This window comes from Phaeobacter sp. JH204B (genome assembly GCF_048055755.1).
Classification (GTDB): Bacteria; Pseudomonadota; Alphaproteobacteria; order Rhodobacterales; family Rhodobacteraceae; genus Phaeobacter; species Phaeobacter bryozoorum.
This window is the reverse complement of record NZ_JAYMXF010000020.1, coordinates 170,513-227,536: the sequence shown is the minus strand read 5'-3', so window position 1 is coordinate 227,536 and position 57,024 is coordinate 170,513. Positions and strand designations below refer to the sequence as shown.

The following is a 57,024-nucleotide window of genomic DNA, read 5'->3' as shown; positions in this document are numbered from 1 at the left end:
GGGTGCGCGACGGCTGGGCAGCGATGGATGGCATCGGCCTTGTCGGGCGGATCTCCGGCACCGGGCAGGATACCGCGCGGGTGATCCTCCTCACCGATGCTGCCAGCTCCGTCCCCGCGCTGATCCAGCCCTCCGGGCAAAGCACGCTGGTGGCTGGCGACAACAGCCCGGCGCCGGTGATCGACTTTCTCGAAAACCCCGATCTGGTCCGCCCCGGCGACCGGGTGGTCACCTCGGGCGATGGCAAGGTGTTCCCGGCAGGTCTGCTGATCGGGCAGGTCACGCAGGACCGTTTTGGCCGCCTGCGGGTGCGCCTTTCGGCCGATTACGAGCGGCTGGAATTCCTGCGGGTGCTGCGCCATCACGGATCTGAGGTGATCAAGGATCCCGGCGGGCTGGTGGTTCCGGCACCGGGCATCAATATTCCGCAACCCCGGCCCGAGGGGCTGGGCGATGGGGCGGCGGCGGAGGCCGGAGATGGCCAATAACGCCCCGGCGCGGATCTGGCTCATGCGCGCGGCCTTTCCGGCGCTGGCCCTCGTGATCATGTTCTTTCACCTGCTGCCGCTGGATACGCTGCCCTCTCGCTGGGCGCCGCCGGATCTGATGCTGGCGCTGGTCCTGGCCTGGTCGCTGCGGCGTCCCGACTATGTGCCGACGCTGCTGATTGCCCTCACCTTCCTGCTGGCCGATCTGCTGTTCCAGCGGCCACCGGGCCTGATGGCGCTATTGGTGGTTCTGGCCTCCAGCTTTCTGAAATCACAGGTTCAGCCGCACCGTGAAACCGCCTTTCTCGGCGAATGGTTCACGGTGGCGGTGACCGTCACCGCCGTGACCCTGCTCAACCGGCTGATCCTGGCGATTCTGGGGGTGGTGCAGCCGTCGCTGGGGTTGATTCTGATCCAGATGGTGGCAACATTGCTGATCTATCCGCTGGTCGCGCTGGCCAGCCAAAGCCTGCTGGGGGTGCGCAAACTCTCCCCCGCCGAGGCAGAAGCCCTGGGAAGCCGCTGATGAAACGCAACGTCAAGGATGTCGAGGCCTCACATCGCAAACTCAGCCGTCGCGCCCTGCTCTTGGGCGGGTTGCAGCTGGCCTTTGCCGGGGGTCTGGCGATGCGGATGCGTCACCTTCAGGTCGATCAGGCTGACCAGTTCCGCCTCTTGGCCGAGGAAAACCGCATCAACCTGCGCCTGATCCCCCCGGCACGGGGGCAGATCTACGACCGCAACGGCACAATTCTGGCGCAGAACGCGCAGTCCTACCGGATCACCGTGGTGCCCGAGGATGCCGGCGATGTGGGCGACGTCATCGACAAACTGTCGCGACTGCTGACGCTGGACCCCGAAGACATCGAACGCGCCATGGCTGAAATGCGCCGCTCGCCACCGTTCCTGCCAATCACCCTGGCCGATCAGATCAGCTGGGACGACATCTCCAAGGTTGCGGTCAACGCCCCCGCCCTGCCCGGCATCACGCCCGAGGTCGGCCTCACGCGGGTCTATCCGCAGCATGAGGATTTTGCCCATGTGATCGGCTACGTCGGGCCGGTCTCGGATTATGACCTCAGCAAGATGGAAGACCCAGAACCGGTGCTGATGATCCCGCGCTTTCAGATCGGCAAGGTCGGGTTCGAGGCCAAGCGCGAGGATGTGCTGCGCGGCAAGGCCGGCGCCAAACGTGTCGAGGTCAACGCCACCGGTCGCGTCATGCGCGAGCTGGATCGCCGCGAAGGCGAGGCCGGCGCCGACATGCAGCTGACCGTCGATGCCGATCTGCAAAACTACACCCAGGCGCGGCTTGGCCTCGAGAGCGCCAGCGCCGTGGTCATCGACTGCGAAAACGGTGATGTGCGCGCCATTGCCTCTTCGCCCAGCTTTGATCCCAACCTCTTTGTGCGGGGTATCTCGGTAGCCGACTACCGGATGCTGACCGAAGACCCCTATCGCCCGCTGGCCAATAAATCCGTTCAGGGCACCTATCCGCCCGGATCGACCTTCAAGATGATCACCGCCCTTGCCGCGCTGGAAGAAGGCCTGATCGGCACCGAAGATACCGTCTGGTGCCCCGGCCATCTGGAGGTCTCGGGCCGCCGCTTCCACTGCTGGAAACGCGCAGGCCATGGCCATGTCGATCTCAATACATCGCTCAAAAGCTCCTGCGACGTCTATTACTACGATCTCGCCATCAAGGTCGGCATCGACAAGATTTCCGCCATGGCAAAACGCTTTGGCCTTGGCGTGCGCCATGATCTGCCAATGTCCGCCGTGGCCAAGGGGATCGCCCCCAACAAGGAATGGAAATCAAAGACCTACGGTCAGGACTGGCTGGTTGGTGACACCGTGAACTCCTCTATCGGGCAGGGCTATCTTCTGGCTTCGCCCATGCAGCTGGCGGTGATGACCGCACGTCTGGCCACCGGGCGTTCGGTGACGCCGCGCCTGCTGAAATCCATCGACGGGGTGGAACAGCCCAGCGGCGCCGGAGAGCCGATTGGCGTCAACGAGAACAATCTGCGCACGATCCGCCGGGGCATGTATTCGGTCAGCAACGAACGGCGCGGCACCGGCTACGGCTCCCGGATCATCGCCGAGGGCATGCGCATGGCGGGCAAGAGTGGCACCAGTCAGGTCCGCAATATCACCGCCGCAGAGCGCGCCGCCGGGGTGATCCGCAACGAGGACCTGCCCTGGGAACGGCGCGACCATGCTCTGTTTGTCAGCTACGCGCCCCATGACAACCCGAAATTCGCCGTTGCGGTGGTGGTGGAACATGGCGGTGGCGGCTCCAAGGCGGCGGCGCCGATCGCCCGCGACGTGCTGCTACAGGCGCTCTACAATGGCACGCCACCGCTTGAGGCCTACCCCAAGAAGGACCGCAGCCGTATCGAAGCCCAGCAGGACCGTCTGGAACGTGAACGCATCCAGCGCACCAGCCGCAACAGCGACAGTGGTCAGGCCTGAGATGGGCCTGCGTGAACAGGGGCAGACAGCGACAAGAGGACAGCCATGAGCTATCTTGCCAATAACGCGCAATCGGTGCCGACCGGCCTGCGCAAGATCCTCTATCTCAACTGGCCCTTGACCCTGCTTCTGGCCAGCGTAGCCAGCGTCGGTTTTCTGATGCTCTATTCGGTGGCGGGCGGCAGTTTCTCCCCCTGGGTGGAACCGCAGGTCAAACGCTTCCTGCTTGGGCTTTCGGTGATGCTGGTGGTGGCCATGATCCCGATCTGGTTCTGGCGCAATATCTCGGTACTGGCCTATCTGGTCTCGGTGCTCTTGCTGGTGGCGGTGGAATTCTTCGGCACCGTTGGCATGGGGGCACAGCGCTGGATCGACATTGGCTTTATGCGGCTACAGCCATCGGAGCTGATGAAGATCACGCTGGTGATGCTGCTGGCCGCTTATTACGACTGGCTGCCACCGGAGCGCTGTTCACGGCCGCAATGGGTGATCCTGCCGGTGATCCTGATCCTGCTGCCCACCTTTCTGGTGCTGCGCCAGCCCGATCTTGGCACCTCCATCCTGCTGATGGCCGCGGGAGGGGGCGTGATGTTCCTTGCCGGTGTGCACTGGGCCTATTTTGCCGCCGTCATCGGCGCCGCAGTGGGTCTTGTCGCGGCCGTGTTCAAAAGCCGGGGCACCGACTGGCAGCTGCTGAAAGACTATCAGTTCCGCCGCATCGACACCTTTCTCGATCCCTCGCAGGATCCGCTCGGTGCCGGCTACCACATCACCCAGTCGAAGATTGCGCTGGGGTCCGGCGGCTGGTCCGGCCGCGGTTTCATGCAGGGCACCCAGTCACGGCTGAACTTTCTGCCCGAGAAACACACCGATTTCATCTTCACCACCCTGGCCGAAGAATTCGGGTTTATCGGCGGGTTCACCCTGCTGTTCATCTACATGCTGGTGATCCTGTTCTGCATTGCCACGGCGCTTGCCACCAGGGACCGGTTTTCCTCTTTGGTCACGCTGGGCGTCGCCATCACATTTTTCCTGTTCTTTGCGGTGAATATGTCGATGGTGATGGGGCTGGCACCCGTGGTCGGCGTGCCGCTGCCGATGGTCTCCTACGGGGGGTCGGCGATGCTGGTGCTACTGGCCGCCTTTGGTCTGGTGCAAAGCGCCAATATCCACCGCCCGCGATAGCCGTCGGCTAGAGCGCTGCCAGCAAGACCCGCGTCAGCGCGCTGTCCGCATCGCGCTGATGGAGAAGCACGCCCAGCCGCCGTTCCGCATCATCAAAGGGCGTGAACCGCAGCCCGCCATATCGTCCCACCCCCTCCCAAAGCGGCACAACCGCCTGCGCAGTGCCCTCTGCCACCATCTGGGCAATCAGTTCCAGCGCATCCAGTTCCGCCAGGATCTCCGGCGCCTCGACCCTCTGCGTCAGCGCCTGCCAGCAGCGCGCGCCACCCCAGGCGTCCCGGCTGTAGATCAGATAGGGCAGCGGCTCTTCAGCGGCCTTCTCAGCCTGCAACAGCCCGATGGGTTGCCGGGCAATCTCGGTGAACACATAGGATTTTGGCAGCAGAAAGGGCGGTTCGATCAACAGGGCTGCATCGACCTGCCCCTGTTCCATCGCCGCATAAAGCCCCTCAGAGGTGCCGGGCACCAGCTGCAACGCAACCTCCGGCGCGGCGGCTCTCAGATGCCGCAGGATCGCGCCCGCGTAATCTCCCATCGCCGTCGATACCGCGCCCAGCCGCAACCGCCCGGTCAGCGCGGCGCCGCGCAACTCTCCCCGCAACTCGGCCTCTGCCCGCAGCATGTCACGCATCCGTGGCAGCAGCCGACGACACTCCGCCGTTGGCTGCATGACCCGGCCCGCCCGGCACAGCAGCGCCACGCCCACATCAGCCTCCAATGCGGCAATCCGCTGCGAGATGGCCGAGGCGGTGATCCCCTCACGCCGCGCCGCCGCCGCAAGGGAGCCTTCTTCAATCGTGGCAATCAGGCTGGTGAGAAATCGTGTATCCATAGTTATCCTTATGTCTGAACATAGAAAAACAAGCTACCCTTTGCACGCCTCACCGCCTATCCCCTTAGGCACAGAGTTAAGGGAGCACAGAGATGAGCATTTTTCACCTCGCCTATCACGTGGATGATCTCGACAGGGCACGCGGCTTTTACGGGGATCTGCTGGGCTGTCAGGAAGGGCGCAGCACCGACACCTGGGTCGATTTCAACTTCTTCGGCCATCAGATTTCGCTGCACCTCGGGCCAGTTTTTGCCACTGCCAAGACCGGCAGGGTCGGCGAACACATGGTGCCGATGCCCCACCTCGGGGTGATCCTGCCGCAGGGTGACTGGCGCGCGCTGGCTGACCGGCTGGAGGCGGCGGGTGTTGACTTCACCATCGCCCCCACCACCCGGTTTGCGGGCGAGCCGGGAGAGCAAAGCACGATGTTCTTTCATGATCCCGCAGGCAATCCGATCGAAATCAAGGGATTTGCCGATATGGACGGGGTGTTTGCCACATGATCAACGTCCAGTTCGCCGCCCTGCCCGAACGCTGGGCCAGCTATCAGGCACCTTTGCGCGCCGCCTTTGCCGAGGCCGGGCTGGAGGTTGAGCTGCGCCTCGATCACGCGCCGGGAGAGGTCGATTACGTAGTCTATGCCCCCAATTCCGACCTTCAGGACTTTACCCCCTATACCCGCTGCAAGGCGGTGCTGAGCCTCTGGGCCGGGGTGGAAAAGATCGTCGGCAACCAGACCCTCAAGATGCCGCTCTGCCGGATGGTGGATCCGGGGCTGACCGCAGGCATGGTGGAATGGGTCACCGGCCATGTGCTGCGCTATCACCTTGGCATCGACCGCACGATCCGCACGCAGGACAGATGGGACCCCGTGGTGCCGCCGCTGGCCGAGGAACGGCCGGTCACCGTGCTGGGCCTTGGCGCATTGGGGCAGGCCTGCGCGCAGATGCTGGCAAAGCTGGGCTTCCCGGTCACCGGCTGGTCGCGATCCGAAAAATCCATCGACGGCATCACCTGCCGCCACGGCGAGGCCGGGCTGCACGCAGCGCTCAGCGCCGCCGAAATCGTGATCCTGCTGCTGCCCGATACACCGGCCACCGAGAATACGCTGAACCGTGACACGCTCGCCCTGCTGCCCCGTGGCGCGCGGATCATCAACCCCGGACGCGGCCCGCTCGTTGACGATGATGCCCTGCTGGCCGCGCTCGACAGTGGTCAGGTCGGCCATGCCACGCTGGATGTCTTCCGGGTGGAGCCGCTGCCGCTGGATCATCCCTATTGGACCCATCCCAATGTGACCGTGACGCCCCATATCGCGGCCGAAACCCGCGCCATCACTGCCGCACGGGTGATTGCCGAAAACATCCGCCTGGGCGAGGCCGGACAGCCCTTGCGCCATCAGGTGGACCGCAATCTGGGCTATTGATCACCCAGGTGGGCGGCAGATCTTAACATCCAGCAAACCTGCCGCCCGCCCCGCTCAGGATCGTTTCAGACCCTTGCGCTAGTCTCTCGGGCAATCGCGATTGCAGGATCCGGGTCTGGCACCCCGGCTCCGACCAGGAACCGGGCCTCAGTGTGTGAGGCTGTGCAGAGAATTTGAGCACGCGGGCCATCAACCCGCCCCTCTCCGCCCCCGTGGCGGCGCCGTCCACTTTATGCCGCAACCGCCCGGTTGCAGAACAAGTCCCCAGTTCCAAGACTGGCAGATCAGCACGGCAGCATCCCCCGGACGACCACAGGTCGCGCCGGTGATGACCCGTGTTTGGACAACAGCCACCCCGACGCACCATGCCGGGCCACGTTTTCACAGCACCGATCATCATCGAAATTTCCAAATAGTGCAGCCCCAATCCGCCCCCGGCCATGTCCCCGCAAAACCACGATCAGCGCGACGTCGGGTCTGCTCAGCCCCGTCCAGACCGGCTTAGCGCCATAATGGCTGGCCAAATGCGAGAAACTTGCGCTACGGTTCTTCAAAAAACATAAAAACAGGGACGGAACTAGATGAACAATCGCTTAAGGAAGATCACCATCGTTGGCGGCGGCACGGCGGGGTGGATGACGGCGCTGATCCTGGAGACGGAATTCTCCCGCACCTCGGCACCAAAGGACTGCCCGCGGATCTGCCTGATCGAAAGCCCAAATATCGCCACGGTCGGCGTCGGAGAGGCAACGGTGCCACGGATGCCAAAGACGCTTCGTCAGGCGGGCATATCCGAACGCAATTTCTTCCGCGAAACCAACGCCTCCTTCAAGCTCGGTGTGAAATTCTGCAACTGGAACAAGGACCCGAAGGGCAATCGCATCGACTATGTGAACCCCTTTGCCCATGGTCAGCTGCTGGAGGGGCTGGAGGCCGCGGAATATTTCCTGCGCTTTGGCAACGGCGACCGGGATTTCACCCAGTCCATCGCGCCACATGATGATCTGGGCCGCCTGTGCAAGGGTGCGCGCCCCTTGGGTCAACCGGAGTTCGAACAGCGGTTTGGCTATGCCTATCATCTGGACGCGGTGAAATTTGCAGGCATGCTCACCAGGGTCTGCACCAAACGCGGTGTTGAGCATATTCAGGACGAGGTGACATCGGTCGAACTGGATGAACAGGGCAATGTCAGCCACCTGATGCTGGAACAGCGCGGCCGCCACGATATCGAAATGGTCATCGACTGCACCGGTTTCCGCGGGCTGATCATCAATCAGGCGCTGGGTGAGCCGTTCATGGATTATTCCGACTACCTGCCCAATGACCGCGCTATGGCCTTGCAGATTGAACATCCCGACCCGGAAAAAATCGAAAGCCTGACCCGCTCCACCGCCCTTGGGGCCGGCTGGACGTGGCGCGTGCCGCTCTACAATCGCGTGGGCACCGGCTATGTGTTCTCCTCGGCCCATCGCACCGATGATCAGGCGGCGGATGAATACCTTGAATGGCTGGGGGACAGTGGCAAAGGGGCGACGCCACGGGTGATCCCGATGCGGATCGGACGCGTGCGCAATGCCTGGGTCAAGAACTGTCTGGCCATCGGTCTGGCCGGCGGGTTTATCGAACCGCTGGAAAGCACCGCGATCCACATGATCGACCACGCCGTGCGCTGGTTTGCCGAACATCTGCCAACGCGCGAGATCGCCCCCTCCCTGCGCAGCCGATACAACCGGCAGATGGACAAGCTCTATGACGAGGTGCTGGAATTCATCTGCCTGCACTACCGGCTCGGCAACCGCACCGATGACCAATACTGGATCGACGCCCGCACGGAGATGAAGATCCCGGATCGCCTTGCCGAGAACCTTGAACTCTGGCAGCACCGCCTGCCGATGCCCCATGATATCGAATTTGCCACCCTGTTTGATTACCGGGTCTACCAGACCGTGCTTCTTGGAAAACAGGTCTATGATACCGGCTATGGCCCCGGCATCCGGGATCGTCTGCGCCCATTGAAGAAACCGATCTGGTTCCAGTGGTGGAAGGGCGCGAAGGTGGATCTGGCGAACATCCTGAAGTCAATGCCGGATCACAAAACCCTGCTGCGCGACATCCGCGGCGAACTGGACCAGCCAAGCTTTGGCATGGCGGCGGCGATGAAACCGACAGTGCCGATGCCTGGCGCCGCCCCGGTGCCCTGGGCGATCCAGAACATGCCGAGCTTCAGCGAGATTGAGAGCGGTCAGAAAGACCTGCAACTGTTCTAGGCAGGCCTGCGCCCCCTCACCGCAGATCACGGGGGCACAACCACAAACGAGAGAGGGCAGACGCATCGCACCTGCCCTCTCACATTTCAGAAAAAACCATTGTGCGGATTATTTTGCCGCCAGCCCCCGCCCCTTCAGCAACGCATCCACACCGGGCAGTCGGCCCCGGAACGCCGTGTACAGCTCCGCCGGATCGCGCGAGCCGCCGGTCGACAGGATATGCGCCTCCAGCGCCTTGGCGCGTTCGGGGTCAAAAGCACCGCCCGCCTCCTCAAATGCGGCAAAGGCATCGGCGTCCATCACCTCCGACCACATGTAGCTGTAATAGCCCGAGGAATAGCCGTCGCCCGAGAACACATGGGCGAAATGCGGGGTGGCGTGGCGCATGATGATCGCCGACGGCATCCCGATCTCGGCCAGAACCTCGGCCTGTCTGGCCATCGGATCCTTGGGCGCAGGCCCGTCGTGAAATGCCAGATCCACCAGTGCAGAGGCCACATATTCCACCGTCTGGAACCCCATATCAAAGGTCGAGGCCGCCAGCACCCGGTCGCGCATCTCCACCGGCATCGGTTTGCCGGTTTCCGCATGGGTGGCGAATTTGCCCAGAACCTCCGGCACATCCAGCCAGTGCTCATAGAGCTGCGAGGGCAGTTCGACAAAATCGCGCGCCACCGAGGTGCCGGAGATGCTCTCGTAACTCACATCCGACAACATCTGGTGCAGCGCATGGCCGAACTCGTGGAACAACGTGCGCGCATCATCATAAGATAACAGCGCCGGATCCCCCTTGGCAAAGTTGCAGACGTTGATCACAACCGGTGTCTGCACCTTGGGGAAATTCGCCTGGCTGCGCATTGCCGAACACCAGGCACCGGAGCGTTTGGAGGAGCGGGCGAAATAGTCACCAATGAACACGGCCACATGCGCGCCATTGCGGGTCACCTCCCAGGCGCGGCAATCCTCGTGATAGAGCGGCACATCAAGCGGCGTGAACTCCAACCCGAACAGCCGTGTCGCGCAGTCAAACGACGCCTCGATCATCCGGTCCAGCTGGAAATATGGCTTCAGCTCCGCCTCATCCAGATCATGCTCTGCCTTGCGCCGTTTCTCCGCGTAATAGCGCCAGTCCCAGGGCTCCAGCTCGCCGTTGATGCCATCATCCTGCATCATCTTCGTCAGCACCCAGGCATCCGCTTCCGCCTGCGCCTTGGCCGGTTCCCAGACCTGCATCAGCAGATCGCGCACTGCGGCCGGGGTCTTGGCCATCTCGGTTTCAAGCTTGTAGGCCGCGAAATTCTCATAGCCAAGCAGCTTGGCCCGCTCTTCGCGCAGGGCCAGAATTTCGGCGGCAATCTTGCGGTTGTCGCTGTCGCCGCCATTGGCACCACGCGCGGCCCAGGCCTCGAACGCCGTCTTGCGCAGGTCGCGGCGGGGCGAGAATTGCAAAAACGGAGTGATGAGCGAGCGCGACAGCGTGACCGCCGGCCCCTCCAGCCCCTTGTCCTTGCCCGCCGCGCGGGCAGCATCGACGACAAACTGCGGCAGGCCGGTCAGATCCTCTTCGCCGAGCTCCATATACCAGCTGCGTTCATCCGCCAGCAGGTTCTGGGTAAACTCGGTCCCAAGGGTCGCGAGCCGGGATTTGATCTCCTGCATACGGGTGTCATCCGCGCCTTCCAGCGCCGCACCGCCGCGCACAAATCCGCGATGGGTCAGCATCAGGACGCGCTGCTGTTCCTCGGTCAGATCCAGCGTATCGCGCTGATCCCACACCGATTTGACGCGCGCATAAAGCGCCTTGTTGGCGGTGATGGCGGAAAAATGCGCCGCCAGCTTCGGGGAAAACGCCCGCTGCAACGCTTCGCGCTCGGGGTTACTGTCCGCACCAGCCACGCTGTAGAACACTGACAAAACCTGCTCCAGCTCGCGGCAGGGGGTTTCCAGCGCCTCGATCACATTGGCAAATGTCGGCGCCTCGTCCGAGGCGGCAATGGCGTCAATCTGCGCCTTATGCGCAGCCAGCGCCTCATCCAGCGCAGGTGCAAAATCACTGTCCTTGATCTGGTCGAAGGGGGCAATTTCAAACGGCGTGTCCCAGTTGGACAGCAGCGGATTGGTCATGGCAAATCTCCTTTGTGAGGAAGCTATGCCCGCCCCTGCCCGCCGTCCAGAGGCACAGTCGAGAGAATTTCACCGATTGCCGCCGGAGCCTGCCCGCTACCGGCGCTCCTCGCGGCGACGCAGGTGTTTCTCAAACCGCCTGAGCAGCAGCGACAGGCCAATTGTCAGCGTGAGGTAAATCAGCGCCACCACATTATAGGTCTCGAAATAGCGGAAATTGCCCACCGCCGTGATCTTGCCCAGCTGGGTGACATCGGCGACCCCCAGCACAGAAACCAGCGAACTGTCCTTTACCAGTGCCACAAAATCATTGCCAAGCGGCGGCAGGATGGTGCGGATCGCCTGCGGAAACACGACAAAGCGAAAGCGGTGCCAGCGGCTGAGACCCAGCGCCTTGGCCGCCTCGATCTGGCCCGCATCCACCGATTGCAGACCGGCGCGGAACACCTCTGATATAAAGGCGGAATAGGCGATCATCAGCGCGATAATGGCCCGCCACAGCAGTGGGAAATTGCGGGTACGGATCGGGTCCAACCCGATCTGCGCGCCGATCCAGTTGCGCAGTTCCACCAGCGCTGGCGCCAGCACAAAGGCGACGTAAAGCAGCAGCACGATGATCGGGATGCCCCGCACCACCTCGATATAGAACCGCGCACCCTGCCGGATCACCAGCCAGCGCGATCCCGCAGCCAGCGCCAGCCCAAGCCCCAGAAGAGAGGCCAGGAAAAAGCTCACCAGCGTGACAAAGATCGTCAGCTGGACGCCACGCATCAGGGTGCTGAGGATATTGAGATAGAGATCATCCGAAACCACCCGCCAGATCAGCGTCGCCCCGATCAGGATCACCGCCGCCAGCCACCATGGGAAATCTTCTTTTTTGCTGTCCGCCCAACGGTTTTGCCTGCCCGGTCTTGGCTCTTGCTCGTTCATCTCTGCCCCATGATGTGGAAATCCCCGACGCTAGGGCCGGGGATTGGTCATAGTCTGCCGCCGGGTCAGCCGCCCAGCTTATACTCCAGGAACCACTTGGTGTTCAGCGCATCCAGCGTGCCATCCGCCTCCATCGAGGCAATGGCGGCGTTGATCGGCGCCACCAGATCGCTGCCCTTGGGGAAGATGAAGCCGAAATCCTCGGTCCCGAGCGGCTCGCCCACGATCTTCAGCGCCCCGTCCGAGGCCTGCACATAGCCATTGGCGGCGGTGCTGTCCGACAGCGCCAGATCCACATCGCCCGTGCGCAGCGCCTGAATCGCCGCGCCAAAGGTTTCAAACAGCTTGATCCGCGGGTTGGCCTCATCGCCGTCAAGGATATCATAGACGGTCACATAAAACGGCGTGGTGCCGGGCTGGGCCCCGGCCAGAAGATCCGCATTGGCAGCAAAACTGGCGGCATCGTCAAAGCGGCTCTCATCCCCGGCCACGATCATGCGCATCTGCGAGGTCAGATATTTGTCGGAGAAATCGACCTTTTCCTTGCGGTCGTCGCGGATGGTGATGCCGGTCATGCCCATGTCATACTGGCCATCGCTCACCGCCGGGATCATTGCGTCCCAGCTGGTGGTTTCATAGACGACTGTGATGTTGATCCGCTCGGCGATCTCCGCCATGGCGTCATATTCCCAGCCGATGGCCGTGCCGCTGGCAGGGTCGACAAATTGCAGCGGCGGATAGGCGTTCTCCACCGAGACCACCACTTCGCGCCCCTCAAGGTCCGGCAGATCCGCCGCCGTGGCAGCGGTAGACAGCAGGGCCAGGCCTGCTGCAGCGGCGATGGTTTTCACCGCGCCCTGGGTCATGTTGAATGTCATTTTGTCCTCCCCTTTGGTTTTGATTGATCAATCGCTGCGTCTGGTTCCCTCAGACCCCCTCCGCGCGCCTGCTGATGAGCGCCGCGTCAGGCTCCACGCCGGCATCGGCGCCACCGGCACAGATCGGGCAATCGGCTTGGCCGCGCAGGGTGATCTTGCGGCTTTCGGCATAAAGGCCGTCATAGATCAGCATCTCACCACGCAGCACCGCACCGGCACCGGTCAGCGCCTTCACCGCCTCGAGCGCCATCATCGCGCCGATGACACCGGGCAGCGGCCCGACCACCCCGGCCTCGGAACAGCTGGGCGCCAGCCCGGCCGCAGGTGCTTCGGGAAAGATGCACTGATAGCAGGGGCCGCTGACCGAGGGCTGGAACAGCGAGATCTGCCCCTCCCACTGCGACAGCGCGCCTGAAATCAACGGCTTGCCCAGCGCCACCGCCGTGCGATTGGCCAGATAGCGGGTTTCGAAGTTGTCGGTGCCGTCGAGAATCAGATCGTAATCGGCAAAAAGATCCGCCGCGATCTCGGCATCCAGGCGGCGATGATAGGGGCGCACCTCCACATAGGGGTTCTGCGCCACCATCGCGGCCTGCGCCGAAAACACCTTGGGCCGCCCGATATCATCATCGCGGTGAATGACCTGCCGTTGCAGATTGGCGTTCTCCACCAGATCATCGTCGATAACGCCGATTGTGCCGACGCCAGCGGCGGCCAGATATTGCAGCGCAGGCGCGCCCAGACCACCGGCTCCGATCACCAGCACGCGGGCGTTGCGCAGTTTTTTCTGCCCGGGGCCACCGAGCTCGCGCAGGACAATATGGCGGGCGTAGCGCTCCAGCTCTGTCTCGGAGAATTTCTGCGACCGGGGCGGGGTCGCCTCACTGTCGGCCGCCTCCGGCCGCGCCCGATTGCGCAGGACACGCAGCCCCTGACGGTAGCCCAGCACCAGCGCCACGGCCCCCGCCAGCATCAGCCAGGGGGCGGCGGTTTCCCCGGTGGCCAGCCGCAGCGGCGCGGTCGCAGGCAGGGTCAGATGCAGCGTCAGGATCGCACCATAGAGCAATGCCAACAGGCTGAACCGCAAACGGCGTCCCAGCCCCAGGAATTGGCCGCCCCACCAGATCAATGCTGCAAGGACAAGGATCGACAGCATCAGCCCTGCCCCGTCGAGCCGAAACCGCCAGACCCGCGCGGCGTCTCATCCAGCGTTTCGACCAGCTGGAACTCCGCCCGCAGCACCGGTGCCACCACCATCTGCGCAATGCGGTCCCCATGGGCGATGTCAAACGCGGCCTCGCCGGCATTCATCACAATCACCCCAAGCGGACCACGATAGTCGCTGTCGATGGTTCCGGGGGTATTGGGCAGGGTGATGCCATGTTTCAGCGCCAGACCCGAGCGCGGGCGGATCTGCACCTCATAGCCCTCGGGGATCGCCAGCCGCAGGCCCGTGGGCACCAGCGCGCGGGCACCGGGGGCAAGCGTCAGGCTGGCGCGATCCGGCAGATTGGCGCGCAGATCGGCGCCTGCCGCGCCGCTGGTCTGATAGGCGGGCAGCGGCACCTCCCGGTCTGCGCCTTCGTCATATGTGATACGGATATCGACCATTCTGTGCCTGATCCCTCTTGGTTTCGTCCTGTGCGGCTCTGTTCAGCCCGTCTCCGCCAGCGCCTGTGCAATGCGGTCGGCCAGCTTGCGGGCAACCGCGTCCTTGTCCATGCGCGGCCAGCTTTCGGCGCCTGCATCGGAGATCAGGATCACCGCGTTCTCACGGCCGCCCATGATACCGGTTGCCGGGGAGACGTCATTGGCGACAATCCAGTCGCAGCCCTTGCGCAGGCGTTTGGCGGTGGCATTGTCAACCACATCATTGGTCTCGGCCGCAAAGCCGACGACAAGTCCCGGTCGCCCCTGCTCCAGCCGCGACACGGTCTTGAGAATGTCGGGGTTCTCGGCAAATTCCATCACCGGCAGCCCATCCTTGGATTTCTTCAGCTTGCGATCCGATGCGCTGGTCACACGCCAGTCGGCGACCGCCGCGGCAAAGACACCGGCATCTGCGGGCAGCGCCGCTGACACCGCCTCGGCCATCTCCCGCGCGGTCTCAACGGCCACCACTTCGACGCCATCGGGCGGCGCAACGCTGGCCGGGCCCGTGATGAAGACCACTTCAGCACCCAGATCGCGCAGAGCACGGGCCAGCGCTGTCCCCTGCGCGCCCGACGATCGGTTGGCGATGTAGCGCACCGGGTCGATCGGCTCATGCGTCGGGCCGGAGGTCACGACGATGCGCCGCCCCTTGAGCGGTCCATCGGACAGTTTCGCGGCAATGGCGGCAACAATGGCGTCCGGTTCCGCCAGACGGCCGGGACCAAATTCGCCGCAGGCCATGCCGCCCTCATCCGGCCCGACGCAGGACACACCATCCGCCATCAGGCTTGCCAGATTTCGCTGGGTCGCGGGGTGCTGCCACATGCGCACATTCATCGCAGGAGCCAGCAGCACCGGAGTATCTGTGGCCAGCAGCAGGGTTGAGGCCAGGTCATTGGCGTGACCATGGGCCATCTTCGCCATCAGATCCGCCGTGGCCGGGGCCACCACCAGTAGATCCGCACTGCGCGACAGCTGGATATGACCCATCTCCGCCTCGGCGGTAAGGTCAAAGAGATCGCGGTGCACCGCCTGCCCGGCCAGCGCCGAAACGGACAGCGGAGTTACAAATTCCTCGCCCGCCTTGGTCAGGACCGGCACCACCTCGGCGCCCTGATCCTGCAGGCGGCGGATCAGCTCCAGCGATTTATAGGCGGCAATCCCGCCACCGATGATCAGGAGAATACGTTTGTTCGCCAGCATTTGCCTATCCTTGCCGCAGATCCCGGCAAACTCTACTGCGCCCTGTCGCCAGTGTGAAACGGTTTTCCGCGGGGGGTCTGCCGCAGCGCGCGCGTGCCCCTCACTGGAAGGCCAGACAGGGATCGGCGCGCGGGATTGGATCTGCCTCCATCACCACATCAAACGCCCCCTCGATCTGCCCGCCCTCGGACTGGCCCAGAGCGGTGATCTTCAGCGCCGGGCGCGCCTGCCGCAAGGCCAGCGGCGCGCCACGATCCAGCCGGGCATGCCCATTGCCGGTCACCACCACGACCGGCCCCGGATTCTGGCCGCCAGATTGCCTGACCGGGTCTGCGGCGGCGTGATCCAGCGCCGCAACAACAGCGCGTGCCAGCACCGCATCGCGCAGCCGCTGAAGCTCAACCAGAACCGGCAGCATCTCGCCCGGCATCGCATTGCAATGGCTGGCCAGCTGATCGGCTTTACGCGCCGCCTGCTCTGCCTCATCCAGCGGGGTGGTGAGCCCATAGGCCACCGCATCAGGACCAAAGACCCCCGCCACGCCCTGTTCCATCGCGCGGCGGGTTCCCGTTCGCGGCACCAGCGCGCCGAACTGCGCCGCCCCGTGACTGGCGGCAAAGACCGGTTGATAAAGCGCGAACTCAGGCCAGCCGGACTGCGTCCAGTCGAGCGTCTCTGCCAGTGCCGGACCATCCTGCAACAGATCCGGTGTCAGCGCTGCCGCCTGCGTCGCCGTGATCATCTCCCAGACCACAGCGGCGGGCTGGAGCGCGGTGATGATCTCTGCCTGCACCGCGTGATGGGCGGGGTTGTCGTGGATCTCGCCCAGAAACACCACGTCAGCCCCGGCCAGAACCGGCAGCACCTCCGCCACCGAGCTGGCCAGCACCGCAGGCGGGCGGACCTGTCCACTGTGTTCGTCCGCGCGGGCCGTGCCGGTCATGACGGCAGCCGCGACAAGAACGCCGACGGCGATCGGTCGCCATGCCGCCGCGCAGATGCAAAAGGCGCGCCCGAAGTCGGACACGCCTTTGATCATGATAGGTATGTGAGATGTCATAGGAGGAAGTTCTGAACTTCCCGTGAGCAGGTTTCAAGCGATTTGCGCATCTTCTGAAAGGCGCCCGCCTCGAGCTGGCGGACACGCTCCTTGGACAGGCCCAGCTCCGTGCCGAGGCTCTCCAACGTGCGCGGCTTGTCCCGCAGCTTGCGTTCGGTGATGATGAAGCGTTCGCGGTCGTTCAGGGCCTGCATCGCCTCCACCAGCCAGATCCTGAGCTGCCTGGTGTCATGGCTTTCCTCGACCAGCTCGGCGGCCTGGGCGCTGTCGTCCTCCAGCGCTTCGATCCATTCGCGGCCCTCTTCCTCGGCCGATTGCACCGCATTCAGCGAGAAATCCGCCCCGGCCAGCCGCCCGTCCATCATCTGCACATCGCGCAGCGGCACACCGATTTCGGTGGCGATCTTCTGATGCAGCTGGTGCTGATCCAGCTGGGTGCCCTCGGACTGGGCCTGACGCTCCAGCTGGGCCTGCACCCGACGCATATTGAAAAACAGCGACTTCTGCGCCGAGGTCGACCCGGTCCGCACCATCGACCAGTTGCGCATCACATAGTCCTGAATCGACGCCTTGATCCACCAGACCGCATAGGTCGAAAAGCGCACCCCACGGTCAGGGTCGAATTTATCGGCCGCCTTCATCAGGCCCAGCCCGGCCTCCTGAATGAGATCATTCATCGGCGCGCCGTAGCGGCGGAATTTGGAGGCCATGGAGATCGCCAGTCGCATATAGGCATTGATCAGCCGATGCAGCGCCTGCACGTCCCGCTCATCCCGCCAGGCGTAGGCCAGTCGCAATTCGGTCTCAGCGTCCAGCAATTCCGCCTTCATTGCCCGCTTGGGCAACGGGTTTTCGATCATGGTATCAAGAGCCATTTTTCTTCCCCGTAGATGAATTTTGATCTGAATACGGGCGATGCGCCCTCTTGGATCACTTCAGTCTTGGTAAATTCCCGAAAATCAGGCTCGGGACTGTCGTCTCGGCCGCCAGCGTGGTTGGACAGGCGCGAAATGCGCCGCCACAGCGGGCCGGTCCGGGTGCAATCAACCTCTGAAATCAGCGCCATCTCTGCGGGCCTGACGCGCGCCCGTGGTCAACACATCTTGTGTTGCGCCGCACCCGTGGCTACCCAGTCACGCAACACTCGATAGCTTCAGGGTAATAAAAGTGCCGACTAAAGTCACATTCATTCTGGGCGGTGCGGCATCGGGCAAATCGGCCTATGCCGAGGAAATCTGCCTAAACTCAGGGAAAGACAGGGTTTATCTGGCCACTTCACAAGTGTTTGACGAGGAGATGCGGGCCAAGGTGGACCGCCATCTGCATCAGCGCGGCGCCGGCTGGACCACCCATGAGGCGCCACGGGACCTCGCGCCGGTGCTCGACTCGCTGCGCGCCGACCAGATCTGCCTGCTGGACTGCGCCACCATGTGGCTCAGCAATCAGATGCTGGCGGAGGCGGATCTGATTGTTGAGCAGGCAGCGCTGATGGCCGCCTTGCAGCGCTGCGCCGCCGAGGTGGTGGTGGTGTCAAACGAGGTGGGCCATGGCATCGTCCCCGACAATGCGCTGGCCCGGCAGTTCCGCGAGGCGCAGGGCCGGCTGAATATCGCATTGGCCGGGGTGGCCGACCGGGCTGTGCTGGTCACCGCCGGGCTGCCGCAGGTGCTGAAAGGAACGCTATGAGCAACGATGCGATCACGAGACTGTTTCTGGTCCGTCACGGCCCGACCCATGCCAAATCCATGGTTGGCTGGTCCGATCTGCCCGCCGATCTCTCCGATACCGCCGCGCTAGACCGGCTGCACGGGTACCTGCCCCCCGAGGCGCTGGTGGTGTCCTCCGACCTCAGCCGGGCCCGCGATACGGCGACGGCCATCGGGCGCGACCGGCAGCGGCTGGCGGACCAGCCGGCGCTGCGCGAAATCCATTTCGGCGCCTGGGAGTTGCGCAGCTGGCGCGAGATTGATGCCGAAGACCCCGAGCGTATCCGCGCCTATTGGGAAACCCCCGGCGATGTGGCCCCGCCCGGCGGCGAGAGCTGGAATCAGGTCTGCGCGCGGGTAAACGCAGCCATCGATGGTCTGATCGAGGCGCATCGCGGCCGGGATCTGGTGGTGGTTGGCCATTTCGGCCAGATCCTGACGCAGATCCAGCGCGCCGAGCAGCTGACCGCCGAGGAGGCCTTTTCGCATCGGATCGACAACCTGTCGGTCACCGAGATCACCCATCAGGGCAGCAGCCGGGATCGCGGCTGGGGGCGTGGTAGAATAAATCACATTCCGTGATGGGTTAGCGCACAAATATTCCGTTTGAGAATGACTTGAGGCGCGCTAACCTCGCGACATGACATATCAACTCTATATCGGTGATCGCAAGTATTCCAGCTGGTCGTTGCGCGGCTGGCTGATGCTAGAAAAATTCAACCTGCCTCATGAGGTCTCGCTGGTCGAGATGTTCTCGGGCACCATGGCGGAGAAGATGGCGGCACTGGCCCCGGCACGGCTGCTGCCGACGCTGCAATTGCCGGATGGCACGGTGATTGGTGAAACCGTCGCCATCGCCGAAACGCTTGCGGAACGGCACCCGGAGGCTGGCATGTGGCCGCAGGATCCGCGCCAGCGGGCAACGGCACGCTGGCTGGTGGCCGAGATGGCCTCGGGCTTTGGTGCGCTGCGCAGCGCCTGCCCGATGCAATTGGCACATATCTATCAGGGGTTTGAACCCTCTGACGCGGTGCTGGCAGATCTCAAGCGGATTGAAACACTGTTCGCCCATGCACGCGATGTGTCCGGCAGCAAGGATGGCTGGCTGTTTGGCAGCTATTCCATCGCGGATGCGTTCTATGCGCCGGTGGCGGCTCGCATCGTCGGCTTTGATCTGCCTGTTTCGGACGAGATGCGTGCCTATTGCCGCGTCACCCTGTCCGACCCGGTGCTGCGCCGCTGGCAGGACCGCATTGACGAGGTGAGCTATGCAACCGATCCCTACCCGATTGATCTGCCGCGCAAACCCTGGCAGCTGAGCTGACCTCACTGTCCCCGGCATCGCCCCGGCGTCCCCCGGCATCAGGGTGAATAAAACGTAAAACCGCAGCGGCATCGCCGGTGCGTTAACGACTCCGAAACCACGTTGGCCAAGCATCTCTCCCCACCCAAAGCGGAAAGGGGAGAGATGATTTCGCGCGCCTATACCGTTGCGTTTCAAGGCGTCGAGGCCCGCCCGGTCGAGGTGCAATGTGCGGTCGCCCCAGGTCTGCCGGCTTTCTCCATCGTCGGCCTGCCGGATAAGGCGGTCAGCGAGGCCCGCGAGCGGGTCCGATCGGCGCTGGCGACGATGTCGATTGCCCTGCCCTCGCGCCGGATCACCGTAAACCTGTCGCCTGCCGATCTGCCCAAGGAGGGCAGCCATTTTGATCTGGCGATCGCGCTGGCGCTGCTGGCGGCGATTGGGATCATCCCGCCCGAGGCGGCCTCTGAGACCATTGCCCTGGGCGAGCTGTCGCTGGATGGCAATCTGGTGCCGGTGGTGGGTGCCCTGCCTGCCGCCATGGCCGCCGCGAGCGAAGGACGGCGGCTGCTCTGCCCGAAGGCCTCGGGTGCGGAGGCGGCCTGGGTCAGCGATGCGACGGTGATCGCGGCGGGCGGTCTGGCGGATGTGGTGGCGCATTTCACCGGGCAGATGGTGATCCCCCCCGCCGCCCCCGGCGAGGTGATTGATCCCCCTGCGGGAAAGGATCTGCGCGATGTGAAGGGGCAGGAACGGGCCAAGCGCGCGCTGGAGATTGCCGCGGCTGGTCGACATCATCTCTATATGGTCGGCGCGCCGGGATCGGGGAAATCCATGCTGGCGGCGCGGCTGCCCTCGATCCTGCCGCCGCTAAGCGCGGCCGAAGCACTGGAGACCTCAATGATCCAGTCGCTTTGCGGGTTGATCGACGAAGGCGGCATTCGGCGCAGCCGCCCCTACCGCGAGCCGCATCACACCGCCTCGATGGCGGCCATTGTCGGGGGCGGGCGCAGGGCGCAGCCGGGCGAGATCAGCCTGGCGCATAATGGTGTGCTGTTTCTTGATGAGCTGCCGGAATTCAGCCGGGCAGTGCTGGAGACGCTGCGCCAGCCGTTGGAAACCGGCCATGTGAATGTGGCACGTGCAAATGCCCATGTCAGCTACCCGAGTCGGTTCATGCTGGTGGCGGCGGCCAACCCCTGCAAATGTGGCGCGCTCAGCGATGCCAATCGCGCCTGTGCAAGGGCGCCGCAGTGTTCGGCGGATTATCTCGGCCGTATCTCCGGGCCGCTGATGGACCGGTTCGATCTGCGGGTGGATGTGCCGCCGGTCGGCTTTGCCGATCTGGACCTGCCGGGTGATGGCGAAACCTCGGCGGAGGTGGCCATGCGGGTTGCCATCGCGTGGGAGGTCCAGGCCAGCCGCTACCGCCAACATCCCCAGCTGCGGCAGAATGCCGATGCCGAGGGTCAGCTGCTGGAGGAGGTGGCGACGCCCGACAGCGAAGGTCGGGCCCTGCTGTTGCAGGCGGCGGACCGGTTCGGGCTGACCGCGCGTGGCTATCACCGGGTGCTGCGCATCGCCCGCACCATCGCCGATCTGGATGGGGCGCCGGATGTCCGCCGCCCCCATATCGCCGAAGCGATCAGTTTTCGGATTGCCGCCTGAGGCGTGTTCTCACGCGAGAGCTCAGAGCTTGGCTTCGATCGCCTGCCAGATCTTCTCGGCGATATTGACGCCGTCGAAGCGTTCCAGCTCCTGAATGCCGGTCGGCGAGGTCACGTTGATCTCGGTCAGGTAGTCGCCGATCACGTCGATACCGACAAAGACCTGCCCTTTTTCGCGCAGCAATGGCCCGATGGCGGCGCAGATTTCGCGGTCGCGGTCGGTCAGGCCGATTTTCTCCGGTCGGCCGCCGACATGCATGTTGGAACGGGTTTCCCCCGCCGCAGGCACCCGGTTGATTGCGCCGACGGCTTCGCCATCGACCAGGATCACCCGTTTGTCGCCATTGCTCACATCCGGCAGGAATTTCTGCACGATCAGCGGCTCTCGGCTGAAGCCGGTGAACAGCTCATGCAGCGAGGTCAGGTTGCGGTCGTCGCGGTCCAGCCGGAACACGCCGGCACCGCCGTTGCCGTAGAGCGGCTTCAGAATGATATCGCCATGTTTTTCCTTGAACGCCTTGATCGTCTCAAGATCGCGGGCAATGGCGGTGGGCGGCGTCAGCTCCGGGAAATCCAGAACCAGCAGTTTCTCCGGGTAGTTACGCACCCAGAAGGGATCATTGACCACCAGCGTCTGACCCTTCAGCCGGTCCAACAGATGGGTCGAGGTGATATAGTGCATGTCAAAGGGCGGATCCTGCCGCAGCCAGACCACGTCGAAGTCGCTCAGGTCGACTTCGCGGCGCGGACCCAACTCCGCCGGGTGTCCGGCCACGCGCTGAACGGTCATATCATGGCCGCGCGCGGTGATGCGGCCCTCCTGATAGGCCAGCTGGTCGGGGCCATAGAAAAACAGGCTATGCCCGCGCGCCTGCGCTTCCTCCGCTAGGCGAAAACTGCTGTCGGCATTGATATCAACGTCGGTGATCGGGTCCATTTGAAAGGCGATTTTCATAATGTCAGTCCCTCATGACATGGGCAAAATGACATGGGCAAACCGCCCACGCCGAATACATGACCCAGCTTGGCGACAGGTTCAATGGCAGAGACGCTCAGCCCTGACCATAGGCGTTTTCCATCACCTCAACCCTGCCGGTGCCATCGACCACCGCCACATCCAGCCGCGACTCGGTCAGCTGCCCGGCAGGTTCGCCGGCCAGAAACCCGGCGGCGCTGGTCATCATGCGCTGCATCTGGGTGCTGTTGATGCGGGCGATCGCCTCATCGCGGCTGACGCTGTGCTTGACCTCGACAAAGATCACCATCGCCCCAAGCCGCAGGATCAGGTCGATTTCGGCGCCACCGCCGCGCCAGCGGCGCGCCGCGACTGTGTATCCCCCGCGTTCATAAAACCGGGCGACCAGCTCTTCCGCGGCGTATCCGGCGTGATGGGATCTAGATCCACGCAGCCCGCGCGCAGAGGGCCGTCCGGGCGGGGTATCTGCCCGCCCGGCCATGCTCAGCCTGCATCCTTGGCCATGTCGAGCGCCAGTTGATAGATCTTGCGGCGCGGCAGATTGTGCATTTCGGCAACGATGGAGGCGGCGTCTTTCACGGAGTTGTCCTTTAGGGCGGCGCGCAGATCGCTGTCGAGATCGCCATCGCTGACACTGGCGCCGCGCGCACGGTCCACCAGAACCACAATTTCGCCTTTCACCGGGGATTGTTCCAGCCCTTCGGCGAGGGTCAGCAGGGTATCGCGGCGCACCTCCTCGAATTTCTTGGTGATTTCACGGCAGAGCGCCGCCGGCCGGTCGCCCAATACGCCCGCCATGTCGCGCAGCGAGGCGGCAATCCGCTTGGGCGATTCGTAAAACACCAGCGTGCCGGGGACGGCGGCCAGCTCCTCCAGCCGTTTGCATCTTGCGCCACTGGCGTTGGGCAGAAAGCCTGCAAAGAAAAACGCATCCGTTGGCAGTCCGGCCAATGTCAGCGCCGCCAGCGCCGCAGAGGCGCCGGGCGCAACCGTGACCAGATGCCCGGCCTCGGCGGCGGCGCGGCTGAGATCATAGCCCGGATCGGCAATAAGCGGCATACCCGCCTCGGAGGCATAGGCCACGGACTGCCCCGCCTCCAACGCCGCCAGAAGCCGTCCGCGCGCGCCAGCGCCGCTGTGATCGTGATAGGCCACGATCTGCCGCCCATTGAGCGGAACACCGTGGATTTCCATCAGCTTACGCAGAGAACGGGTGTCCTCGGCGGCGATCATGTCGGCGGAGGCCAGCACGTCAAGCGCCCGCAAAGTGATGTCGCGCGCGGTGCCGATGGGCGTCGCGACGAAGTAGAGCCCGCATGGCAAATGGACGATCTTGTGATTCACGCTGGACCCGCCTTGTTGGTCGTTTATGATCCCTCAGGTACCAACACGGCGTACGCCGCCGGACAAGGGAGTTTCAAGTCCATTATGTTTGCTGTTTTTCAACACGCCCGCAAGGCGGCACTGACCGCTGCAACCGTTGTTTCGACGCTGGCACTGGCCGCCTGTGACACCTTGCCGACTGGCAGCGGGCCGTCGATCAACACGACCAAACCGGTTCCGGTCGCCCTGTTGGTTCCGCGTGGCTCGGCGCAGCCCGGTGACGCGCTGCTGGCCAAGAGCCTTGAAAACGCTGCCCGCATGGCGATCGCCGATCTCAACGGGGCGCAGATCGACCTGCGGATCTATGACACCGCCGGCGTACCGCAGCAGGCCGCAACCGCAGCAACCACCGCGATCAACGATGGCGCGCGGATCATTCTGGGGCCAGTCTATGCCGAGGCCGCAAATGCCGCAGGTCTGGTCGCCGCACAGCGCAACGTCAATGTGCTGGCGTTTTCCAACAACACCGCCATTGCCGGCGGCAATGTCTTCATCCTCGGGCCGACCTTTGACAATACCGCGCGACGCCTGACCAGCTATGCCAGCCGTCAGGGCAAGGGCAATATGGTGATCGTCAGCGGCAGTGACCCCGCAGGTCAGGCCGGCCGCGTGGCAATCGAACGTGCCGCCGCCGGGACCGGGGCAAATATCAACGGCTCCGTCAGCTATGAGCTGTCGCAGCAGGGCGTGATCAACGCGATCCCGACGATCCGGTCAACCGTCGCCAGCAGCGGCGCGCAGTCGGTGTTCCTGACGGCAAATACCGCAGGCGCCCTGCCCCTGCTGACGCAGCTGATGCCCGAAGCCGGTGTCGATCCTGCGGTAACGCAGTATATCGGCCTCACCCGCTGGGATATCCCGGCACAGACGCTGGCCCTGCCGGGTGTGCAGGGTGGCTGGTTCGCAATGCCCGACACCAACCGGTCGCAGCAGTTCCGCAGCCGCTATCAGGCCAGCTATGGCGCCGCGCCGCATCCGATCGGTGGTCTGGCCTATGATGGGATTGCCGCAATCGGTGCGCTGGTGAGTGCCGGCAAATCCGACGCGCTGACCGGCGCGGCACTGACCCGTGGCAATGGGTTCCAGGGCACCGGTGGTATCTTCCGCCTGCGCCCAGATGGCACCAATGAACGCGGCCTTGCGGTTGCGACAATCCAAGAACAGAAGGTTGTGGTTATTGACCCAGCTCCCAGCAGCTTCGCCGGTGCCGGATTCTGATCCAGCGCTGCCGGACACCGTCCATCTGCCACCCTTGCTGGGGCCGCTGATCTGCGACCCCGGCAAAATTTTTGACGCCGTTGCCGTGCGCGCCGCCATCACCGCCCTGTCGCGGGATTGCTCGGCGGCGGAGCTGCGCGCTGGCGTTGTGAAAATCCTGCGCGAGGCCAATCTGGCCGGGCGCGCCGCCATCGCCGAGGCCTTTGCCGAGGAACCCTTTGCGGCGCGGGCGCTGACCCGGTCTTATGTCTATCTGACCGATGGGCTGGTTACTGCCGCCTATTTCACCGCCACCAGCCTGCTGCATCCGCTGGCCAACCCGACCCAGGGCGAGCGGATCGCGGTGATTGCCGTTGGCGGCTATGGTCGCGGTGAAATGGCACCGCAGTCCGATGTGGATCTGCTGTTCCTCACCCCGTACAAGATCACCGCCTGGGCCGAGAGCGCGATTGAATCGATGCTCTATATCCTGTGGGATCTGCGCCTGAAGGTGGGCCATTCGAGCCGCACCATCCGTGACTGCATCCGTCTGGGGGGCGAGGATTTCACCATTCGCACCGCCATGCTGGAACAGCGGTTTCTGGATGGCGATGCCGGGCTGGCGGCTGATCTGGATCGGCGCCTCAATGCGGAGCTGTTTTCCAAGGACGCCCGCGATTTCGTCGAGGCCAAGCTGGCCGAGCGCGATGCGCGCCACCTGAAACAGGGCGAACGCTATGTGGTGGAACCCAACGTCAAGGAAGGCAAAGGCGGGCTGCGCGACCTGCAATCGCTCTATTGGATCGCCAAATACCTGTACCAGGTGCAGGATGTCGCCGAACTGGTGCCGATGGGGCTGTTCAGCCCGGAAGAGCTGGATTCCTTTGCCAAGGCGGAGAATTTCCTCTGGGCAGTGCGGGCGCATCTGCATCTGCTGACCAAACGCGCCACCGAGCAGCTGAGTTTCGACCTACAGGTCGAGGTCGCCGCCCGTATGGGCTATGAGGATCGGGCTGGTCGCCGCGCCGTCGAGGTCTTCATGCAGGAGTATTTCCGCCACGCCACCAAGGTGGGTGACGTGACCCGGATCTTTCTCACCAAACTGGAAGCCACCCATCAGAAGAGCGAGCCGCTGCTGGAGCGGATTTTCCGCCGTCGCCCGAGGGTCAAACCCGGCTATGTGGTGGTGCACAACCGGTTGGATGTCTCTGATCCCGAAGCCTTTTGCGCGGATAAGCTGAACCTGTTGCGGATCTTTGAGGAGGCGCTGCGGACGGGGATGCTGATCCACCCGGATGCCATGCGGCTGGTGACCGCCAGCCTGCATCTGGTCGACGACGAGATGCGCAACGACAAGGAAGCGCGGCGGATTTTTCTGGATCTGCTGCTGAAACACGGCAACCCGGAACGCGCGCTGCGGCGGATGAACGAACTGGGGGTGCTCAGCGCCTTTGTGCCCGAATTCGAGCCGATCGTGGCGATGATGCAGTTCAATATGTATCACTCCTACACGGTGGATGAGCACACCATTCAGGTGATCTCCAACTTTGCCGCCATCGAGCGGGGCGAGCTGGAGGACGAGCTGCCGCTGTCCTCCACCGTGATCCGCAAGGGGGTCAATCGCAAGGTGCTGATGGTCGCCATGCTGCTGCATGATATCGGCAAGGGGCGCGAGCAGGATCATTCGATCCTGGGGGCGCAGATTGCCCGGCGTGTGGCGCCCCGGCTTGGTCTCAACAAAAGCGAAAGCGAAACCGTTGAATGGCTGGTGCGCTATCACCTGCTGATGTCGGATATGGCGCAGAAACGCGATATTGCCGATCCGCGCACGGTGCGCGGCTTTGCCAAGGCGGTAAAGACGATCAAGCGGCTGGACCTGCTGCTGCTGCTGACGGTCTGCGACATTCGCGGCGTCGGGCCGGATACCTGGAACAACTGGAAGGCCGCGCTGCTGCGGGCGCTTTATAACCAGACCCGCGAGGCGCTGGAGAATGGCGTAGAGGCGCTGAACCGCGCCCATCGCGGCACCGAGGCCAAGAAGGCCCTGCGCGCCGCCCTGCCCGACTGGCCCAAGGCCGATCTGAAGATCGAGACCGCCCGCCACTATGACCCCTACTGGCAGGGCTTGCATGTGACGGCCCATATTGATTTTGCCGAGATGCTGCGCGAACTGACCGATCTGGACGACCCGGGTGGGGTGATCATCCGCCTGCACCCCGATGAGGATCGCGACGCCACCCGCGCCTGTTTCTCGATGGCCGATCACCCCGGCATCTTTGCCCGGATTGCCGGCGCGCTGGCACTGGTGGGCGCGAATGTGGTGGATGCGCGGTCCTATACCACCAAGGACGGCTATGTGACGGATGCCTTCTGGATCCAGGATTCCGAAGGTCACCCCTATGAGGCCGCCCGGCTGCCGCGTCTGCGCGAGATGATCCACAAGACCCTGAAGGGCGAGGTGATCACCGGCGAGGCGCTGAAATCGCGCGACAAGATCAAGAAGCGCGAGCGGGCGTTTAACGTGCCGACGCATATCACCTTTGATAATGATGGCTCGGAGATCTACACGATCATCGAGGTCGACACCCGCGACCGCCCCGGTCTGCTCTATGATCTGGCGCGCACACTGGCGGGGGCCAATATCTATATCGCCAATGCGATCATCGCGACCTATGGCGAGCAGGTGGTCGATGCGTTTTATGTGAAGGATATGTTCGGGTTGAAATACTACTCCGAATCCAAACAGAAATCGCTGGAGGCCAAGCTGCGCAACGCCATCGCCGAAGGGGCAAAGCGGGCCGGATCATGAAGCCGATCAAACTGCTGTCGGGCTTTCTCACCGTCGGATTCTGGACGCTGGCAAGCCGCATCCTGGGGTTTCTGCGTGAAATCCTGATCACCGCCTATATCGGGCCGGGTCCGTTGATGGATGCCTTTGTGGCCGCTTTCCGGCTGCCGAACATGTTCCGCCGCTTCTTTGCCGAGGGCGCGTTCAACGCGGCTTTTGTGCCGATGTTTGCCAAGCGACTGGAGAGCGGCGAGGATCCGCAGGGGTTTGCGCAGGAGGCGTTTAACCTGCTGGCGGTGACCGTGCTGCTGCTGGTGGGGATTGGCATGGTGTTCATGCCGGCCCTGGTCTGGGCCACCGCGGGCGGTTTTGTTGGCGATGCGCGGTTTGATCTGGCGGTGGGCTACGGGCAGATCGTCTTTCCCTATATTCTGTTCATGTCGCTGGCGGCGCTGTTTTCCGGCGTACTGAATGCCACCGGTCGGTTTGCGGCGGCGGCGGCGGCGCCTGTCTTGCTCAATATCTTTGCCTGCGCGGCCATGGTGGCGGGCGCGGTGCTGGGGGGCGAGGTGATCACCTGGCTGGTCTGGACCATTCCGGTTGCAGGGGTTGCACAGCTGGCGCTGGTGTGGATCGCCGCCAGCCGGACCGGTATCCGCCTGCGCCCCGGCCTGCCGCGCTGGACCCCGCGCATGAAGAAGCTCGTCCGTGTGGCGCTGCCGGCAGCACTGGCGATGGGGGTCACGCAGATCAATCTGGTGGTCGGCCAGCAGGTGGCCTCTGACATTGAAAACGCGGTGAGCTGGCTGTTTGTGGCAGATCGCCTCTATCAGCTGCCGCTGGGGGTGGTGGGGATTGCGATTGGCATCGTGCTGCTGCCGGATCTGTCGCGCCGTCTGCGGGCGGGGGACGATGCGGGCGGGCGCGATGCGTTTTCCCGTGCCGGGGAATTTTCGCTATTGCTGACCCTGCCCTCGACTGCGGCGTTTCTGGCGGTGCCTGTTGTGCTGGTGTCGGTCCTTTATGAGCGTGGCGCCACCGGGGCCGAGGATGTGGCCGCCATTGCGCTGGCGGTGGCGATCTATGGCGCGGGCCTGCCGGCATTTGTGCTGCAAAAGGTGCTGCAACCGCTGTTCTTTGCCCGCGAGGACACCCGTTCGCCATTTCGCTATGCGCTGGTGGCGATGGTCATCAATGCCGCTCTTGCCTTTGGTCTGAAACCCTATCTGGGCTGGATCGCCCCCGCCATCGCGGCGACGGTGGCGGGCTGGGCGATGGTCGCCTGCCTGTGGCTGGGGGCCCGCCGTATGGGAGAGGTCGCGCGCTTCGATCAGCGCTTCTATGACCGGAGCCTGCGCATCCTGGCGGCCTCCGCCATCATGGGGCTGGCGCTATTCGGCGTGGTACAGAGCTTTGGCTGGCTGTTCTACCTGCCCAGCTGGCGCTACCTCGCACTGCTGGGCCTGATCGTGCTGGGCGCGGTGGTCTATTTCGGCGTCGGCCAGATCATCGGGGCGGTGCGCCTCGGCGACCTGAAACGCTCCGTCCGCCGGGGCGGCGACACGGGGTGACAGGGGTGACGGGGGTGCGGCCGGTGCGTCGGTAGCCCCCGCCAAGTTGGGTTCTGGCAGAGGTTCGTGTTGCTGCGCATCGCGCTGATTGGTGAGGTGCGCGGCAAGAGAGCTGGGCAGAGGGGCCATCCCAACCGGCGCTGCACTCATCCGGATCAGATCTGCTCCGGGATAACGCCGCCGCTCCTGAGGGTAATTTCGGCGGCGGCCTTGGACACCGCTGCGCCGAACTGTGCAACATGCGCGTCATCAAACCTGATGCTTGGGCCTGAAATTGACACACCAGCACAGGGTTTGCCGAATTCATCAAATATCGCGCTGCCGATGCACGACATGCCTTCGTATCGCTCTTCGCTGTCAAAGGACCAGCCACGCGCGCGGATCTGCGCAAGATCCTCGAACAGGGATTTCGGGCTGGTATGGGTATTGGCCGTGAATTGCTGCAGGCCCGCTTTTGTCAGCAACTGGGTGACTTTCTCTTCTGACAGCTGTGACAGAATGGCCTTGCCGGTGCCGGAGGCATGCATGGCCGTGCGCGTGCTCGGCGGGAAGAACGCGCGGATCGGATTATGCGTTTCGACCTGCCCGATAAAGACAACCTCCGCGGCGGCGGGCACCGCCAGATTCGCAGTCTCCCCGGTCTGCTCCATAAGCAACTGCATGACGGGGCGCCCGATCTCGGCAAGGTTTCGGCGTTTCAGAAAGGACGAGCCGGTGCGAAAGGCCTCGATCCCTATGAGCCAGTCCTGGCGGTCTTCATCGAAGGTGACGAAGTTGTGCTTTTGCAGGGTCATCAGAATGCGATGGGTCGTGGCTGTGGGAACACCAACGGTCAACGACAAATCCGTCAGCGTCAGACGATCCGCGCGTGCAATAGCTGTCAGCACACCAAGGGCACGATCCAAAGACTGAAGCGTACCTGCACTGCTTTCGGTGAATTGTGACTTCGGTCTGCCACGGGACCGTTTCTGTTTTTGCACCGTCATTCCTGCCTCATATCTCGCGATGCCTCAAAGGTATCGAAGTGAAAAATATTTTCAAGACGAACAGCGGACGGGATATGAAAAATGTAAAACTCATCAATATCAGTGACTAAGTAAATATTCTTCGCCACTGAAAATCTTTTTCAAGAAAATTGCAGCGCGTCTTCCAACTGGTAATATTAACTTACCAAAGCGGAGAATCGAGTGATGTCAGATCAAAATCCAGTCTTTATTCCAGGCCCCACCAACATTCCCGAGAGGCTCTTGTCGGCGATGCATGTTCAGACGCGGGACCACCGCGCTCCGGATTTTGTCAGCACATTTGCACCGGTTCTGGAGGGCACAAAGAAAGTGTTTGGTTCGACCAATGGCAAGATCATCACCTTTCCCGCAAGCGGGACCGGTGGCTGGGAGGCCTCTGTCACAAATACCCTCAGCCCCGGCGATACGGTTCTCGTGGCGCGCTACGGCATGTTCAGCCACCGCTGGATCGACCTGTGCCAGCGTCATGGTCTGGATGTTCAGATCATCGAATGCGCCTGGGGTAGCGGTGCGCCCGCCGAGAAATTCGAAGCCGTGCTGAGCGCGGACAAGGACCATAAGATCAAGGCCGTTCTGGTCACCCACAACGAGACAGCGACCGGAGTGCGGTCGGACATCGCGGGCGTTCGCAAGGCAATGGACGCCGCCAGCCACCCGGCGATGCTGTTTGTGGATTGCGTCAGCTCGCTGGCGTCGATGGAGTTCCGCTTTGACGGTTGGGGCGTGGATATCGCGGTATCCGGGTCGCAGAAGGGCTTCATGCTGGCCACCGGCATGGCCATCCTGTGTGTCAGCCCCAAAGCGCTGGACGCAATGGCAACCGCCACATTGCCCCGTACCTTCTTTGATTTCCGCGACATGATGGCGGCCAACGCCTCAGGCGGATTTCCCTATACGCCGCCGTTGCAGCTGATTTACGGCATGGGCGAAAGCCTGAAGATGCTTTTTGAAGAGGGGCTGGAGAACGTTTACGCCCGCCACTTCCGGCTGGCGGAAGGCGTGCGCCGCGCGGTTCAGGCATGGGGGCTGAAGCTGGTCGCCCAATCGCCCGAGCTCTACTCGGACACGGTGAGCGCGATCTATGTGCCAGAGGGGTTCGACAGCAATGCGCTGACCGAGCACGCCTTTGACGCCTACGGCGTGTCCTTCGGGATTGGGCTGGGCGAGATGAACGGCAAGGCCTTTCGCATCGGCCATCTGGGCAGCCTGACCGACGTCATGGTTCTGTCCGGTCTTGCCACCATTGAGATGGCGATGGCCGATCTCGATTATCCGGTCCAACTCGGCAGCGGGGTGACTGCCGCACAGGAGTATTTCCGCAGCACCCATGCAACCGCAGCCAAAGCGGCCGCGTGATGAAGGATATCCAACCCATGTATATCCCCACCTACGAGGACATGCTGGCCGCGCATGAGCGGATCAAGCCACATATCCGCCGTACACCGGTTCGGACGTCGGATTACCTGAACGAGATCGCCGGGTGCGACCTGTTTTTCAAGTGCGAGAACTTTCAGGAGCCGGGTGCTTTCAAAGTGCGCGGTGCCTCGAACGCCGTATTCGGCCTTGATGATGACCAGGCGGCAAAGGGTGTTGCGACGCATTCCTCGGGCAACCATGCTTCCTGCCTGAGCTATGCGGCGATGTTGCGGGGCATCCCGTGCAATGTGGTCATGCCGCACACCGCGCCACAGGCCAAGAAAGACACGGTGCGCCGCTACGGCGGCAAGATCACCGAATGTGAGCCCTCCACCACCTCGCGCGAGGAGACCTTTGCCAAAGTGCAAAGCGAAACCGGCGGTGACTTCGTGCACCCCTATAACGACCCGCGCGTCATCGCTGGCCAGGGAACCTGCTCGAAGGAATTCATGGAACAGACCGGCGGCCTCGATATGGTTGTGGCCCCGATCGGTGGCGGCGGCATGATTTCGGGAACCTGCCTGACCCTGTCGACACTTGCGCCGGAAACCAAGGTGATCGCGGCCGAACCCGAACAGGCCGACGATGCGTTTCGCAGCTTCAAGGCCGGATATATCATTGCCGATGACGCACCCAAGACCATTGCGGACGGGCTGCTGGTGCCGCTCAAGGACCTGACCTGGCACTTCGTTTCGACCCATGTGTCCGAGATTTACACAGCCTCCGAGCACGACATCATTGATGCGATGAAGCTGGCCTGGAAGCACCTGCGGGTGGTCATGGAGCCATCATCGGCGGTTTCGCTCGCAACGGTTCTCAAGAACCCGGAGGCCTTCAGGGGCAAGCGCGTCGGCCTGATCATAACCGGTGGCAATGTCGACCTCGACAAGCTGCCCTGGCTGACCGCCGCCTGATCTCAATCATCTTACTGAAATCCCGACAGAGGAGCACGGACATGAAGGACATGACCAATCTCGACGCATTCGAAGTGGGCTACGACATCCCGGCCAAACCGGGCATGGATGAGGCTGACATACAGACCCCATGCCTTGTGCTGGATCTGGACGCGCTGGAGCGCAACATCAAGAAGATGGGCGACTATGCCAAGGATCACGGTATGCGCCACCGCACCCACGGCAAGATGCACAAGTCGGTCGACGTGCAGAAGCTTCAGGAAGAGCTCGGCGGCGCCTGCGGTGTCTGCTGTCAGAAGGTCTCTGAAGCTGAGGTCTTCGCCCGGGGTGGTATCAAGGATATTCTGGTATCGAACCAGGTGCGCGACGCCGCCAAGATCGACCGTCTTGCGCGTCTGCCGAAGCTGGGCGCCCGCGCGATCTGTTGTGTCGATGATATCGACAATGTGGCTGACCTTTCGGCTGCGGCCAGGACGCATGGGACCCAGATTGAATGCCTCGTCGAAATTGACTGTGGCGCAGGACGCTGTGGCGTGTCGAGCACGCGCGATGTCGTGGAAATCGCCAAGGCCATCGACGCCGCAGAAGGTCTGAAATTTGCCGGCATCCAGGCCTATCAGGGCGCGATGCAGCATCTTGACGACTATAACGAGCGCAAGGCGAAGATCGACGTTGCGGTGGCCATGGTCAGGGATGCGGTCGACACGCTGAAAACCGAAGGCCTGGAGTGTGACATCGTCGGTGGCGGTGGCACCGGATCTTATTACTTCGAGTCGAACTCGGGGGTTTACAACGAATTGCAATGTGGCTCCTACGCCTTCATGGATGCCGACTATGGCCGCATCCTCGACAAGGACGGCAAGCGCATCGACGCTGGGGAATGGGAGAACGCCTTGTTCATCCTGACCACGGTCATGAGCCACTCCAAGGCCGACAAGGCCATCGTGGATGCAGGCCTCAAGACCCAGTCCGTGGACAGTGGGTTGCCCTTTATCTACGGCCGCGACGATGTCGAATATCTCAAATGTTCGGATGAGCATGGCGTTGTCGCAGATCCCGGTGGAGCCCTGAAGGTCAACGACAAGCTCCGGCTCGTGCCCGGCCATTGTGACCCGACCTGCAACGTCCATGATTGGTATGTCGGCGTGCGGGGCGGCAAGGTCGAAACCCTCTGGCCCGTCTCCGCCCGCGGCAAAGCCTATTAACGCCAGCCCTCCTCCCACTGGCGCGCGGGGTGCGGCGTGGTGCTAGACGCCGCCCCCGCAAAATGAACTCACAAAGGAACAAGACGATGACCAACCCGACTGACACCGATGGATTGCTGATTGTCAGCGAGGAGATCTGCGCAAAAACCGTCAGCCGTGCTGATGCTTTTGACGCGGTAGAGGCTGTTTTTGGCGCCATGGCGCGCGGAGACGCTTACAATTTCCCGGTGATCCGCGAGGCGATCGGATACGCCGATGCGCTCTATGGGTTCAAATCGGGTTTTGACCGGGCGGGGAAATCTCTGGGTGTGAAATCCGGTGGCTTCTGGCCCGGCAACATGGACAAGGGGCTGACCAACCACCAGTCCACCATCTTTCTGTTTGATCCAGATACCGGTCGTCTTCAGGCGCTGGTCGGTGGCAACTACCTGACAGCAGTCCGTACCGCTGCCTCGTCATCCGTCTCAATTGCTCATCTGGCGCGACAGGACGCCAGAGTCCTTGGCATGGTGGGCGCAGGTCATCAATCCACCTTTCAGCTTCGTGCCGCTGCCGAACAGCGCGATTTCGAGAAGGTCGTCGCCTGGAACCCGCATCCCGACATGCTGCCGCGTCTGGGCGCCGTGGCTGAAGAGCTGGGTCTGGAGTTCGAAGCCGTAACGCAAGAAGAGCTGGGCGCGCAGGCGGATGTGATCATCACCATTACATCGGCGTTTGAACCGCTGTTGATGGCCGACTGGATCAAGCCCGGCACGCATATTGCCTGCATGGGCACAGACACCAAGGGCAAGATGGAAGTGGACGCGGCGCTCTTTGGCAAGGCCACCGTCTTTGCGGATGAGATCGCCCAGTCGATCACCATTGGCGAGGCGCAACATGCAATCGCATCCGGGCTGATCGACGAAGCTGACATCACACCCATCGGTGCCGTGATCAACGGCGACCATCCGGGCCGCAGCAGTGACAGTGAAATCACTGTGTTTGATGGCACCGGTGTGGGCCTTCAGGATCTGGCCGTCGCCTCGGTCGCGGCGCGGATCGCTGATGAAAGAAATCTGGCGACACGCGTCGCTTTGTAAAAGCAGCCCTCCGGTGAAGAGATCGGAGGCTCGGACGCGGAGAGTGCGGCCCAACCGGGCCACGCCGTCGAAATCGCCGGGGATGTCGGGGCCGGCAGACCGCAGGATCCGGGAAAGTCAGATGCGGGTCAAAATATGTTTGATCGCCGTTGGCTGCTGTCCCTGACCAGAGTGTTCCCTTTGGAAGCACCCGCAGAACCACGCGCACCCGGTCGGGTGCGCGCCCAATCTCGACAGGTTTCAAGATGCCTTGCGAGGCGCACAAGGCCGGGACGTGATCCCCGGCTTACCCAACCGGGTCTGCAAAAAGATCCGGACACATGTCATCAAGGAGGAAAACGACATGAAGAAAGTAGCAACAGCTCTCGCCGCAGCGGCTCTGGCCGCGGCACCGGCCTTTGCCTCAGACAAAATTCTGCTGAAAACGCCGGTCGCCTTTTCAACTGAACTGCCTGGGCTTGGCACACCGATCGTTCGCGTGTCGGAGGATCTTGCGGCCATCTCAGGTGGGGCCATCAAGATGAAGGTCTACGAGCCCGGCAAGCTGGTTCCGGCGTTTGAGATTCTTGATGCGGTGTCATCCGGCAAGATCAACTCGGGCTTTGCCACCGCTGGCTACTGGGCCGGCAAGATTCCGGCAGCGCCGTTGTTCTCGGCTGTCCCATTTGGCCCCGAAGCAGGCGAATACATGGCCTGGCTCTACTACGGCAATGGCATGGATCTGTATCAGGAGATGTACGATCAGGCCGGTTTCAACGTCAAAGTTCTTCCCTGCACCATTATTGCCCCGGAAACCTCGGGGTGGTTCGCTGAAGAAATCACATCGGTTGAACAGCTGAACGGCCTGAAGATGCGCTTCTTCGGTCTGGGCGGCAAAGTCATGCAGAAACTGGGCGTTGCCACATCCCTGCTGCCCGGCGGTGAGATCTTCCCGGCCCTGGAGAAAGGGGCAATCGACGCCACCGAGTTCTCGATGCCCGCCATCGACCAGCGTCTCGGTTTCCACAAACTGGCGAAGTACAATTACTTCCCCGGCTGGCATCAGCAGGCCACCATCTTTGAACTGATCATCAACAAGGATGAATGGAACGAGCTGAACCCGACCTTGCAGGCCCAGATTGAGCTGACCTGCCGTGCGCAGATGACCGAGAGCTTTGCCGAAGGTGAGGCGATCCAGTTTGCAGCGATGCAGAAGAACGTCGATGAAAACGGCGTGACCATTGTCGACTGGACACCCGAGATGCTGGACGTCTTCCGCGCGACCTGGACCGAGGTGGCCGAGGAAGAAGCCGCAAACGATGAGTTCTTTGCAAAGGTATACGCCGACCTGAATGAGTTCAGCGAAGGCTACGCCCTGTGGAAAGCCCACGCATTCCTGCCACGCCAGTAACACATCTAACCCGGACCGGCTTTGCGGTCCGGGTTTTTGATCTGATCGGGGGAGGCCCGGTTCAGGGGAGGAAAAGAAATGACATCGACATCTCACGATCACCAAGACGCCCACTATGACCCGCTTTGGGAAGAAATCGAAAACGACGACCGGAAAGACCCGAAATTCGCAGCCACGCTGGACCGGCTGGTCAAGGGCGTCGGACACGTCGTTATGTGGGCAAATGTGCTCCTGATCCTTGCTATCATAGTGCAGGTTGGGATGCGCTATACGCTGGATCTGAATTTTCCAAAGCTGGATGAATTGCAGTGGCATCTCTATGCGCTGACAACCATGGTCGGCGTGTCCTATGCGCTGAGCACCGACGCCCATGTCCGCGTCGACGTTTTGCGTGCCGGCTTTTCCTTCCGCGCCCGGCGGGCGATCGAAATTGTCGGGATCGTGGTTCTGATCTTGCCGTTCTGCTACCTGATGATTGATCAGGGTCTCGATTATTTTCAGGACAGTTACCGGGTCAACGAACGGTCCGACAGCCCCACCGGCCTACCGGCGCGCTGGCTGCTGAAGGCTGTTATCCCGGCCAGCTTTGTTCTGATTGCCATGGCTGCTGTCGCACGCTTGATTCATGACCTCTACATGCTGGTGACCCGCGCCGATCCATCGTCGGATCGTGCTGGTCTGAAACCCCTCATGTGGATGATGGTTGGCTTCGCCATCGTGACGTTCACCCTGATGCGGCTGGTGGAGGCGCCTGAGGAAAAGCTCGTCATCGCAATGTTCATGTCCTTCGTTGGTGTCCTGTTCACCGGCATTCCGGTCGCCTGGGTCCTGTCGGGCATCGGCGTTCTTTACTGCGGTATTGCTTACCTCGGCGACAATGACATGCTGCTCTGGACGGGCATGGAGGCCACGTTTACGGGGCTCGATTACCTGACACTTGGCGCGGTTGTGAACCGTGTTTACGCGACGATGTCCAACGCCGTTCTTGTTGCCCTTCCCATGTTTATCTTCATGGGGCTGATGCTGGACGAAAGCGGCGTGGCACAGCGGCTGATGACCTCGATGCAGAGATTGTTCGGCACCATGCGTGGGGGCCTGGCCATCACCGTGACTGCGATCGGGATCATCTTGGCCGCCTCGACCGGTATCGTCGGGGCGTCCGTCGTGCTGTTGGGTCTTTTGTCGATGCCCGCGATGATGGAACAGAAATATTCCAAGACACTGGCGGCAGGCGTGATTGCCTCGTCCGGCACGCTTGGCATTCTGATCCCGCCGTCGATCATGCTGGTCATCATGGCCGACCAGATGGCGCTGTCAGTGGGTGATCTGTTTATGGCGGCGCTGTTTCCCGGCCTGATCATCGGGGGCCTTTACATCCTCTACATCGTGGTGATTTCAACCCTGCGCGCTGATGTGGCGCCACTGCCTGAGGGTGCCAAAAAGGTGGACTGGGCGGCGATCTGGGATGTGTTCAAGGCGGTTCTGCCGCCCGTGGCGCTGATCTTTGCCGTGTTGGGGTCGATCTTTGCCGGTCTGGCGACACCGACGGAAGCGTCAGGTGTTGGCGCCGCCGGGGCCACGCTGCTGGCAATAGGCTATCGCAAGCTGACAATCGCGAAACTGGTCGAAGTGACACGGAACACGTTCAAGACAACGGCCTATATCTTTGCGATCTTCCTTGGTGCCACCTGCTTTGCCTTTGTTCTGCGCGAATTGGGCGGCGATGAGCTGATCACCCACACCATCGAAGGCATGGGCCTGGGAGAAATGGGCACGATCCTGTTCATTCTGTTCATCGTATTTCTGCTTGGTTTTGTGTTGGACTGGATCGAGATCACGCTCATCATCCTGCCGCTTGTCGCTCCGATCATTGCGGCAATGAGTTTGTCGGTACCTGGCTATGGGCTGGATAACCCGGAGCTTGTCTGGTTCGTGATCCTCGTCGCTGTAACGCTGCAAACGAGCTTCCTGACACCGCCGGTGGGGTTTTCGCTGTTCTACCTGAAGGGCGTCTGCCCGCCCGAGGTCACGCTGACGGATATCTACAAGGGTGTCGTTCCCTTCATCCTGCTGCAATTGACCGGACTCGCCCTGGTGATCTGGTTCCCGTCGATCGCGACCTGGCTGCCATCGGTGGCCTATTGAGGCCAGGCTGGTGGCGTCCAGAGTGGCGCCACCAGCCCTTTCCCGCTGCCAGTATCGAACTGAGAACGCCCTGTCCGATCCTGCGGCCTTCGCCCCCTACTCCCGGCGGATGCGGTTGCGGATGCGGGCCCAACCGCCGGGGGCGAGGAAGAAGGAGAGACCAAAGCCGGTGGCAAAGCCGCAGAGATCGGCGACCCAGTCAAGCGTGCCGCCAAACAGCAGGCCAAACAGCAGCTGGACCCCCATCAGAAAGGCAATCAGCGTGAAGGCGCGGCTTTGCTGGGCGCCGACAAGCGACAATTGCCGCCACAGGATATAGGTAAAGGCCCCGATCAGCCCGTAGACGGCGGGGAAACCGCCAATCAGCGGCACCGGCGATTGAGTGAGCAGCGCATAGCCAAAGGCGCCGCCAATGCCGGATATCAGAAACACCAGAACCATGGCCAGATCGCCAAATATCTCGCCCACCATCTTGCCCATGGCGAGCACGAAAACGCAGACAAACAGCGTCTGGGTAAAGGCCACATGCACAAAGGGATAGGAGACAAAGCGGATCAGATGCTCCACCGGCCATTGCCCGGTCTCCCACATCCACCAGAAGATGTCGGACGAGAACGAATAGGTCTGGATCGCCTGTAGCCGCCAGCCAATCGCCTCGGGGCCGCCGATGATGCCGCGCGCGCCGAGGGAAAATCCGGCCTCGATGGCAAAGAGGATCAGCACCAGCGCCACCACCACGGGCGGCAGCGGGTTCACCGGCGACGGCTCTTTTTGATATTCCATCGTGTTCTTGCTCCTGCTTGCCTGCTCTGCTGTTCTGCCCGGCCGCCCGGTTGATCCGCGCGCGGTTGACGAGGGTTGCCGCCATGGTTAAGCCAGCGAGGATCCTAATTCCAGACGGGAGTTTCTTGATGACCGAGACCACATTCACGCCCCGCGTGTTTTCCGGCATCCAGCCATCGGGCAATCTGCACCTTGGCAACTATCTTGGCGCGCTGAAGCGGTTCGTGGACTGGCAGGCCAAGGACGTGGAGAGCATCTACTGCATGGTGGATCTGCACGCGATCACCGTCTGGCAGGATCCGGCGGATCTGAAGAAATCCACGCGTGAGCTTTGCGCGGGCTTCATTGCTGCGGGTCTGGACCCCGAGCAGTCGATCCTGATCAACCAGAGCCAGGTGCCTGAACATGCGCAGCTGGCCTGGATCTTCAACTGCGTCGCCCGCATGGGCTGGATGCAGCGGATGACCCAGTGGAAGGACAAGGCCGGCAAAAATGCGCAGAACGCCTCGCTAGGGCTCTTTGCCTATCCGGCGCTGATGGCGGCGGACATTCTGGTCTATCACGCCACCCATGTGCCGGTGGGCGAGGACCAGAAGCAGCATCTGGAGCTGACCCGCGACATCGCGATGAAGTTCAATCACGACTACGGTGTCAACTTCTTCCCGGAGACCGAGCCGGTGATCGAAGGGGCGGCCACCCGCGTCATGTCCCTGCGCGACGGATCGAAAAAGATGTCGAAGTCCGACCCCTCGGATGCCAGCCGCATCAATCTGACGGATGATGCCGACACCATCGCCAAGAAGATCCGCAAGGCCAAGACCGACCCTGATGCCCTGCCCTCCGAGGTTGAGGGGCTGGAGGGGCGGCCCGAGGCGCGCAATCTGGTCAATATCTATGCCGCCATGGCCGAACTGTCGGTGGAACAGGTGCTGGCCGAAGTCGGCGGCAAGCCGTTTTCCGAGTTCAAGCCGATGCTGGCCGACCTGTCAGTTTCGAAAATGGCGCCGATTACCACAGAAATGGCCCGGCTGATGCAGCATCAGGACGAAATCGACAAGATCCTTGCCCGGGGATCAGAGCGTGCCCGAGAAATCACAGCCCCCATTCTTCGCAGAACTTATGACATTGTGGGCATGGTCGCGCCGGTTACTCTGTGATATCAGGCCTTACGATCCCGCACCCTGCGGGGAGATAGATACTGGAGAATTCGGATGGCCAATGGCACCGTGAAATGGTTCAACGCAACAAAAGGCTACGGCTTTATCGAGCCTGAGTCTGGCGGCAAGGACGTGTTTGTACACATCTCTGCGGTTGAACGCTCGGGCCTTAATGGTTTGAACGACAACCAAAAAGTTTCCTACGAGCTGGAAACTGGTCGTGACGGCAAGCAGTCCGCAGGTTCGCTGGAACTGCTGTAAGGATCGCGGCGCGGAGTTTCCGCGCCCATCCATCTAAAGACATTCTGGCCACAGTGACCTGTGGATAGAATCACCTAAGGCCGCCCGTTTCAGGCGGCCTTTTGCGTATTCGGGTCTTTTGCCTGTTCCGGGGCCTATTCAGGGCCTGTTCTGGTCGTGGCGCTGGATGACAAGCGGCGGCGATGGTCGCCTGCTAGAGCGCGCGAATGCCGTTCATCGTCAGATCCGCCACCATCTGCGCGTAATCCTCGCGTGCCTCCGGGCCTGCGCCGGAATTCCACATATAGTACCAGTTCAACATGCCAAAGACGGACATGGTCACGGCGCGCAGCCTGGCCGGATCCCTGGCAATTGTTGGCGCGGCCACCCCGGCAAGGGCATCGCTGACCAGCTGCACCAGCTCGCGCTGGTAGGCGCGCAGGAGTTTCTGCTGCGCTTCTGGCAGGGCGCCCATGGCGCTGATCTGAACCTGATGCTCATGATCGGCGCCCTGATAGGCCAGCAGGATTTCCGACACGATGCGCCGCAGACGCTGCTCGGGCGACAAGCCCGTCACATCGACCGTGCAGACCCGGTCGCGCAGCGCGCTGAGATAGGTATCAAGGAGGCCGAACAACACGGCATCCTTGCTGTCGTAGTAATGGTAGATATTCGCCTTGGAGATTCCGCATTCGCGCGCGAGCTGGGTCATCGACGCACGGTCGAACCCCTCCTCGGCAAAGACTTTCGCCGCGGATTTCAGGATCTGGGCGCGCTTGTGGTCGTGGTCTTTTGCGATGGTGCGGGCCAAGCCGGGTTACTCCTTGCTGCGGTTGTCGACGACGCGCTTGGCCTTGCCCTGGCTGCGCTCCACCGATCCCGGCTCGCCTACAATGATCTCGCTGGAGACGCCAACCATATCCTTGATCCGCTTGGTCAGCATCCGCGCGGCTGCGGTCTTGCTGAGTTCGTCGGCGGCATCCGGGTTGGCCTCCACATAAACCCGCATCGCGTCCATGCGGCCGGATTTATACAGCTCGATCTGGTAGTAAGGTGCCAGCCCGCCGGTGGCCAAGAGCTGCTCCTCCACTTGGCTGGGGAACACATTGACACCGCGCAGGATGATCATGTCGTCGCTGCGGCCGGTGATCTTCTCCATCCGCCGCATCGTGCGCGCGGTGCCCGGCAGCAGCCGGGTCAGGTCGCGGGTGCGGTAGCGGATCATCGGCAGGCCTTCCTTGGTCAGCGTGGTGAACACCAGCTCGCCCATCTCCCCGTCCGGCAGCACCTCGCCGGTCTGCGGGTCGATGATTTCCGGCAGGAAGTGGTCCTCCCAGATCACCGGACCATCCTTGGTCTCGACGCATTCATTGGCGACACCCGGCCCCATGATCTCGGATAGGCCGTAAATATCGACCGCGTGCATGTCAAAGGCCGCCTCGACCTCCTTGCGCATGGCGTCGGTCCAGGGTTCGGCCCCGAAAACGCCAACCTTCAGCGAGCAGTCGCGCGGATCAAAGCCGACCTTGTGGAACTGCTCCAGAATGTTGAGCATATAGGAGGGCGTCACCATGATGCCGTCGGGTTTGAAATCGGTGATCAGGCCCACCTGTTTTTCGGTCTGCCCGCCCGACATCGGAACAACAGTGGCGCCCAGCCGTTCGATCCCGTAATGCGCACCCAGGCCGCCGGTGAACAGCCCGTAGCCATAGGCGTTGTGCACCATGTCGCCCTTGCGCAGGCCGGAGGCACGCAAGCTGCGCGCCACCAGATCGGCCCAGTTGCTGATATCATTCGCCGTATAGCCCACCACCGTCGGCTTGCCGGTGGTGCCGGAGGATGCGTGCAAGCGGATGATTTCACTGCGCGGCACCGCAAACAGGCCGAACGGGTAATTGTCCCGCAGGTCGTTCTTATAGGTGAAGGGGAACTTCGCCAGATCCGAGAGCTGTTGTAGATCGTCGGGATGCACCCCTGCCTCGTCAAAGCGCGCCTTATACATCGGCACGTTGTCATAGGCGTGGCGCAGCGACCATTTCAGCCGCGTGAGCTGAAGGTCGCGGATTTCGTCGATCGAGGCGATCTCGATCGGGTCCAGATCTGCCTTCTTCGGGCTCAGGTCTTCCATGGCGTTCTCCACAGCTTGTCTTTGCAATAGGGCTTACTCATCAAACAGCTGGCCCTTTATCGCCCGGGAAAAGCCCCGGAATTCGGCGATCTGCTGGCCGTCCTGATTGGTCACTGTCACGTCATAAATACCGCTGCGCCCGGTCAGGGAAATCTCGCGGGCCGTGGCAATCAGCCTGTCGCCCAGCCGTCCCGGCGCGGTGAAGCTGATCACGTTGTGCTGCGCCACGGTCGACTGGTTGCGGCTGTTGCAGGCAAAGGCAAAGGCGCTGTCGGCCAGCATGAAGGTGACACCACCGTGGCAGATGCCATGGCCGTTGCAGTGATGCTGGGCGATGGTCAGCTCCAGCGTGGCCTCGCCCTCGTCCACATGGGTGATCTCCATCCCCGCCCATTTGGACGCATGGTCTTCGCCCCACATGGCGGCGGCGGATTTCTCGGCGCGTTCTTTCGGGGTCATGGTCATTTGCCCTTGAACGCGGGCGCGCGTTTTTCCAGGAAGCTGGCGACGCCCTCGGCGTAATCCGCGCTTTCGCCGCAGGTTTTCATAGCGTCTGCCTCGATCTCCAGCTGGTCAGACAGCGTGTTGACCGCCGCGGCCTGAATGCACTGTTTGGTCAGCCCCAGGCCCAGCGTCGGGCCATTGGCGAATTTCTCTGCCATCGCGCGGGCCTCTGCCATCAGCGCGTCATCCGGCAGCGCCTTCCAGATCAGGCCCCAGTCCTCGGCCTTTTTCGCGGGCAGCGGTTCGGCGGTCAGTGCCAGCCCCTTGGCGCGGGCCTCGCCCAGCAGGCGCGGCAGATGCCAGCTGCCGCCGGTATCCGGGATCAGGCCAACCTTGGAGAACGACTGGATGAACTTGGCGCTTTCCGCCGCCAGCACCACGTCGCAGGCCAGCGCCAGATTGGCCCCTGCCCCGGCCGCCACGCCATTGACGGCACAGATCACCGGGACGTCCAGCGCGCGGATGAGGTTCACAAGTGGCGCGTAAAAGGTCCGCACCGTGTGCCCAAGATCGGGGGGGCCATCCATCTTGCGGGGGTCGCGGTCGCCAAGATCCTGACCTGCACAAAAGCCACGGCCAGCGCCGGTCAGCAGCACTGCACGGGCGCCGCTGTCACGCGCGGCTTCAAGGGCGGCGCGCAAGGCGTGGTGCATCTCTTCGTTGAAAGAGTTCAGCCGGTCCGGGCGGTTCAGGGTGATTTCCACCCAGTTTTCGTGGTCCTTCACCAGCAGCGTCTCAGACATCACAGCGCCTCCCTCGTACATGTGTTAACAAAGACCTTGCATAAACCGACCGGTTGGTCAATATATTTGGAGCTTCTCACCTCAGACCGAACCACATTGGTTCAGATGCAAAGGATCGCGCTCATGAGCCTTCTTGATGTTTCCAGCTTTGTTGCGGGCCAATGGGTTGCACCGGGGGCTGGCGCGCGCAACATCGCCAGCGCCATTACCGGCGCACCTCTCGCCCAGGCCGGCAATGATGCGCTGGATGTGCAGGCAATGCTCGACCATGCCCGCACGGTGGGCGGTCCCTCTTTACGCAAGCTGACATTCCACGACCGCGCCCGGATGCTGAAGGCGCTGGCAGGCCACCTGAACCAGCACAAGCAGGCGCTTTACGATCTGTCGTTCAACACCGGTGCCACCCAGTCCGACCACATGATCGACATCGACGGCGGCATCGGCACCATGTTCGTCTTCGCTTCCAAGGGGCGCCGCGAAATGCCGGACGGGCATGTTTATCTGGACGGCGATGTGGAGCAGCTCTCCCGCAACGGCACCTTCCTCGGTCAGCATATCTGCACGCCTTTGCAAGGGGTTGCAGTGCATATCAACGCCTTCAACTTCCCGGTCTGGGGGATGCTGGAGAAGTTGGCGCCGACCCTGCTCGCAGGGGTTCCGGCCATCGTGAAACCGGCGACCGCCACCTGCTATGTCACCGAGCTGGCGGTGCGGCTGATGCTGGACTCGGGCCTCCTGCCCGACGGTGCACTACAGCTGGTGTCCGGCGGCCTCGGCGACATGCTGGACCATCTGACCATGCAGGATGTGGTCAGTTTCACCGGCTCGGCGCAGACCGCGCTGAAGCTGCGGGCGAACCCGGTGATCCTGGAAAATTCGGTCCGTTTCGTGGCCGAACAGGACAGCCTCAACGCGTCGATCCTGGGCCCGGACGCGCAGCCCGGCACGCCAGAGTTTGACCTGTTCGTAAAGGAGGTCAGCCGTGAGATGACCACCAAGGCAGGTCAGAAATGCACCGCCATCCGCCGCATCATCGCGCCGCAGGCGCAGGTGGACGCGGTGATCGAGGCGCTCTCTGCCCGCCTGGCCAAAACCCAGATCGGCGACCCGCGCCTGGAAACCACCCGCATGGGCGCGCTGGTCTCCAACAGCCAGAAACGTGACGTGCTGGAAAAGGCGGAAATCATCGGCCAGGAAGCTGAGCGCGTCTTCGGTGATCCCGAGAACTTCACCGTCGATGGTGCAGACGCCGACAACGGCGCCTTTGTGCCACCGATGCTGTTCCACTGCGCCGACCCGGACCATGCCCAGCGGATCCATGACACCGAGGCCTTCGGCCCCGTCTCGACCATCATGGGCTACCGTGATCTGAGCCATGCGATTGCTCTCGCCAATCGCGGTGAAGGCTCGCTGGTCGCCTCGGTCATCACCCATGATACTGAGGTGGCCCGAGAGGTCGCGCTGGGGGCTGGCGCCTACCACGGGCGGCTTTATTTCAACAACCGCGACTCGATGAAGGAATCGACCGGCCATGGTTCCCCCCTGCCCCACATGGTGCATGGCGGCCCGGGCCGTGCCGGCGGTGGCGAGGAGCTGGGCGGCGTGCGCGGCGTCAAACATTACATGCAGCGCACCGCTATCCAGGGCTCGCCCGATATCCTGTCTGCGATTGGCAAGACATGGGTCCCCGGCGGCGCAGAGATCAAGGGCCCGGCACATCCGTTCACCCGCAAATTCGGCGAGCTGGCGATTGGCGAGACCCTGCACACCGCGCCGCGCACCGTGACGCTGGAGGATATCGAGACCTTCGCCCATTTCACCGGCGACACCTTCTATGCGCACATGGACGACGCCGCCGCCAAGCGGAACCCGTTTTTTCCGGGCCGCGTAGCGCATGGCTACCTGCTGCTGTCGTTTGCGGCGGGCATGTTCGTGCAGCCTGACGAAGGCCCGGTTCTGGCCAACACCGGCCTCGACTCCCTGCGCTTCATGAAGCCGGTTTCGGCAGGTGACAGCATCAGGGTGCGCCTGACGGTGAAGAAAAAAACTCCCCGCAACGAGGACTACGGCGAAGTGCGCTGGCATGTCACCCTGACCAATCAGGACGACGAGATTGCCGCCGAATATGAGCTGCTGACGATGAATGCCTTCTGACAGGTGTTTGCAGTGAAACACTCGCCCGGTCTGGCCTAACCGGCCCGGGCGATTTATCTATTCTATATGACCGACACGCAGACCCTCTGGTTTGACACCGCCGTAACCGCCCTCAGCGATCCGCAGAACCAGCGGGTGTGGTCGATTATTGTCTCGCTGTTTGGCGATCTGGCGCAGCGCGAGGGGGATCAGATCGGCGGCAGCGCCCTCACCCGGATCATCACGCCGATGGGCATCAAGCCCGAAGCGATCCGCGTGGCGCTGCACCGGCTGCGCAAGGATGGCTGGATCGACAGCACACGCTCGGGCCGGGCGTCGGTCCATTTCCTGACGCCGATGGGGCGCAGTCAGTCCGCCGCCGTCACCCCGCGCATCTATGCGCCAACCACCGTGCCCCCCGCCGACTGGCACCTGCTGGTGGCTGCGGATGGGCAGAACAGCGCACTGGATGCGCTGGTGCAGCAGCCCAATTATGTCGCGATCAACCGTTCGACCCTGCTGGGTCACGGTCCGCTGCCGCAGGGTCGGGACAATTTCCTTGTGGTGGAACAGCCGGAACTGACGGTGCCCGATTGGCTGCGGGACCGGCTGTTTCCCGATGACCTGAGACAGGCCTGCGCCCGGCTCGACACCACGTTGAGCGGTCTGACACCGCCAAAGATGACCGAGGCAGGCGCGCTTGATCCGGCGCAGATTGCCACGCTTCGGACCCTGATCGTGCACCGCTGGCGGCGTGTGGTGCTGCGGCACCCCGACCTGCCGCCACGGTTTCACCCCGCGGACTGGACCGGGGAGCATTGCCGCCAGCGGGTGGCAACCCTGTTGCAGCACCTGCCGCGCCCCCGGCTTGGCGCCGGTGGTGAACTGCTTCAGCCCGAAGAGCCCTGAGGCGCGCATTGGCGCCACCTCCGCCCTGGCGGCACACGCATTGGCAGACGGTTTCCCCTTTACAAACCCCGGCGAGAAATCTACCCAAAACCGGAGATGGTTCCCAAGACCCAAAAGCGGTCACGGGATGAAAAGGGAACGCGGTGTGGTGTAGCCATCAGGCGCCGAATCCGCGACTGCCCCCGCAACTGTGAGCGGTGAGCGACCTCGATTGACCACTGGCGCTGGCGCCGGGAAGGCCGAGGCCCGCAGCAACCCGCAAGTCAGGAGACCTGCCATCGACTGGAAACCTATTGACCGGGCGGGGTGTTCCGGCGGGCAGGACGATTTTGCGTGGCGCTGAGGCATTGCTGATCCCCTTCCCCCTCATCACCTGACCGGATTGCGCGGAGGGCGCTATGGACGGGACAGCACGGCACCGTATTCTGGTGTGCACATCCTGCAAGGGCGCGACCCCGGGCAGCCGTCCGGGGCCGGAGCTGATTGCGGCCCTGCGCCGTGAACTCGACCGGCGTGGCAGCGCGGCGATCGAGGTTGCCGGCGTGGCCTGTATGGCCGGATGCAGCCATCCCTGTACCGTCGGATTTCAGGCGGATGGCAAGGCAAGCTATGTCTTTGGCGATCTCAGCCCCGAGGAGGATCTCGCCGATATCCTGAGTTTCACCGATCTCTACCAGATGCTGGCTGACGGCTGGTGCAGTTCGGTTGACCGCCCCGGAAAACTGCGCCGTTGCACATTGTCGCGCATCCCGGCCCTGGTTCCGGCTGCCCCGGCCGCTGCGATCCCGGCGCCCGCCATCACCGCCCCTGCGGCGCTGCAACAGGTGGAGCCTGCCGAATGACTGCTGCTGCCGTAACCGTGACCGATGTCAGCTGGGGGCCGGGCCGCATGGCTCCGCTGATCCTGCATCCGACGAGTTTTCATCTGGACGCGGGCCGGGTGCTGGGCGTGGTGGGGCCGAATGGGGCCGGCAAATCCAGCCTGCTGCGGGTGATCTACCGGTTCAACCAGCCGCGCAGCGGCAGGGTTGAGGTCGGCGACAGCGACATCTGGGCCCTTCCGCCCAAGGCCGCAGCGCAGCGCGTTGCCGCTGTCTTGCAGGAGCAACCCACCGATTTTGCCCTGACCGTGGCAGAGATTGTCGCGCTGGGGCGCGCGCCCTACCGGTCCGGTTTTGCCACGCCGGGCGCCCGCGATGCGGCGATTGTCGACCGGATGCTCCATCGTCTGGAACTGGGCGAGATGGCCGATCGTGCCTTTGGCACCCTGTCGGGCGGCGAACGTCAGCGGGTCATGGTGGCGCGTGCGCTGGCGCAGGAGCCGGCCCTGCTGGTGCTGGACGAACCCACCAACCATCTGGACATTCGCCATCAGCTTGATGTGCTGGAGCTGATCCGGGATCTCGACGTGACCATCATCACCAGCCTGCATGATCTGAACATAGCAGCCGGGGTCTGCGACGACATCCTGCTGATGGCGCAGGGCCGCACTCTGGCCTTTGGCGCACCGCGCGACGTTCTGAGCGAAGATACCGTTAGCGAGGTCTTCAACGTCGCTGCGAGGCGCGAGACACTTGCCCCCTCCGGGCAGGATCACCTTACCTTTCATCTCCCTGTTTCATAAGGACACCACCTGATCATGTTTGCCCGCCTTTCCACTGTGATGCCGCTGCTTGCCGCCACCCTACTTGGTGCCTCCCTGGCCCCGGCGGCGCAGGCCGAGACCACCGTGCAGAGCTGCAACCGCAGTGTCAGTTTTGCGGCACCGCCAAAACGCGCGGTCTCCAACGACGTCAATCTCACCGAAATGATGCTGGCACTGGGTCTGGCTGACCGCATGGTCGGCTACACCGGTATTTCCGGCTGGAAAACGCTGGATCCGGTCATGCGCGCAGGCGTGGCGGAGCTGCCGGAACTGTCGGCCAAATACCCCTCCAAGGAAGTGCTGATCGGCGCCGGTGCGGATTTCTACTTTGCCGGGTGGAACTACGGCATGAAAGTGGGCGGAGAGGTCACACCCGAGACACTCGCGCCGTTTGACATCAAGGTCTATGAGCTGACCGAGAGCTGCATTCACATCGGCGAGAAAGCCAAGGTCAGCATGGATGACATGTATAATGACCTGCTGAATCTGGGCCGGATCTTTGCGGTCGAGGACACCGCCGAGGCGCTGGTGGCCGGCTATAAGGACGAGCTTGCCGCCTTTGCCAAGGACCGCCCCGAGACGGGTGAGCCGCTGCGGGTCTTTGTCTATGACAGCGGCGAGGATTCGCCCTTTACCGCCGGGAAATACGCCATGCCCACCGCGCTGATCGAGGCCGCGGGCGGCAGCAATGTGATGGATGATCTGGAGAAAAGCTGGGCCACCGTCACCTGGGAAGCCGTGGTCGAGCGCAACCCCGAAGTGATTGTCATCGTCAACTACGGCTCGGTCACCGCCGAGGAAAAACGCGCCTTCATGCGGGGCAACCCGGCCTTTGCCGAGATCGACGCGGTGAAGAACGACCGTTTCGTGACGCTGGAATATGTCGAAGCCACACCGGGTCCGCGCAATATCCGCGCGATCAAGACACTGGCCACCGGTTTTGACGCCGCCCGCGCGGATGCGGTAAGCAACTGATATGTCCACAGCCGACGCACATCACGCATCTGAGCCGCGCCTGAGCGCGCGTGCCCGGCGGCGCCTGCGCGGGCGGCTGGCCTGGATCCTGGGCGGGGCCGTGCTGACGGCCCTGACCCTGTCGATTGCGGTCTCCGTGGGCGCCGTCGGCATCCCGCTGACCTCCGTCTGGGGGATCATCGCCGACAAGCTGGGCGGCGGATCGGGCGCCGATTTCGCCGCAGGCTGGACCAAGGGTCAGGCGGCCATCGTCTGGGATATCCGGTTTCCCCGCGCGCTGCTTGCGATGATGGTCGGGGCCGGTCTGGCCATGGTGGGTGCCAGCCTTCAGGCGGTGACCCGCAACCCACTGGCAGATCCGCATCTGCTGGGCATTTCGGCCGGCGGTGCCTTTGGTGCCATTCTGGCGCTGCTTCACACCGGGTTGTTTCTCGGGCTTCTCACAGTGCCCTTGCTGGCCTTTGTCGGCGCATTGGGCGCAACCGCGCTGGTCCTTGCGGTCTCCCGCTTTGCCGAGGCGACAACCGCTGACCGGCTGGTTCTGGTTGGCGTGGCGGTCTCCTTTGTGATCATGGCAGGCGCCAATATTCTGATTTTCCTTGGAGATCCGCGCGCCACCCATACCGTGGTGTTCTGGATGCTGGGCGGGCTTGGCCTCGCGCAGTGGAGCCACCTGGCCTATCCGCTGGTGGTGCTGCTGCTCTGCGGGGGGTGGCTCTGGTCCCGCTCTGGCGATCTCAATGCGATGACCGTCGGTGACGAAACGGCAACAACCCTGGGCATACCGGTGGCGCGGTTCCGGCTGATGACCTTTTGCGTCGGCGCGCTGGTCACCGGGGTGATGGTGGCCTTTTCCGGAATGATCGGCTTTGTCGGGCTGATCGTCCCGCATGTGGCGCGGCTGATCGTTGGCGGTGATCACCGCCGGGTGCTGCCGGTCTCGGCACTATTCGGCGGGCTGTTTCTGGTCTCTGCCGATATCGCCGCCCGCACCCTGATGGCGCCAGAGGACATGCCGATCGGGCTGGTCACCGGGCTGGTCGGCGGCGTCTTCTTTATCTGGCTGCTGCGGCGGCGCTAAGGTCGCCCGATCCCAAAGAAGGCCCCCATCGCTGACGGGGGCCTTTTGCAATTATCAGCCTCAGGCCGCGGCAACGACGATCATCTCCACCAGAAACTCGGGGCGCGCCAGCTTTGCCTCGCCGCAAGCCCGGGCCGGGGTATGCCCCCCGGGCACCCAGGCGTCCCACACCTCGTTCATCGCAGCAAAATCAGCCATGTCAGACAGCCAGATGGTGCATTGCAGGATACGCGTTTTGTCGCTGCCCGCCTCTGCCAGCAGCCGGTCGATATTGTCGAGGCAATCCTGCGTCTGCTGCGCGACGCTGGCCCCGGCGGTGCCGACCTGACCGGCCAGATAGATGGTATCGCCATGTTTGACGATCTGGCTCATGCGGGGGCCGGTGTGGCTGCGTTCAATCTGTGTCATGTGATCCTCGTTCGGTGTCGGCCGCGCCGACAGGGCGGGTCCGCACCATGGATACCGCCCCATCGAAAGCAAGGCAATGCGCAGGGCAAGCGGTTCAAATACCGCACAAATTTCGATATCTGAATTCATCCTTGCCCAAAAGAGAAGCGCGCCCCTATAGTTTCCCCTGCGGAACACAGGGCGCGTATTGCCGGGGTCACGACCAGCCCCCTAGCGTCGACACCACGCGGGCATGACCGGCGACGTTCCAAAGAGCCTGCACCAACGCAGGGCCATCGACAGGGGGAAATGACATGACACAGACCAAGACCAGCGCGCGGATGTCGCGCCGCCACTTTCTGCTCAGCTGTGCCGCCGGGGCGCTGACCGTCGGGCTTGCCGCCTCGCTGCCGCTTCGGGCCACAGCGGCCGAGCCGATCAAGGTTGCAGGCATCTACACCGTGCCCGTCGAACAGCAATGGGTCAGCCGGATCCATGTTGCCGCCCTCGCCGCAGAGAACCGTGGCGACATCACCTATACGTTTTCCGAAAACACCTCGAACACCGATTATCCGCGCGTGATGCGCGAATATGCCGAACAGGGGCACAAGCTGATCATCGGTGAAATCTTCGGCGTTGAGGCCGAGGCCCGCGAGGTGGCGGCAGATTATCCCGATGTGGCCTTCCTGATGGGCTCTTCCTTCAAGGAGGATCCGGCGCTGCCCAATCTGGCGGTCTTCGACAACTACATTCAGGATGCCTCCTACCTGTCGGGGATCGTGGCCGGGGCCATGTCGGAGAGCGGCAATATCGGCATGGTCGGCGGTTTTCCCATTCCTGAGGTGAACCGCCTGATGCACGCCTTTATGGCGGGCGCGCGGGAGATGAACCCCGATATCAAATTCCAGGTCTCGTTCATCGGCAGCTGGTTCGATCCGCCCAAGGCCAAGGAAACCGCATTCGCCATGATCGAGAACGGTGCCGATATGCTCTATGCGGAACGCTTTGGCGTCTCCGACGCGGCCAAGGAGAAGGGCGTGCTGGCCATTGGCAATGTGATCGACACCCAGAGCGACTATCCTGACACGGTGGCGGCATCGGCGCTGTGGCATTTTGAGCCGACCCTGGATGCGGCCATCGCCAAGGTGCGGGACGGCAGTTTCACCGCTGCCGACTATGGCATCTATTCCTTCATGAAGAAGGGCGGAGCCTCGCTGGCGCCTTTTGGCACCTTTGAGGGCAAGATCCCGCAGGAGGCACTGGATCTGATCGCCAGCCGCAGCGCAGCGATCAAGGATGGCTCTTTTGTGGTGGAGATCAACGACACCGAGCCCGGCTCCTCCTGAGCAGCTGCGCATGACGCCGGACCAGACGGCGCAGGCATCGGGCAGTGGCCCGGTGCTGCGCCTGCAACACATCACCAAGCATTTTGGCAGCGTCACCGCAAATGATGACGTGAGCTTTGACCTGTTTGCAGGCGAGGTGATCGCCCTGCTGGGAGAGAATGGCGCGGGCAAGACCACGCTGATGAATATTCTGTTCGGACAATACACGGCGGACGCTGGCGGCGTGGAACTGTTCGGCACGGCCCTGCCCCCCGGTGCACCGCGCGCCGCGCTGGATGGCGGCGTCGGCATGGTGCATCAGCATTTCACGCTGGCGGATAATCTGACGGTCTGGGAGAATATCACCCTTGGCGTGGAGCCGCTGCTGGGTCTGGGCCTGCGGGCAGGACCGGCAAAGGCCCGTATCCGCGCGCTGGCGGAGCAGTTTCATCTGAAAGTCGATCCCAACGCCAAGGTCTCGCGGCTCACCGTCGGCGAACGCCAGCGGGTGGAAATCCTGAAGGCGCTGTACCGCGATGCCCGGATCCTTATTCTGGACGAGCCCACAGCGGTTCTGACACCGCAGGAGACCGATGCGCTGTTTGCCACGCTGCGCGAAGCCATCGCCCGTGGTCTGTCGGTGATCTTCATCTCGCATAAGCTGCATGAGGTGATGGCAATCTCCGACCGCGTGCTGGTGCTGCGCCATGGCCGGCTGGTGGCCGAGCGGCGTACCGCCGAGACCAGCCGTGACGAACTGGCGGCGCTGATGGTGGGTGCAGAAGTGACGCCGGCGGATTTCACCGCCAACGCCCCCGGCCCTGCCCTGTTGCAGCTGCATGAGGTCTCCACCCCCAGCATCGGGGCAACACCCGGATTGCAGCGCGTGTCACTGGAACTGGCGGCGGGTCAGATTACCGGATTGGCCGGGGTGTCCGGCAATGGTCAGGCCGCGCTTTCTGATCTGGTCTCGGGGCTGATCACGCCGCAGTCCGGCAGCCTGACCCTGAACGGCGCCACCCCGGCAGGCTGGTCCCCGCGTGAGGCGATCAACAGCGGGATCGCCCGCATCCCCGAAGACCGGCACAAGACCGGCACGATTGCCGATTTTGACCTGACCGAAAACGCGATCCTTGAAACCTATGCGACCCGCTTCAGCCGCCGTGGCTGGCTCAACTGGCGGGCCGCGCGTGACTTCGCCAAGACGGTGATCGCAGGCTATGACGTGCGCTGTCCCGGCCCCGACACGCGCATCCGGCTGCTGTCGGGCGGCAATATGCAAAAGCTGATCCTTGGCCGTGTGCTGGAACAGGCTCCGCAGATCATTCTGGCCAACCAGCCGGTGCGCGGGCTGGATATCGGCGCGGTCACCTATGTGCATGAACAATTGGCCAAAGCCTGCGCGCGCGGGGCGGCGGTTCTGCTGATTTCCGAGGATCTGGACGAAATCATGCAGCTTTCCGATGTGATCCATGTGATCAGCGAAGGGCGTCTGAGCCCCGGTTTTGCCCGTGGCAGCAAACAGCCCGAGGAACTCGGTGCCTGGATGGCCGGCCATGGGTTTGACGATCGGTCGGATGCCCCACAGACGGAGGATGGCCATGCGGCTTGAACCGATTGCCGCGCCAAGCTGGCAGCGGCGGCTGCTGCCGCCTGCCCTTGCACTGCTGGCGACATTTGTCATTGCTGCCGCGCTTGCACAGGTCGCCGGGGGGGAACCGCTGTCGATCTTTGGCCTGATCCTGAGCGGGGCATTCGGGTCGAAATTTGCGCTGCTTGAGACGTTGAACCGCGCAACCCCGCTGATTTTCACCGGTCTGGCGGTTGCTGTCGCCTTTCGTGCCAAGCTCTGGAATATCGGAGCCGAGGCGCAGCTCTATGCTGGGGCTGTGATCACCGTTGTTCTGGGCACCGGCGCGCTGAACCTGCCTGCACCGCTGTTGCTGCCCCTGCTTGGTGCGGCGGCTCTGATCGCGGGGGCGGTGCTGCTGCTGGGGCCTGCGCTGCTTAAAACGCGGCTGGGGGTGGATGAGGTGGTCACCACGCTGCTGTTCAACTTCATATTCCTGTTGTTCGTCTCCTACCTGCTGGAAGGGCCGCTGAAGGATCCGATGGGCATGGGTTGGCCAAAATCACCCCGGCTAAGCGCCGACGCGCGGCTGCCCCGGGTGGTGGACGGGCTGCGGCTGCACTGGGGGTTTGCGCTGGCGCTGATTTCAGCGCTGGTGATCTGGGTGATCAACACCCGCACCACGCTGGGCTATGAGATGCGCGCAGTTGGCCAGAACGCCGAAGCCGCGCGATTTGCGGGCATTCCGGTCACAAAGGTGATCCTGAAAACCGCGCTGTTGTCCGGCGGGCTGGCCGGGCTGGCGGGCTATTCAGAGGTGGCCGGCCTAAAGGGGGCGCTGACGCTCGATCTCAGCCCCGGTTTTGGCTACACGGGCATCGTTGTGGCCATGCTGGCGCTGCTGCATCCGATTGGCGTGGTTTTTGCAGCGCTGTTTGTCGCCGCGATCTTTGTCGGAGCGGACAGTATGAGCCGCGCCGCAGGTGTTCCCAGCTATCTGGCCGATATCATGCTGGCCTCGGCTCTGCTGCTGATGGTGCTGGCGATCCTGCTCAGCAAATTCCGGCTGCGGAGGGACTGAGATGGACATTCTCGAAATCCTGCTTTCCGCCAGCTTCTGGGCCGCTGCGATCCGCATCGCCTCGCCGCTGATCTTTGCCACGCTGGGGGAGCTGATCTGCGAACGGGCCGGCGTGCTCAATCTCGGGATCGAGGGGATCATGGTCGCGGGTGCCTTCTCCGGCTGGATCGCGGTCTGGGCCGGGATGCCGCTCTGGGGCGGGGTTGGTGTGGCGCTGATGACCGGCATGGCCTTTGGCCTGCTGCATGCGACGCTCAGCGTGACTTTCGGGTTGTCGCAGCATGTGGTGGGCATCGGGTTGACACTGCTGGCCACGTCGCTGACCTTCTACACCTACCGCGTGGTGCTGCCGGAGGTGTCCTCGCCGCCCAAGATCGAGGCGTTTCAGCCCTATGAAATCCCGCTGCTGTCGGATCTGCCGCTGATCGGCCCGGCCCTGTTTTCCCAGACACCGCTGACCTATGCCGCCTTTGTGCTGGCGGCGCTCTGTGCCTATGTGCTCTACCGAACGCCGCTGGGGCTGGCGGTGCGCGCGGCGGGTGAGAACCCATCGGCAGTGGCCGCACAGGGGCTGTCAGTGACCGCGATCCGCATGGGGGCGGTGGTGGTGGGCAGCGGCCTGATGGCGGTGGGAGGCGCGTTCCTGACGCTTTCGGCCTTTGACAGTTTCTTTTTCGATATGGTGAACGGGCGCGGCTGGATCTGCATTGCGTTGGTGGTCTTTGGCGCGTGGCGACCGGGCAAGGCGGTGTTGGGCGCCATCCTCTTTGCCGCCTTTGATGCCTTGCAGATCCGCCTGCAACAGACCGGGATCGGCGCGGTGGTGCCCTACCAGCTGTTCCTGATGATGCCCTATATTCTGTCGATACTGGCGTTGATCGTGATGTCGCGCCGCGCCGAGGTGCCTGCCGCATTGATGGTGCCATTCAACAAGGGAGAAAGATGATGTTGGATCTGTTGATCAAGGGCGGCACGCTGCCCGATGGCTCGGTCGCGGATATCGGCATCACCGGTGACATCATCACCGAGGTGGCGCCGTCCATTGACGCGGCGGCCAGAGAAACCATCGAGGCCAGCGGCGATCTGGTCACGCCCCCCTTTGTCGATCCGCATTTCCACATGGATGCGACGCTCTCCTACGGGCTGCCGCGGGTCAATGCCTCTGGCACGCTCCTGGAGGGCATCAGCCTTTGGGGAGAGCTGCGCGAGGAGGCCAGTGTCGAGGATATGGTCAGCCGCGCCCTGACCTATTGCGACTGGGCGGCCAGCATGGGGCTGCTGGCGATCCGCACCCATGTCGATACCACGCCCGACCACCTGCGGGGCGTGACCGCGATGCTGGAGGTCCGCGAGGCGGTCAAGGAGTACATCGACCTGCAATTGGTCGCCTTTCCGCAGGATGGGTTGTACCGGGCGCCGAACGGTCGCGAGAACCTGATCCGCGCGCTGGATATGGGCGTCGATGTGGTGGGCGGCATTCCGCATTTCGAACGCAGTATGCAGGATGGTGCGGAGTCTCTGGGCGATCTATGCAAGATCGCGGCGGATCGTGGATTGCAGGTCGACATCCATTGTGACGAAACCGATGATCCGCTGTCGCGACACATCGAGACACTCGCGCAGGAGACGCTGCGCCACGGCTTGCAGGGGCGCGTGGCCGGCAGCCATCTCACCTCCATGCACTCGATGGACAACTACTACGTCTCCAAGCTGTTGCCACTAATTGCCGAAGCCGGGATTGCCGCCATCCCCAATCCACTGATCAATATCGTCTTGCAAGGTCGCCACGACAGCTTTCCCAAGCGGCGCGGCCTGACCCGCGTGAAGGAATTGCTAGCCCATGGCGTAACGGTGGGCTGGGGGCAGGATTGCGTACTGGATCCCTGGTATAGCCTTGGCACCGGCGACATGCTGGACGTGGCTTTCATGGGGATGCATGTGGCGCAGATGACCCACCCGGACGAGATGGCGCAGTGTTTCACCATGGTGACCGAGAACAATGCCGCGATCATGGGGCTGGACGGCTACGGGCTGAAGAAAGGCGATCGCGCCTCGTTGGTGGTGCTGGATGCGGCCA

Annotated in this window: 52 protein-coding genes and 1 riboswitch (2 of these 53 only partly in view); of the genes, 33 read left to right on the top strand and 19 right to left on the bottom strand. The window is 62.9% G+C overall.

The window, feature by feature from the left end:
- The 4 genes in view from mreC to rodA are tightly spaced (at most 45 nt apart) and all read left to right on the top strand, a layout consistent with a single transcriptional unit that may run on beyond the window.
- Positions 1-488 carry the 3' portion of a rod shape-determining protein MreC gene (gene mreC / locus VXL81_RS12745; RefSeq protein ID WP_340547312.1) on the top strand. 448 nt of this gene lie to the left of the window's left edge, so 488 of the gene's 936 nt are visible here — the last part of the coding sequence; its start codon lies beyond the left edge, outside the window; it ends in the stop codon at positions 486-488.
- Complete coding sequence (locus VXL81_RS12740) at positions 478-1,014, top strand: rod shape-determining protein MreD (RefSeq protein ID WP_340547313.1); 537 nt, start codon at positions 478-480, stop codon at positions 1,012-1,014. The genes mreC and VXL81_RS12740 overlap by 11 nt, the downstream gene beginning before the upstream one ends.
- Positions 1,014-2,963, top strand: a complete 1,950-nt coding sequence (mrdA, locus tag VXL81_RS12735; protein ID WP_416536690.1) for a penicillin-binding protein 2 — start codon at positions 1,014-1,016, stop codon at positions 2,961-2,963. Before VXL81_RS12740 ends, mrdA begins: the two co-directional genes overlap by 1 nt.
- Before the next feature lie 45 nt (positions 2,964-3,008).
- Entirely contained in the window at positions 3,009-4,148 is a 1,140-nt protein-coding gene (gene rodA, locus VXL81_RS12730; RefSeq protein WP_340547315.1) for a rod shape-determining protein RodA, read from the top strand.
- A 7-nt stretch (positions 4,149-4,155) separates the two neighbouring features.
- Here the strand turns inward: rodA and VXL81_RS12725 are convergent, their stop codons facing one another.
- Entirely contained in the window at positions 4,156-4,980 is an 825-nt protein-coding gene (locus tag VXL81_RS12725) for a LysR family transcriptional regulator (RefSeq protein ID WP_416539950.1), read from the bottom strand.
- Between the two features lie 92 nt (positions 4,981-5,072).
- On the opposite strand from VXL81_RS12725, the gene VXL81_RS12720 reads away from it, so the two are divergent.
- The 3 genes from VXL81_RS12720 (at position 5,073) to VXL81_RS12710 (ending at position 8,673) form a co-directional block, all read left to right on the top strand.
- Complete coding sequence (locus tag VXL81_RS12720) at positions 5,073-5,483, top strand: VOC family protein (protein ID WP_416554558.1); 411 nt, start codon at positions 5,073-5,075, stop codon at positions 5,481-5,483.
- Entirely contained in the window at positions 5,480-6,406 is a 927-nt protein-coding gene (locus tag VXL81_RS12715) for a 2-hydroxyacid dehydrogenase (RefSeq protein ID WP_416554556.1), read from the top strand. Before VXL81_RS12720 ends, VXL81_RS12715 begins: the two co-directional genes overlap by 4 nt.
- A 581-nt stretch (positions 6,407-6,987) precedes the next feature.
- Positions 6,988-8,673 (top strand): tryptophan halogenase family protein, encoded by a 1,686-nt coding sequence (locus VXL81_RS12710; RefSeq protein WP_340547319.1) that lies wholly within the window; start codon positions 6,988-6,990, stop codon positions 8,671-8,673.
- 108 nt (positions 8,674-8,781) lie between these two features.
- Here VXL81_RS12710 and VXL81_RS12705 read toward each other — a convergent pair whose 3' ends face one another.
- The 8 genes from VXL81_RS12705 to VXL81_RS12670 all read right to left on the bottom strand — a co-directional run bounded on the left by VXL81_RS12705 (position 8,782) and on the right by VXL81_RS12670 (position 17,396).
- Positions 8,782-10,797 carry a M3 family metallopeptidase gene (locus VXL81_RS12705; protein WP_416554554.1) on the bottom strand — a complete coding sequence of 672 codons (2,016 nt, stop codon included), beginning with the start codon at positions 10,795-10,797 and terminating at the stop codon, positions 8,782-8,784.
- A 96-nt stretch (positions 10,798-10,893) separates the two neighbouring features.
- Positions 10,894-11,727 (bottom strand): amino acid ABC transporter permease, encoded by an 834-nt coding sequence (locus VXL81_RS12700; protein ID WP_416539954.1) that lies wholly within the window; start codon positions 11,725-11,727, stop codon positions 10,894-10,896.
- A 65-nt stretch (positions 11,728-11,792) separates the two neighbouring features.
- Positions 11,793-12,605, bottom strand: a complete 813-nt coding sequence (locus tag VXL81_RS12695; protein ID WP_416536684.1) for a transporter substrate-binding domain-containing protein — start codon at positions 12,603-12,605, stop codon at positions 11,793-11,795.
- 49 nt (positions 12,606-12,654) lie between these two features.
- Positions 12,655-13,761 carry a HesA/MoeB/ThiF family protein gene (locus VXL81_RS12690; RefSeq protein ID WP_416554552.1) on the bottom strand — a complete coding sequence of 369 codons (1,107 nt, stop codon included), beginning with the start codon at positions 13,759-13,761 and terminating at the stop codon, positions 12,655-12,657.
- A complete protein-coding gene (gene dut / locus VXL81_RS12685) occupies positions 13,761-14,216 on the bottom strand; it encodes a dUTP diphosphatase (RefSeq protein WP_340547324.1) in 456 nt (151 codons plus the stop codon). The genes VXL81_RS12690 and dut overlap by 1 nt, the downstream gene beginning before the upstream one ends.
- Positions 14,217-14,258: 42 nt before the next feature.
- A complete protein-coding gene (coaBC, locus tag VXL81_RS12680) occupies positions 14,259-15,461 on the bottom strand; it encodes a bifunctional phosphopantothenoylcysteine decarboxylase/phosphopantothenate--cysteine ligase CoaBC (RefSeq protein ID WP_340547325.1) in 1,203 nt (400 codons plus the stop codon).
- A gap of 100 nt (positions 15,462-15,561) precedes the next feature.
- Positions 15,562-16,521, bottom strand: a complete 960-nt coding sequence (locus VXL81_RS12675) for a ChaN family lipoprotein (RefSeq protein WP_416554550.1) — start codon at positions 16,519-16,521, stop codon at positions 15,562-15,564.
- Positions 16,518-17,396 (bottom strand): RNA polymerase factor sigma-32, encoded by an 879-nt coding sequence (locus VXL81_RS12670; protein ID WP_340547327.1) that lies wholly within the window; start codon positions 17,394-17,396, stop codon positions 16,518-16,520. The genes VXL81_RS12675 and VXL81_RS12670 overlap by 4 nt, the downstream gene beginning before the upstream one ends.
- A gap of 292 nt (positions 17,397-17,688) precedes the next feature.
- Here VXL81_RS12670 and cobU point away from each other — a divergent pair, with 292 nt between their 5' ends.
- The 4 genes from cobU to VXL81_RS12650 all read left to right on the top strand — a co-directional run bounded on the left by cobU (position 17,689) and on the right by VXL81_RS12650 (position 21,198).
- Positions 17,689-18,207 (top strand): bifunctional adenosylcobinamide kinase/adenosylcobinamide-phosphate guanylyltransferase, encoded by a 519-nt coding sequence (cobU, locus tag VXL81_RS12665; RefSeq protein ID WP_416539957.1) that lies wholly within the window; start codon positions 17,689-17,691, stop codon positions 18,205-18,207.
- Positions 18,204-18,809, top strand: coding sequence for a histidine phosphatase family protein (locus tag VXL81_RS12660; protein WP_416554548.1), 606 nt, complete (start codon positions 18,204-18,206; stop codon positions 18,807-18,809). Before cobU ends, VXL81_RS12660 begins: the two co-directional genes overlap by 4 nt.
- Positions 18,810-18,867: 58 nt before the next feature.
- A complete protein-coding gene (locus VXL81_RS12655; RefSeq protein WP_416536679.1) occupies positions 18,868-19,551 on the top strand; it encodes a glutathione S-transferase in 684 nt (227 codons plus the stop codon).
- A gap of 144 nt (positions 19,552-19,695) precedes the next feature.
- Complete coding sequence (locus VXL81_RS12650) at positions 19,696-21,198, top strand: YifB family Mg chelatase-like AAA ATPase (RefSeq protein ID WP_416554546.1); 1,503 nt, start codon at positions 19,696-19,698, stop codon at positions 21,196-21,198.
- 21 nt (positions 21,199-21,219) lie between these two features.
- On the opposite strand, the gene gshB is transcribed toward VXL81_RS12650, so the two are convergent.
- From gshB to rsmI, 3 genes are all read right to left on the bottom strand, one after another.
- Positions 21,220-22,152, bottom strand: coding sequence for a glutathione synthase (gene gshB / locus VXL81_RS12645; RefSeq protein ID WP_340547332.1), 933 nt, complete (start codon positions 22,150-22,152; stop codon positions 21,220-21,222).
- Between the two features lie 97 nt (positions 22,153-22,249).
- Positions 22,250-22,606 (bottom strand): YraN family protein, encoded by a 357-nt coding sequence (locus VXL81_RS12640; RefSeq protein WP_416554577.1) that lies wholly within the window; start codon positions 22,604-22,606, stop codon positions 22,250-22,252.
- 50 nt (positions 22,607-22,656) lie between these two features.
- Positions 22,657-23,517: a 16S rRNA (cytidine(1402)-2'-O)-methyltransferase gene (rsmI, locus tag VXL81_RS12635; RefSeq protein WP_340547333.1), complete on the bottom strand. Its 861-nt coding sequence runs from the start codon at positions 23,515-23,517 to the stop codon at positions 22,657-22,659.
- Positions 23,518-23,601: 84 nt separating this feature from the next.
- On the opposite strand from rsmI, the gene VXL81_RS12630 reads away from it, so the two are divergent.
- Genes VXL81_RS12630 through murJ form a run of 3 tightly spaced genes read left to right on the top strand, consistent with a single transcriptional unit; the run spans position 23,602 to position 29,112 of the window.
- On the top strand, positions 23,602-24,774 hold the full coding sequence (locus tag VXL81_RS12630) for a penicillin-binding protein activator (RefSeq protein WP_416554544.1): 1,173 nt from the start codon (positions 23,602-23,604) through the stop codon (positions 24,772-24,774).
- Positions 24,734-27,562: a [protein-PII] uridylyltransferase gene (locus tag VXL81_RS12625; protein WP_340547335.1), complete on the top strand. Its 2,829-nt coding sequence runs from the start codon at positions 24,734-24,736 to the stop codon at positions 27,560-27,562. Before VXL81_RS12630 ends, VXL81_RS12625 begins: the two co-directional genes overlap by 41 nt.
- Positions 27,559-29,112, top strand: coding sequence for a murein biosynthesis integral membrane protein MurJ (gene murJ, locus VXL81_RS12620; protein ID WP_416542927.1), 1,554 nt, complete (start codon positions 27,559-27,561; stop codon positions 29,110-29,112). Before VXL81_RS12625 ends, murJ begins: the two co-directional genes overlap by 4 nt.
- Positions 29,113-29,267: 155 nt before the next feature.
- Here murJ and bhcR read toward each other — a convergent pair whose 3' ends face one another.
- Positions 29,268-30,092 carry an HTH-type transcriptional regulator BhcR gene (gene bhcR, locus VXL81_RS12615; RefSeq protein WP_416536675.1) on the bottom strand — a complete coding sequence of 275 codons (825 nt, stop codon included), beginning with the start codon at positions 30,090-30,092 and terminating at the stop codon, positions 29,268-29,270.
- Positions 30,093-30,302: 210 nt separating this feature from the next.
- Here bhcR and bhcA point away from each other — a divergent pair, with 210 nt between their 5' ends.
- The 6 genes from bhcA to VXL81_RS12585 all read left to right on the top strand — a co-directional run bounded on the left by bhcA (position 30,303) and on the right by VXL81_RS12585 (position 38,286).
- Complete coding sequence (gene bhcA, locus VXL81_RS12610) at positions 30,303-31,493, top strand: L-aspartate--glyoxylate aminotransferase BhcA (protein WP_416554542.1); 1,191 nt, start codon at positions 30,303-30,305, stop codon at positions 31,491-31,493.
- Positions 31,493-32,467, top strand: a complete 975-nt coding sequence (bhcB, locus tag VXL81_RS12605; RefSeq protein ID WP_416539961.1) for a beta-hydroxyaspartate dehydratase BhcB — start codon at positions 31,493-31,495, stop codon at positions 32,465-32,467. The genes bhcA and bhcB overlap by 1 nt, the downstream gene beginning before the upstream one ends.
- Positions 32,468-32,508: 41 nt before the next feature.
- Positions 32,509-33,672, top strand: coding sequence for a 3-hydroxy-D-aspartate aldolase BhcC (gene bhcC / locus VXL81_RS12600; RefSeq protein ID WP_416536672.1), 1,164 nt, complete (start codon positions 32,509-32,511; stop codon positions 33,670-33,672).
- Between the two features lie 86 nt (positions 33,673-33,758).
- On the top strand, positions 33,759-34,751 hold the full coding sequence (gene bhcD / locus VXL81_RS12595; protein ID WP_340547341.1) for an iminosuccinate reductase BhcD: 993 nt from the start codon (positions 33,759-33,761) through the stop codon (positions 34,749-34,751).
- 343 nt (positions 34,752-35,094) lie between these two features.
- On the top strand, positions 35,095-36,141 hold the full coding sequence (locus VXL81_RS12590; protein WP_340547342.1) for a TRAP transporter substrate-binding protein: 1,047 nt from the start codon (positions 35,095-35,097) through the stop codon (positions 36,139-36,141).
- A 78-nt stretch (positions 36,142-36,219) separates the two neighbouring features.
- On the top strand, positions 36,220-38,286 hold the full coding sequence (locus tag VXL81_RS12585) for a TRAP transporter large permease subunit (protein WP_416537473.1): 2,067 nt from the start codon (positions 36,220-36,222) through the stop codon (positions 38,284-38,286).
- A gap of 96 nt (positions 38,287-38,382) precedes the next feature.
- Here VXL81_RS12585 and VXL81_RS12580 read toward each other — a convergent pair whose 3' ends face one another.
- Entirely contained in the window at positions 38,383-39,069 is a 687-nt protein-coding gene (locus VXL81_RS12580; protein ID WP_416554540.1) for a rhomboid family intramembrane serine protease, read from the bottom strand.
- Between the two features lie 128 nt (positions 39,070-39,197).
- Here VXL81_RS12580 and trpS point away from each other — a divergent pair, with 128 nt between their 5' ends.
- Positions 39,198-40,226 carry a tryptophan--tRNA ligase gene (gene trpS, locus VXL81_RS12575; RefSeq protein WP_416554538.1) on the top strand — a complete coding sequence of 343 codons (1,029 nt, stop codon included), beginning with the start codon at positions 39,198-39,200 and terminating at the stop codon, positions 40,224-40,226.
- 54 nt (positions 40,227-40,280) lie between these two features.
- Positions 40,281-40,487: a cold-shock protein gene (locus VXL81_RS12570; protein ID WP_014875579.1), complete on the top strand. Its 207-nt coding sequence runs from the start codon at positions 40,281-40,283 to the stop codon at positions 40,485-40,487.
- Positions 40,488-40,680: 193 nt separating this feature from the next.
- Here VXL81_RS12570 and VXL81_RS12565 read toward each other — a convergent pair whose 3' ends face one another.
- From VXL81_RS12565 to paaG, 4 genes are read right to left on the bottom strand one after another with little or no spacing between them, the layout of a single operon-like run.
- Complete coding sequence (locus tag VXL81_RS12565; protein ID WP_340547346.1) at positions 40,681-41,277, bottom strand: TetR/AcrR family transcriptional regulator; 597 nt, start codon at positions 41,275-41,277, stop codon at positions 40,681-40,683.
- 6 nt (positions 41,278-41,283) lie between these two features.
- The gene (paaK, locus tag VXL81_RS12560) at positions 41,284-42,594 is read right to left on the bottom strand and encodes a phenylacetate--CoA ligase PaaK (RefSeq protein ID WP_416554536.1); all 1,311 of its coding nucleotides are present in this window, start codon (positions 42,592-42,594) and stop codon (positions 41,284-41,286) included.
- Positions 42,595-42,627: 33 nt separating this feature from the next.
- Positions 42,628-43,053: a hydroxyphenylacetyl-CoA thioesterase PaaI gene (gene paaI, locus VXL81_RS12555; RefSeq protein WP_416536666.1), complete on the bottom strand. Its 426-nt coding sequence runs from the start codon at positions 43,051-43,053 to the stop codon at positions 42,628-42,630.
- 2 nt (positions 43,054-43,055) lie between these two features.
- Positions 43,056-43,841: a 2-(1,2-epoxy-1,2-dihydrophenyl)acetyl-CoA isomerase PaaG gene (gene paaG / locus VXL81_RS12550; protein ID WP_416554534.1), complete on the bottom strand. Its 786-nt coding sequence runs from the start codon at positions 43,839-43,841 to the stop codon at positions 43,056-43,058.
- A 123-nt stretch (positions 43,842-43,964) separates the two neighbouring features.
- Here paaG and paaZ point away from each other — a divergent pair, with 123 nt between their 5' ends.
- The 6 genes from paaZ to VXL81_RS12520 all read left to right on the top strand — a co-directional run bounded on the left by paaZ (position 43,965) and on the right by VXL81_RS12520 (position 50,584).
- Positions 43,965-45,995 (top strand): phenylacetic acid degradation bifunctional protein PaaZ, encoded by a 2,031-nt coding sequence (gene paaZ / locus VXL81_RS12545; RefSeq protein WP_416554532.1) that lies wholly within the window; start codon positions 43,965-43,967, stop codon positions 45,993-45,995.
- 66 nt (positions 45,996-46,061) lie between these two features.
- The gene (locus VXL81_RS12540; protein WP_340547351.1) at positions 46,062-46,883 is read left to right on the top strand and encodes a PaaX family transcriptional regulator C-terminal domain-containing protein; all 822 of its coding nucleotides are present in this window, start codon (positions 46,062-46,064) and stop codon (positions 46,881-46,883) included.
- An 80-nt stretch (positions 46,884-46,963) separates the two neighbouring features.
- Positions 46,964-47,178: riboswitch (cobalamin riboswitch) on the top strand.
- Between the two features lie 103 nt (positions 47,179-47,281).
- Positions 47,282-47,725 carry a DUF1636 family protein gene (locus VXL81_RS12535; protein ID WP_416536662.1) on the top strand — a complete coding sequence of 148 codons (444 nt, stop codon included), beginning with the start codon at positions 47,282-47,284 and terminating at the stop codon, positions 47,723-47,725.
- Positions 47,722-48,507, top strand: coding sequence for an ABC transporter ATP-binding protein (locus tag VXL81_RS12530; protein ID WP_340547353.1), 786 nt, complete (start codon positions 47,722-47,724; stop codon positions 48,505-48,507). The genes VXL81_RS12535 and VXL81_RS12530 overlap by 4 nt, the downstream gene beginning before the upstream one ends.
- A 15-nt stretch (positions 48,508-48,522) precedes the next feature.
- The gene (locus tag VXL81_RS12525; protein WP_416536661.1) at positions 48,523-49,503 is read left to right on the top strand and encodes an ABC transporter substrate-binding protein; all 981 of its coding nucleotides are present in this window, start codon (positions 48,523-48,525) and stop codon (positions 49,501-49,503) included.
- A 1-nt stretch (position 49,504) separates the two neighbouring features.
- On the top strand, positions 49,505-50,584 hold the full coding sequence (locus tag VXL81_RS12520; RefSeq protein WP_416536660.1) for a FecCD family ABC transporter permease: 1,080 nt from the start codon (positions 49,505-49,507) through the stop codon (positions 50,582-50,584).
- Between the two features lie 60 nt (positions 50,585-50,644).
- Here the strand turns inward: VXL81_RS12520 and VXL81_RS12515 are convergent, their stop codons facing one another.
- Entirely contained in the window at positions 50,645-50,992 is a 348-nt protein-coding gene (locus VXL81_RS12515; protein ID WP_416554530.1) for a RidA family protein, read from the bottom strand.
- Positions 50,993-51,285: 293 nt separating this feature from the next.
- Between VXL81_RS12515 and VXL81_RS12510 the strand changes: the two genes are divergently transcribed.
- The 5 genes in view from VXL81_RS12510 to VXL81_RS12490 are tightly spaced (at most 10 nt apart) and all read left to right on the top strand, a layout consistent with a single transcriptional unit that may run on beyond the window.
- Positions 51,286-52,317 carry a BMP family protein gene (locus VXL81_RS12510; protein WP_416554528.1) on the top strand — a complete coding sequence of 344 codons (1,032 nt, stop codon included), beginning with the start codon at positions 51,286-51,288 and terminating at the stop codon, positions 52,315-52,317.
- A gap of 10 nt (positions 52,318-52,327) precedes the next feature.
- Positions 52,328-53,908, top strand: coding sequence for an ABC transporter ATP-binding protein (locus VXL81_RS12505; RefSeq protein ID WP_416554526.1), 1,581 nt, complete (start codon positions 52,328-52,330; stop codon positions 53,906-53,908).
- Positions 53,898-54,947: an ABC transporter permease gene (locus VXL81_RS12500; protein ID WP_340547359.1), complete on the top strand. Its 1,050-nt coding sequence runs from the start codon at positions 53,898-53,900 to the stop codon at positions 54,945-54,947. The genes VXL81_RS12505 and VXL81_RS12500 overlap by 11 nt, the downstream gene beginning before the upstream one ends.
- A 1-nt stretch (position 54,948) precedes the next feature.
- Positions 54,949-55,893 (top strand): ABC transporter permease, encoded by a 945-nt coding sequence (locus VXL81_RS12495; protein ID WP_416554524.1) that lies wholly within the window; start codon positions 54,949-54,951, stop codon positions 55,891-55,893.
- Positions 55,893-57,024 carry the 5' portion of an amidohydrolase family protein gene (locus VXL81_RS12490; RefSeq protein ID WP_416539974.1) on the top strand. Its footprint extends 149 nt past the window's final position, so the window shows 1,132 of its 1,281 coding nt (coding positions 1-1,132); its start codon is at positions 55,893-55,895; the stop codon falls past the right edge of the window. The genes VXL81_RS12495 and VXL81_RS12490 overlap by 1 nt, the downstream gene beginning before the upstream one ends.

Bases quoted from the DNA above. Each gene is read 5' to 3' on its own strand.
- VXL81_RS12740 (WP_340547313.1), top strand. From the start codon at position 478: ATGGCCAATAACGCCCCGGCGCGGATCTGGCTCATGCGCGCGGCCTTT.
- mrdA (WP_416536690.1), top strand. From the start codon at position 1,014: ATGAAACGCAACGTCAAGGATGTCGAGGCCTCACATCGCAAACTCAGC.
- rodA (WP_340547315.1), top strand. From the start codon at position 3,009: ATGAGCTATCTTGCCAATAACGCGCAATCGGTGCCGACCGGCCTGCGC.
- VXL81_RS12725 (WP_416539950.1), bottom strand. From the start codon at position 4,980: ATGGATACACGATTTCTCACCAGCCTGATTGCCACGATTGAAGAAGGC.
- VXL81_RS12720 (WP_416554558.1), top strand. From the start codon at position 5,073: ATGAGCATTTTTCACCTCGCCTATCACGTGGATGATCTCGACAGGGCA.
- VXL81_RS12715 (WP_416554556.1), top strand. From the start codon at position 5,480: ATGATCAACGTCCAGTTCGCCGCCCTGCCCGAACGCTGGGCCAGCTAT.
- VXL81_RS12710 (WP_340547319.1), top strand. From the start codon at position 6,988: ATGAACAATCGCTTAAGGAAGATCACCATCGTTGGCGGCGGCACGGCG.
- VXL81_RS12705 (WP_416554554.1), bottom strand. From the start codon at position 10,797: ATGACCAATCCGCTGCTGTCCAACTGGGACACGCCGTTTGAAATTGCC.
- VXL81_RS12700 (WP_416539954.1), bottom strand. From the start codon at position 11,727: ATGAACGAGCAAGAGCCAAGACCGGGCAGGCAAAACCGTTGGGCGGAC.
- VXL81_RS12695 (WP_416536684.1), bottom strand. From the start codon at position 12,605: ATGACATTCAACATGACCCAGGGCGCGGTGAAAACCATCGCCGCTGCA.
- VXL81_RS12690 (WP_416554552.1), bottom strand. From the start codon at position 13,761: ATGCTGTCGATCCTTGTCCTTGCAGCATTGATCTGGTGGGGCGGCCAA.
- dut (WP_340547324.1), bottom strand. From the start codon at position 14,216: ATGGTCGATATCCGTATCACATATGACGAAGGCGCAGACCGGGAGGTG.
- coaBC (WP_340547325.1), bottom strand. From the start codon at position 15,461: ATGCTGGCGAACAAACGTATTCTCCTGATCATCGGTGGCGGGATTGCC.
- VXL81_RS12675 (WP_416554550.1), bottom strand. From the start codon at position 16,521: ATGACATCTCACATACCTATCATGATCAAAGGCGTGTCCGACTTCGGG.
- VXL81_RS12670 (WP_340547327.1), bottom strand. From the start codon at position 17,396: ATGGCTCTTGATACCATGATCGAAAACCCGTTGCCCAAGCGGGCAATG.
- VXL81_RS12660 (WP_416554548.1), top strand. From the start codon at position 18,204: ATGAGCAACGATGCGATCACGAGACTGTTTCTGGTCCGTCACGGCCCG.
- VXL81_RS12655 (WP_416536679.1), top strand. From the start codon at position 18,868: ATGACATATCAACTCTATATCGGTGATCGCAAGTATTCCAGCTGGTCG.
- VXL81_RS12650 (WP_416554546.1), top strand. From the start codon at position 19,696: ATGATTTCGCGCGCCTATACCGTTGCGTTTCAAGGCGTCGAGGCCCGC.
- gshB (WP_340547332.1), bottom strand. From the start codon at position 22,152: ATGAAAATCGCCTTTCAAATGGACCCGATCACCGACGTTGATATCAAT.
- VXL81_RS12630 (WP_416554544.1), top strand. From the start codon at position 23,602: ATGTTTGCTGTTTTTCAACACGCCCGCAAGGCGGCACTGACCGCTGCA.
- murJ (WP_416542927.1), top strand. From the start codon at position 27,559: ATGAAGCCGATCAAACTGCTGTCGGGCTTTCTCACCGTCGGATTCTGG.
- bhcA (WP_416554542.1), top strand. From the start codon at position 30,303: ATGTCAGATCAAAATCCAGTCTTTATTCCAGGCCCCACCAACATTCCC.
- bhcB (WP_416539961.1), top strand. From the start codon at position 31,493: ATGAAGGATATCCAACCCATGTATATCCCCACCTACGAGGACATGCTG.
- bhcC (WP_416536672.1), top strand. From the start codon at position 32,509: ATGAAGGACATGACCAATCTCGACGCATTCGAAGTGGGCTACGACATC.
- bhcD (WP_340547341.1), top strand. From the start codon at position 33,759: ATGACCAACCCGACTGACACCGATGGATTGCTGATTGTCAGCGAGGAG.
- VXL81_RS12590 (WP_340547342.1), top strand. From the start codon at position 35,095: ATGAAGAAAGTAGCAACAGCTCTCGCCGCAGCGGCTCTGGCCGCGGCA.
- VXL81_RS12585 (WP_416537473.1), top strand. From the start codon at position 36,220: ATGACATCGACATCTCACGATCACCAAGACGCCCACTATGACCCGCTT.
- VXL81_RS12580 (WP_416554540.1), bottom strand. From the start codon at position 39,069: ATGGAATATCAAAAAGAGCCGTCGCCGGTGAACCCGCTGCCGCCCGTG.
- trpS (WP_416554538.1), top strand. From the start codon at position 39,198: ATGACCGAGACCACATTCACGCCCCGCGTGTTTTCCGGCATCCAGCCA.
- VXL81_RS12570 (WP_014875579.1), top strand. From the start codon at position 40,281: ATGGCCAATGGCACCGTGAAATGGTTCAACGCAACAAAAGGCTACGGC.
- paaK (WP_416554536.1), bottom strand. From the start codon at position 42,594: ATGGAAGACCTGAGCCCGAAGAAGGCAGATCTGGACCCGATCGAGATC.
- paaI (WP_416536666.1), bottom strand. From the start codon at position 43,053: ATGACCCCGAAAGAACGCGCCGAGAAATCCGCCGCCGCCATGTGGGGC.
- paaG (WP_416554534.1), bottom strand. From the start codon at position 43,841: ATGTCTGAGACGCTGCTGGTGAAGGACCACGAAAACTGGGTGGAAATC.
- paaZ (WP_416554532.1), top strand. From the start codon at position 43,965: ATGAGCCTTCTTGATGTTTCCAGCTTTGTTGCGGGCCAATGGGTTGCA.
- VXL81_RS12540 (WP_340547351.1), top strand. From the start codon at position 46,062: ATGACCGACACGCAGACCCTCTGGTTTGACACCGCCGTAACCGCCCTC.
- VXL81_RS12535 (WP_416536662.1), top strand. From the start codon at position 47,282: ATGGACGGGACAGCACGGCACCGTATTCTGGTGTGCACATCCTGCAAG.
- VXL81_RS12530 (WP_340547353.1), top strand. From the start codon at position 47,722: ATGACTGCTGCTGCCGTAACCGTGACCGATGTCAGCTGGGGGCCGGGC.
- VXL81_RS12525 (WP_416536661.1), top strand. From the start codon at position 48,523: ATGTTTGCCCGCCTTTCCACTGTGATGCCGCTGCTTGCCGCCACCCTA.
- VXL81_RS12520 (WP_416536660.1), top strand. From the start codon at position 49,505: ATGTCCACAGCCGACGCACATCACGCATCTGAGCCGCGCCTGAGCGCG.
- VXL81_RS12515 (WP_416554530.1), bottom strand. From the start codon at position 50,992: ATGACACAGATTGAACGCAGCCACACCGGCCCCCGCATGAGCCAGATC.
- VXL81_RS12510 (WP_416554528.1), top strand. From the start codon at position 51,286: ATGACACAGACCAAGACCAGCGCGCGGATGTCGCGCCGCCACTTTCTG.
- VXL81_RS12505 (WP_416554526.1), top strand. From the start codon at position 52,328: ATGACGCCGGACCAGACGGCGCAGGCATCGGGCAGTGGCCCGGTGCTG.
- VXL81_RS12500 (WP_340547359.1), top strand. From the start codon at position 53,898: ATGCGGCTTGAACCGATTGCCGCGCCAAGCTGGCAGCGGCGGCTGCTG.
- VXL81_RS12495 (WP_416554524.1), top strand. From the start codon at position 54,949: ATGGACATTCTCGAAATCCTGCTTTCCGCCAGCTTCTGGGCCGCTGCG.